58 protein-coding genes and 1 tRNA gene are annotated in these 54,664 nt (G+C 68.3%); 31 read left to right on the top strand and 28 right to left on the bottom strand.

Annotated elements, in window-relative coordinates; translation table 11 throughout:
* On the bottom strand, positions 1 to 222 hold a 222-nt coding region (locus FHD67_RS15485), incomplete at its 3' end, for a hypothetical protein (RefSeq protein ID WP_218062323.1).
* A 158-nt stretch (positions 223 to 380) separates the two neighbouring features.
* Between FHD67_RS15485 and lysM the strand changes: the two genes are divergently transcribed.
* A complete protein-coding gene (gene lysM, locus FHD67_RS15480; RefSeq protein WP_045982395.1) occupies positions 381 to 887 on the top strand; it encodes a peptidoglycan-binding protein LysM in 507 nt (168 codons plus the stop codon).
* A gap of 161 nt (positions 888 to 1,048) precedes the next feature.
* Complete coding sequence (locus FHD67_RS15475; protein WP_139599223.1) at positions 1,049 to 2,932, top strand: acyl-CoA synthetase; 1,884 nt, start codon at positions 1,049 to 1,051, stop codon at positions 2,930 to 2,932.
* 19 nt (positions 2,933 to 2,951) lie between these two features.
* On the opposite strand, the gene FHD67_RS15470 is transcribed toward FHD67_RS15475, so the two are convergent.
* From FHD67_RS15470 to accD, 3 genes are read right to left on the bottom strand one after another with little or no spacing between them, the layout of a single operon-like run.
* The gene (locus FHD67_RS15470; RefSeq protein WP_045982397.1) at positions 2,952 to 3,317 is read right to left on the bottom strand and encodes a DUF983 domain-containing protein; all 366 of its coding nucleotides are present in this window, start codon (positions 3,315 to 3,317) and stop codon (positions 2,952 to 2,954) included.
* 26 nt (positions 3,318 to 3,343) lie between these two features.
* A complete protein-coding gene (locus tag FHD67_RS15465) occupies positions 3,344 to 4,612 on the bottom strand; it encodes a bifunctional folylpolyglutamate synthase/dihydrofolate synthase (RefSeq protein WP_139599218.1) in 1,269 nt (422 codons plus the stop codon).
* A gap of 54 nt (positions 4,613 to 4,666) precedes the next feature.
* Entirely contained in the window at positions 4,667 to 5,608 is a 942-nt protein-coding gene (accD, locus tag FHD67_RS15460; protein WP_045982399.1) for an acetyl-CoA carboxylase, carboxyltransferase subunit beta, read from the bottom strand.
* Between the two features lie 76 nt (positions 5,609 to 5,684).
* Between accD and cls the strand changes: the two genes are divergently transcribed.
* Entirely contained in the window at positions 5,685 to 7,124 is a 1,440-nt protein-coding gene (gene cls, locus FHD67_RS15455) for a cardiolipin synthase (protein ID WP_246071316.1), read from the top strand.
* Here the strand turns inward: cls and FHD67_RS15450 are convergent, their stop codons facing one another.
* On the bottom strand, positions 7,125 to 7,586 hold the full coding sequence (locus tag FHD67_RS15450) for an Lrp/AsnC family transcriptional regulator (protein WP_139599217.1): 462 nt from the start codon (positions 7,584 to 7,586) through the stop codon (positions 7,125 to 7,127).
* A gap of 119 nt (positions 7,587 to 7,705) precedes the next feature.
* Between FHD67_RS15450 and phhA the strand changes: the two genes are divergently transcribed.
* From phhA to FHD67_RS15415, 7 genes are all read left to right on the top strand, one after another.
* Positions 7,706 to 8,497 carry a phenylalanine 4-monooxygenase gene (gene phhA / locus FHD67_RS15445; RefSeq protein ID WP_139599216.1) on the top strand — a complete coding sequence of 264 codons (792 nt, stop codon included), beginning with the start codon at positions 7,706 to 7,708 and terminating at the stop codon, positions 8,495 to 8,497.
* A gap of 13 nt (positions 8,498 to 8,510) precedes the next feature.
* Complete coding sequence (locus FHD67_RS15440; RefSeq protein WP_139599215.1) at positions 8,511 to 8,849, top strand: 4a-hydroxytetrahydrobiopterin dehydratase; 339 nt, start codon at positions 8,511 to 8,513, stop codon at positions 8,847 to 8,849.
* A gap of 106 nt (positions 8,850 to 8,955) precedes the next feature.
* Positions 8,956 to 9,771, top strand: a complete 816-nt coding sequence (locus tag FHD67_RS15435) for a DUF6478 family protein (protein WP_139599214.1) — start codon at positions 8,956 to 8,958, stop codon at positions 9,769 to 9,771.
* A gap of 10 nt (positions 9,772 to 9,781) precedes the next feature.
* Positions 9,782 to 10,174 carry a hypothetical protein gene (locus FHD67_RS15430; protein ID WP_046001261.1) on the top strand — a complete coding sequence of 131 codons (393 nt, stop codon included), beginning with the start codon at positions 9,782 to 9,784 and terminating at the stop codon, positions 10,172 to 10,174.
* A 108-nt stretch (positions 10,175 to 10,282) separates the two neighbouring features.
* Positions 10,283 to 11,377, top strand: a complete 1,095-nt coding sequence (gene nspC / locus FHD67_RS15425) for a carboxynorspermidine decarboxylase (protein ID WP_176695152.1) — start codon at positions 10,283 to 10,285, stop codon at positions 11,375 to 11,377.
* A 35-nt stretch (positions 11,378 to 11,412) separates the two neighbouring features.
* Positions 11,413 to 12,639 carry a saccharopine dehydrogenase family protein gene (locus FHD67_RS15420; protein ID WP_139599212.1) on the top strand — a complete coding sequence of 409 codons (1,227 nt, stop codon included), beginning with the start codon at positions 11,413 to 11,415 and terminating at the stop codon, positions 12,637 to 12,639.
* A gap of 123 nt (positions 12,640 to 12,762) precedes the next feature.
* Entirely contained in the window at positions 12,763 to 14,010 is a 1,248-nt protein-coding gene (locus FHD67_RS15415) for an AI-2E family transporter (RefSeq protein WP_139599211.1), read from the top strand.
* Positions 14,011 to 14,062: 52 nt separating this feature from the next.
* On the opposite strand, the gene FHD67_RS15410 is transcribed toward FHD67_RS15415, so the two are convergent.
* Entirely contained in the window at positions 14,063 to 14,479 is a 417-nt protein-coding gene (locus FHD67_RS15410; protein ID WP_139599210.1) for a pore-forming ESAT-6 family protein, read from the bottom strand.
* A 305-nt stretch (positions 14,480 to 14,784) separates the two neighbouring features.
* Between FHD67_RS15410 and FHD67_RS15405 the strand changes: the two genes are divergently transcribed.
* Positions 14,785 to 15,120, top strand: coding sequence for a hypothetical protein (locus FHD67_RS15405; RefSeq protein WP_139599209.1), 336 nt, complete (start codon positions 14,785 to 14,787; stop codon positions 15,118 to 15,120).
* A 54-nt stretch (positions 15,121 to 15,174) separates the two neighbouring features.
* Here the strand turns inward: FHD67_RS15405 and FHD67_RS15400 are convergent, their stop codons facing one another.
* The 8 genes from FHD67_RS15400 to FHD67_RS15365 form a co-directional block, all read right to left on the bottom strand.
* Positions 15,175 to 15,606: a MarR family winged helix-turn-helix transcriptional regulator gene (locus tag FHD67_RS15400; RefSeq protein WP_139599208.1), complete on the bottom strand. Its 432-nt coding sequence runs from the start codon at positions 15,604 to 15,606 to the stop codon at positions 15,175 to 15,177.
* Between the two features lie 56 nt (positions 15,607 to 15,662).
* Positions 15,663 to 16,670, bottom strand: coding sequence for a YeiH family protein (locus FHD67_RS15395; RefSeq protein WP_046001268.1), 1,008 nt, complete (start codon positions 16,668 to 16,670; stop codon positions 15,663 to 15,665).
* Positions 16,671 to 16,709: 39 nt separating this feature from the next.
* The gene (locus FHD67_RS15390) at positions 16,710 to 17,756 is read right to left on the bottom strand and encodes a TRAP transporter substrate-binding protein (RefSeq protein WP_139599207.1); all 1,047 of its coding nucleotides are present in this window, start codon (positions 17,754 to 17,756) and stop codon (positions 16,710 to 16,712) included.
* A gap of 20 nt (positions 17,757 to 17,776) precedes the next feature.
* Entirely contained in the window at positions 17,777 to 19,066 is a 1,290-nt protein-coding gene (locus FHD67_RS15385) for a TRAP transporter large permease (protein WP_045982414.1), read from the bottom strand.
* Positions 19,066 to 19,659, bottom strand: a complete 594-nt coding sequence (locus tag FHD67_RS15380; protein ID WP_046001270.1) for a TRAP transporter small permease — start codon at positions 19,657 to 19,659, stop codon at positions 19,066 to 19,068. The genes FHD67_RS15385 and FHD67_RS15380 overlap by 1 nt, the downstream gene beginning before the upstream one ends.
* A gap of 65 nt (positions 19,660 to 19,724) precedes the next feature.
* Positions 19,725 to 20,231: a flavin reductase family protein gene (locus tag FHD67_RS15375; RefSeq protein ID WP_045982416.1), complete on the bottom strand. Its 507-nt coding sequence runs from the start codon at positions 20,229 to 20,231 to the stop codon at positions 19,725 to 19,727.
* Positions 20,228 to 21,118, bottom strand: coding sequence for an aldo/keto reductase (locus tag FHD67_RS15370; protein WP_046001272.1), 891 nt, complete (start codon positions 21,116 to 21,118; stop codon positions 20,228 to 20,230). The genes FHD67_RS15375 and FHD67_RS15370 overlap by 4 nt, the downstream gene beginning before the upstream one ends.
* A 1-nt stretch (position 21,119) precedes the next feature.
* Positions 21,120 to 22,274, bottom strand: coding sequence for an LLM class flavin-dependent oxidoreductase (locus FHD67_RS15365; RefSeq protein ID WP_139599206.1), 1,155 nt, complete (start codon positions 22,272 to 22,274; stop codon positions 21,120 to 21,122).
* 90 nt (positions 22,275 to 22,364) lie between these two features.
* Here FHD67_RS15365 and FHD67_RS15360 point away from each other — a divergent pair, with 90 nt between their 5' ends.
* From FHD67_RS15360 to FHD67_RS15340, 5 genes are all read left to right on the top strand, one after another.
* Positions 22,365 to 23,081 (top strand): GntR family transcriptional regulator, encoded by a 717-nt coding sequence (locus FHD67_RS15360; protein WP_369799445.1) that lies wholly within the window; start codon positions 22,365 to 22,367, stop codon positions 23,079 to 23,081.
* 9 nt (positions 23,082 to 23,090) lie between these two features.
* Positions 23,091 to 24,197, top strand: a complete 1,107-nt coding sequence (locus FHD67_RS15355; protein WP_425467277.1) for a Gfo/Idh/MocA family protein — start codon at positions 23,091 to 23,093, stop codon at positions 24,195 to 24,197.
* A gap of 88 nt (positions 24,198 to 24,285) precedes the next feature.
* Complete coding sequence (locus FHD67_RS15350; protein ID WP_139599205.1) at positions 24,286 to 25,440, top strand: cytochrome b/b6 domain-containing protein; 1,155 nt, start codon at positions 24,286 to 24,288, stop codon at positions 25,438 to 25,440.
* A 95-nt stretch (positions 25,441 to 25,535) separates the two neighbouring features.
* Positions 25,536 to 26,111, top strand: coding sequence for a YceI family protein (locus FHD67_RS15345; RefSeq protein WP_045982427.1), 576 nt, complete (start codon positions 25,536 to 25,538; stop codon positions 26,109 to 26,111).
* A 136-nt stretch (positions 26,112 to 26,247) separates the two neighbouring features.
* Positions 26,248 to 26,529 carry a hypothetical protein gene (locus FHD67_RS15340; protein ID WP_139599204.1) on the top strand — a complete coding sequence of 94 codons (282 nt, stop codon included), beginning with the start codon at positions 26,248 to 26,250 and terminating at the stop codon, positions 26,527 to 26,529.
* 69 nt (positions 26,530 to 26,598) lie between these two features.
* Here the strand turns inward: FHD67_RS15340 and FHD67_RS15335 are convergent.
* Positions 26,599 to 26,675: transfer RNA gene (locus FHD67_RS15335), tRNA-Met, on the bottom strand.
* A gap of 81 nt (positions 26,676 to 26,756) precedes the next feature.
* Positions 26,757 to 27,506, bottom strand: a complete 750-nt coding sequence (locus FHD67_RS15330; RefSeq protein WP_232303368.1) for a FadR/GntR family transcriptional regulator — start codon at positions 27,504 to 27,506, stop codon at positions 26,757 to 26,759.
* Positions 27,507 to 27,605: 99 nt separating this feature from the next.
* Here FHD67_RS15330 and FHD67_RS15325 point away from each other — a divergent pair, with 99 nt between their 5' ends.
* The 5 genes from FHD67_RS15325 to hydA are packed head-to-tail and all read left to right on the top strand — an operon-like array spanning position 27,606 to position 32,483.
* Entirely contained in the window at positions 27,606 to 28,385 is a 780-nt protein-coding gene (locus FHD67_RS15325; RefSeq protein ID WP_232303369.1) for an ABC transporter substrate-binding protein, read from the top strand.
* Between the two features lie 45 nt (positions 28,386 to 28,430).
* Positions 28,431 to 29,102 carry an amino acid ABC transporter permease gene (locus tag FHD67_RS15320; RefSeq protein ID WP_045982421.1) on the top strand — a complete coding sequence of 224 codons (672 nt, stop codon included), beginning with the start codon at positions 28,431 to 28,433 and terminating at the stop codon, positions 29,100 to 29,102.
* A 1-nt stretch (position 29,103) separates the two neighbouring features.
* A complete protein-coding gene (locus FHD67_RS15315; protein WP_046001276.1) occupies positions 29,104 to 29,841 on the top strand; it encodes an amino acid ABC transporter ATP-binding protein in 738 nt (245 codons plus the stop codon).
* A gap of 12 nt (positions 29,842 to 29,853) precedes the next feature.
* Entirely contained in the window at positions 29,854 to 31,083 is a 1,230-nt protein-coding gene (locus tag FHD67_RS15310) for a cysteine desulfurase-like protein (RefSeq protein ID WP_246071315.1), read from the top strand.
* On the top strand, positions 31,080 to 32,483 hold the full coding sequence (gene hydA, locus FHD67_RS15305; RefSeq protein ID WP_139599203.1) for a dihydropyrimidinase: 1,404 nt from the start codon (positions 31,080 to 31,082) through the stop codon (positions 32,481 to 32,483). The genes FHD67_RS15310 and hydA overlap by 4 nt, the downstream gene beginning before the upstream one ends.
* On the opposite strand, the gene FHD67_RS15300 is transcribed toward hydA, so the two are convergent.
* The 8 genes from FHD67_RS15300 to FHD67_RS15265 form a co-directional block, all read right to left on the bottom strand.
* Complete coding sequence (locus FHD67_RS15300) at positions 32,480 to 33,208, bottom strand: SDR family oxidoreductase (protein ID WP_046001279.1); 729 nt, start codon at positions 33,206 to 33,208, stop codon at positions 32,480 to 32,482. The genes hydA and FHD67_RS15300 overlap by 4 nt on opposite strands.
* A gap of 26 nt (positions 33,209 to 33,234) precedes the next feature.
* Positions 33,235 to 33,948 carry an SDR family oxidoreductase gene (locus FHD67_RS15295; RefSeq protein ID WP_139599202.1) on the bottom strand — a complete coding sequence of 238 codons (714 nt, stop codon included), beginning with the start codon at positions 33,946 to 33,948 and terminating at the stop codon, positions 33,235 to 33,237.
* Positions 33,932 to 35,551 carry an FGGY-family carbohydrate kinase gene (locus tag FHD67_RS15290; protein ID WP_139599219.1) on the bottom strand — a complete coding sequence of 540 codons (1,620 nt, stop codon included), beginning with the start codon at positions 35,549 to 35,551 and terminating at the stop codon, positions 33,932 to 33,934. The genes FHD67_RS15295 and FHD67_RS15290 overlap by 17 nt, the downstream gene beginning before the upstream one ends.
* The gene (locus tag FHD67_RS15285) at positions 35,551 to 36,513 is read right to left on the bottom strand and encodes an ABC transporter permease (RefSeq protein WP_046001281.1); all 963 of its coding nucleotides are present in this window, start codon (positions 36,511 to 36,513) and stop codon (positions 35,551 to 35,553) included. Before FHD67_RS15285 ends, FHD67_RS15290 begins: the two co-directional genes overlap by 1 nt.
* Positions 36,503 to 38,005, bottom strand: coding sequence for a sugar ABC transporter ATP-binding protein (locus FHD67_RS15280; RefSeq protein WP_139599201.1), 1,503 nt, complete (start codon positions 38,003 to 38,005; stop codon positions 36,503 to 36,505). Before FHD67_RS15280 ends, FHD67_RS15285 begins: the two co-directional genes overlap by 11 nt.
* A 50-nt stretch (positions 38,006 to 38,055) precedes the next feature.
* Complete coding sequence (locus FHD67_RS15275) at positions 38,056 to 38,973, bottom strand: ABC transporter substrate-binding protein (protein WP_046001452.1); 918 nt, start codon at positions 38,971 to 38,973, stop codon at positions 38,056 to 38,058.
* A 96-nt stretch (positions 38,974 to 39,069) separates the two neighbouring features.
* Positions 39,070 to 39,954: an AraC family transcriptional regulator gene (locus tag FHD67_RS15270; RefSeq protein ID WP_139599200.1), complete on the bottom strand. Its 885-nt coding sequence runs from the start codon at positions 39,952 to 39,954 to the stop codon at positions 39,070 to 39,072.
* A 301-nt stretch (positions 39,955 to 40,255) separates the two neighbouring features.
* Positions 40,256 to 41,296, bottom strand: coding sequence for an NAD(P)-dependent alcohol dehydrogenase (locus tag FHD67_RS15265; protein WP_139599199.1), 1,041 nt, complete (start codon positions 41,294 to 41,296; stop codon positions 40,256 to 40,258).
* 225 nt (positions 41,297 to 41,521) lie between these two features.
* On the opposite strand from FHD67_RS15265, the gene ltnD reads away from it, so the two are divergent.
* From ltnD to FHD67_RS15225, 8 genes are all read left to right on the top strand, one after another.
* On the top strand, positions 41,522 to 42,430 hold the full coding sequence (ltnD, locus tag FHD67_RS15260) for an L-threonate dehydrogenase (protein ID WP_139599198.1): 909 nt from the start codon (positions 41,522 to 41,524) through the stop codon (positions 42,428 to 42,430).
* On the top strand, positions 42,427 to 43,674 hold the full coding sequence (gene otnK / locus FHD67_RS15255) for a 3-oxo-tetronate kinase (protein ID WP_139599197.1): 1,248 nt from the start codon (positions 42,427 to 42,429) through the stop codon (positions 43,672 to 43,674). Before ltnD ends, otnK begins: the two co-directional genes overlap by 4 nt.
* A complete protein-coding gene (gene otnC / locus FHD67_RS15250) occupies positions 43,671 to 44,297 on the top strand; it encodes a 3-oxo-tetronate 4-phosphate decarboxylase (protein WP_139599196.1) in 627 nt (208 codons plus the stop codon). The genes otnK and otnC overlap by 4 nt, the downstream gene beginning before the upstream one ends.
* Before the next feature lies 1 nt (position 44,298).
* Entirely contained in the window at positions 44,299 to 45,087 is a 789-nt protein-coding gene (otnI, locus tag FHD67_RS15245; RefSeq protein WP_046001287.1) for a 2-oxo-tetronate isomerase, read from the top strand.
* A complete protein-coding gene (locus tag FHD67_RS15240) occupies positions 45,084 to 45,866 on the top strand; it encodes a DeoR/GlpR family DNA-binding transcription regulator (RefSeq protein WP_046001288.1) in 783 nt (260 codons plus the stop codon). The genes otnI and FHD67_RS15240 overlap by 4 nt, the downstream gene beginning before the upstream one ends.
* Positions 45,863 to 46,792 carry a D-erythronate dehydrogenase gene (denD, locus tag FHD67_RS15235; RefSeq protein ID WP_139599195.1) on the top strand — a complete coding sequence of 310 codons (930 nt, stop codon included), beginning with the start codon at positions 45,863 to 45,865 and terminating at the stop codon, positions 46,790 to 46,792. Before FHD67_RS15240 ends, denD begins: the two co-directional genes overlap by 4 nt.
* Positions 46,793 to 46,842: 50 nt before the next feature.
* Positions 46,843 to 48,240 carry a GntP family permease gene (locus FHD67_RS15230; RefSeq protein WP_198143191.1) on the top strand — a complete coding sequence of 466 codons (1,398 nt, stop codon included), beginning with the start codon at positions 46,843 to 46,845 and terminating at the stop codon, positions 48,238 to 48,240.
* Between the two features lie 131 nt (positions 48,241 to 48,371).
* The gene (locus FHD67_RS15225) at positions 48,372 to 49,868 is read left to right on the top strand and encodes a phospholipase D-like domain-containing protein (RefSeq protein ID WP_139599194.1); all 1,497 of its coding nucleotides are present in this window, start codon (positions 48,372 to 48,374) and stop codon (positions 49,866 to 49,868) included.
* Here the strand turns inward: FHD67_RS15225 and FHD67_RS15220 are convergent.
* Complete coding sequence (locus tag FHD67_RS15220) at positions 49,865 to 50,536, bottom strand: helix-turn-helix transcriptional regulator (RefSeq protein WP_176695149.1); 672 nt, start codon at positions 50,534 to 50,536, stop codon at positions 49,865 to 49,867. The two genes, FHD67_RS15225 and FHD67_RS15220, sit on opposite strands and share 4 nt — an antisense overlap.
* Positions 50,537 to 50,874: 338 nt before the next feature.
* Here FHD67_RS15220 and FHD67_RS15215 point away from each other — a divergent pair, with 338 nt between their 5' ends.
* Both FHD67_RS15215 and FHD67_RS15210 read left to right on the top strand, forming a co-directional pair.
* Positions 50,875 to 51,933 (top strand): aldo/keto reductase, encoded by a 1,059-nt coding sequence (locus tag FHD67_RS15215; RefSeq protein WP_139599192.1) that lies wholly within the window; start codon positions 50,875 to 50,877, stop codon positions 51,931 to 51,933.
* 57 nt (positions 51,934 to 51,990) lie between these two features.
* Entirely contained in the window at positions 51,991 to 52,935 is a 945-nt protein-coding gene (locus tag FHD67_RS15210; protein ID WP_139599191.1) for a DnaJ C-terminal domain-containing protein, read from the top strand.
* Here the strand turns inward: FHD67_RS15210 and FHD67_RS15205 are convergent.
* The 3 genes from FHD67_RS15205 to FHD67_RS20510 form a co-directional block, all read right to left on the bottom strand.
* On the bottom strand, positions 52,899 to 53,084 hold the full coding sequence (locus FHD67_RS15205; protein ID WP_045983361.1) for a DUF1289 domain-containing protein: 186 nt from the start codon (positions 53,082 to 53,084) through the stop codon (positions 52,899 to 52,901). The two genes, FHD67_RS15210 and FHD67_RS15205, sit on opposite strands and share 37 nt — an antisense overlap.
* Before the next feature lie 120 nt (positions 53,085 to 53,204).
* On the bottom strand, positions 53,205 to 53,681 hold the full coding sequence (gene ruvX / locus FHD67_RS15200; protein WP_045983362.1) for a Holliday junction resolvase RuvX: 477 nt from the start codon (positions 53,679 to 53,681) through the stop codon (positions 53,205 to 53,207).
* Positions 53,678 to 54,664, bottom strand: a 987-nt coding sequence (locus FHD67_RS20510; protein ID WP_176695148.1) for a tetratricopeptide repeat protein, incomplete at its 5' end; no start/stop codon positions are given. The genes ruvX and FHD67_RS20510, both read right to left, overlap by 4 nt.

Below are 54,664 nucleotides of genomic sequence, written 5' to 3'. Positions count from 1 at the left end.
CGGCGTCAGGCCGGCGCGGGCCCGCGCGCGGTTGGTCACCTGCGCGGCCATCGCGTTCCGGTCCGGCGCCGTCGCGCCGCATTGCGCGGGTCCGGGCGGGCCGACCTGGACCGCGTGGGGGTCGTGTCCCACCGGCGCCTGCGGGGTGGCCGCGCATCCCGCCAGCAGCGCCGCGCCCAGGATCATCAGCGATCCCCGTCCGTATCCTGTCCAGTTCGTCATGCCCTGCGGTGACCCCGTTTCCAAGCGCGCCTTGGTTCTTATAGCCGCCCCAGGTTAACAAGCGCTTTCGCCCCGATGCGGGCTTGGCGCCCTGGTTTGGCGGAACCGTGCCGACATGGCGGTCGTTCGGTGGCGGAACATCACAAGGACCTTTGCACATGGCCATCTGGGATTTCGTGAAAGACGCGGGCAAGTCGGTCTTCGGCAAGGCCGAGGCCGCCACGCCCAAGCCCGCCGCCGCGGCCCCTGCCGCAGCCCCCGCTGCCGCGCAGCCCGCGGCCCAGGACGACACGCAGCGCAAGGTCGCGGCGCTGAAGGCGGAACTGCGCGCGCTGAACCTGGACGGCGACGACGTGCACCTGCGCCTGCGCGGCGACACGGTGGTCGTCGAATCCAAGGGCGCCGACCGCGAGACGCTGGAAAAGCTGATCCTGGCCGTCGGCAACATCGAGGGCATCGCCAAGGTCGAGGCCGACCTGCCCGCCGACTCCCCCCAACCTGTCTTCCACACCGTGAAGAAGGGAGAGACCCTGTCCGCCATCGCCAAGGAGCACCTGGGCAACGCGAACAAGTACGCCGCGATCTTCGAGGCGAACCGCCCGATGCTGAGCGATCCCGACAAGATCTATCCGGGCCAGGTCCTGCGCATTCCCGCTGCGGACTGACCACCCCGGTCGGACCGCCATGACGCCGCGTCGGCTATCGGTTGACGCGGCGTTTTCACATGCGGCGGACCGGTCGGGACTTGCCCCGCCCGGCCTTGTCGGACCATCCTGACCCGCAGGGAGGGGCCGCAGCCGATGCGGCCCGACAGCAGGGGGACCAGATGGGCAAGTTCGGCAGCTATGCGGACCGCGATAGGATCGAACAGGAAGGCAGCTTCGACGCGCGCGGCCTGCCGGTCACGATCTATGAATTCCTGTCGCGTACGGCCGAGCGGTTTCCGCAGCGGCCCGCGATCTCGTTCCAGCTGCTGTCGGGGCCCAAGGATCACGCCGTCACCCTGTCCTGGCAGGACCTTCTGGAACGCGTGACCGAAACCGCCAACCTGTTCCGCAGTCTGGGCGTGGGGCCGACCGACACCGTCGCGTACCTTCTGCCCAACAGCATAGAGACGCCGGTTGTCCTACTGGCCGGGGCCACGGCGGGGATCGTGAACCCGATCAACCCGCTGCTGGACGCCACCCAGATCGCCGGCATCCTGCGCGAGACGAATGCCAAGGTGCTGGTCACGCTGAAGGCCTTCCCCAAGACCGACGTGGCGCAGAAGGCCGCCGAGGCGGTGGCACAGGCCCCGAACGTCACCCATGTGGTCGAGGTCGACCTGAACCGCCATCTGCGCGGCCTGAAACGCTTTATCGTGCCGCTGATCCGCCCCAAGGTGAAGGTCCGGCACAAGGCCAAGGTCCTGGATTTCGAGGCCGCCACCAGCGCGCGCAAGCACACCGCCCTGGAATTCGACGACCCCAAGGTCGACCGCGTCGCGGCCTATTTTCACACCGGCGGCACCACCGGCACGCCCAAGGTGGCCCAGCACAAGTACAGCGGCATGATCTATAACGGCTGGCTTGGGGGGACGCTGCTGTTCGACGAGACCGACGTGCTGATGTGCCCGCTGCCGATGTTCCACGTCTTTGCGGCTTATCCGGTGCTGATGTCCTGCATCGCGTCAGGCGCGCATGTGGTGATGCCCACGCCCGCCGGATACCGGGGCGACGGGGTCTTCGACAACTTCTGGAAGCTGATCGAGCGGTGGCAGGCGACGTTCCTGATCACCGTGCCCACGGCCATCGCCGCGCTGATGCAGCGTCCGGTCAACGCCGATGTAGGCAGCCTGAAGACCGCCATCTCGGGTTCGGCGCCGCTGCCGATCGAGCTGTATAACCGCTTCAAGGCGGCCACCGGGGTGGAGATCGCCGAAGGCTACGGCCTGACCGAGGCCACCTGCCTGGTCAGCTGCAACCCGGTGGACGGGCTGAAGAAGGTGGGCTCGGTGGGCATCCCGCTGCCGCACACGCATGTCCGCATCCTGAACCACGACGATGCGGGCCGGGTGCACGAATGCCCCACCGATGTCGTCGGAGAGATCTGCGTCGCCAATCCCGGCGTCTTCCCCGGCTCGACCTATACCGAGGCAGACAAGAACCATAAGCTGTTCGCCGACGATCGGTACCTGCGCACGGGCGATCTGGGCCGGATCGACGCGGACGGCTATCTGTGGATCACCGGGCGGGCCAAGGACCTGATCATCCGCGGCGGCCACAACATCGACCCCGCCGAGATCGAGGAGGGGATGCTGTCGCACCCCGCCGTCGCGTTCGCCGGCGCCATCGGCCAGCCCGACGCCTTCGCGGGCGAACTGCCCTGCGTCTATGTGGAACTGATGGGCGGAGCCACCGTGACCGTGGACGAACTGGCGGCCCATGCCCGCGACCATATCCATGAACGCGCCGCCGTCCCCAAGCATATCGAGATCCTGTCGGAGCTGCCCAAGACCGCGGTCGGCAAGATCTTCAAGCCGGACCTGCGCCGCCTGGCCATCAGCCGCGTCTATGACGCCGCCCTGCAGGGCACCGGCGCCCGCGTGGTCGAGGTGCGCGAGGACAAGAAGCGCGGGTTGGTCGCCCGCCTGTCGCGCGAGGGCAACGTCGTCGAGGATCAGGTCCGCGAGAGGCTGGGCCAGTTTACGACGCCCTGGGACTGGGCGTGACGACGGGGACCGGGGGCCTTCAGGCGCCCCGGTCCTGTTCGTCCTTGGCCCACAGATAGCCGATGAAGGCGCCCTTGATCAGGCGCAGCAGCACCAGCGTCATCACCGTGGTGATCAGCCCGGTGACCGCCAGCAGCGTCGCGGGTTCGGGGCGCCAGACGTTCCAGATGATGCCGAACAGCGGGATCAGCACCAGCAGCATCACCGTCATGGTGAAGAACGCCGGCCCGTCCGCCGCCGGATAGCGGGACAGGGGCGCCTGGCAATGCGCGCAGACCGGGTTCACCTTCAGATAGCCCTGCATCAGCTGCCCCTCTCCGCAGGAAGGGCAGCGGTTCATGACGCCCCGCAGGATGGCGGCGCGGCTGTCTCGGATCTGGGTCATGGGTTGTCCTTGGGTTCGGGCGTGGCCTAGCCGTTGTCGCGCAGGATGCGCCCGGCCAGATACAGGGATCCGCAGATCAGGATACGCGCGCCGGGGTGGCGGGTCACCAGCTGTTCCACCGCCTGCGTGGCATCCTGGGCCACATGCGTGGTCATGCCGACCTGGCGCGCGGCGTCGGCGGTCTGGGTGGCGGGCAGGGTGTTCGGCTCTCCGGGGATGTCGATGGCGGTCAGGCTGGCGGCGTGGTCGGCCAGCGGACGCAGATAGCCCGCGACATCCTTGGTGTTCAGCATGCCGCAGATCAGATGCGTGGGGCGTGCGGGCATCGCGGCCAGGGTCGCGGCCAGCGCCTGCCCGCCCGCCGGGTTGTGCCCGCCGTCCAGCCACAGCTCCGCCCCCTGGGCCAGGTCGACCAGCGGACCATGGCGCAGGCGCTGCATCCGGGCCGGCCATTCGGCCTGCGTTACGGCGGCGCGGGCCTGCGCATCGGTGGCGCCAAGCGCGCGCAGGGCGGCCAGCGCGGTGCCCGCGTTCTGGACCTGGTGCGGGCCGATCAGGTTCGGGCGGGGCAGGTCCCACAGCCCGTGATCGTCCTGGAACACCATGCCGTCGCGTTCCGGCTGGATCATCCAGTGCTGGCCATGCGCGACGATGGGCGCGGACAGGCCCATGGCGCGCGCCTCGATCACGCGCAGGGCGTCGTCGTCCTGCGGGCCGACGATGACCGGGACGCGGGGCTTGATGATGCCGGCCTTTTCGGCCGCGATCAGGGGCAGCGTCTCTCCCAGGTACTGGGTGTGGTCGATCGAGACCGGCGTGATGACCGTCAGGCGCGGCGCGTCGATGACGTTGGTCGCGTCCAGGCGCCCGCCCAGTCCGACCTCCAGCAGGGTGAAGTCCGCGGGGGTGCGGGCGAAGGCCAGGAAGGCCGCGGCGGTGGTGATCTCGAAGAAGGTGATGGGCTGGCCGTCATTCGCGGCCTCGACCTGGGCCAGCAGGTCGGCTAGGGCGTCGTCCTCGATCAGGGTGCCCGCCAGGCGGATGCGTTCGCGAAACTGCGCCAGGTGCGGCGAGGTATAGGCATGGACCCGCGCGCCGCCGGCCTCAAGGCCCGCGCGGATCATCGCATGCGTGCTGCCCTTGCCGTTGGTGCCCGCGATGTGGATCACCGGGGGGATGACGCGTTCGGGGTTGCCCAAGGCCGCCAGAAGGCGGTGCATCCGGTCAAGCGACAGGTCGATCACCTTGGGGTGCAGCGCCATGAGGCGCGACAAGATCGCATCGGATGTGGTCATGTCATGCACCGGGGGCCAGCCCCCGGACCCCCGGGGTATTTCGACAAAGAAGAATTACTCGGCCGGGGCCGGCGCGGGCGTGGGGGCCGGCGCCGGGATCGGGTCGTTGACCGGTTCGGGCGCTGGCAGGTCGGCGCGGGTGGGGGCGGGCAGGCCGCCCAGCATCCGCAGGATCGAGACCAGTTCGTCGCGCAGCTTGCCGCGATGGGTCACGCGGTCCAGCATGCCGTGTTCCAGCAGATATTCGGCGCGCTGGAACCCTTCGGGCAGCTTTTCGCGGATCGTCTGTTCGATCACGCGCGGGCCGGCAAAGCAGATCAGCGCGTTTGGTTCGGCGATGTGGATGTCGCCCAGCATGGCATAGCTGGCGGTGACGCCGCCCGTGGTCGGGTGGGTCAGCACGACGATGTAGGGGATGCCGGCCTCGCGCAGCATCTCGACCGCGACGGTGGTGCGGGGCATCTGCATCAGGGACAGGATCCCCTCCTGCATGCGGGCGCCGCCCGCGGCGGAGAAGAGGATCATCGGCTTTCGGACCTTGATCGCCCGTTCGGCGGCCGCCACGATCGCGTTGCCCACATACATGCCCATGGACCCGCCCATGAAGCTGAAGTCCTGGCCCACGGCGATGACCGGGGTGCGGCCGATCTCTCCCTCGGCGACCAGCATGGCCTCCTTTTCGCCGGTGGATTTCTGCGCGGCCTTCATGCGGTCGGGGTATTTCTTCTGATCGCGGAACTGCAGCGGGTCTGCGATGGGCTCGGGGACCTTGACCTCGACGAAGGCGCCCCCGTCGAACAGCGCACCGAAGCGGTCGCGCGGCGTGATCGCCATGTGGTGATCGCAGTTCGTGCAGACGTTCAGGTTGTCCGACAATTCGCGGTGGAACAGCATCGTCCCGCATTCGGGGCATTTCGTCCACAGGTTCTCGGGGACTTCGCGCCGCGAGAACAGCGAGTTGATGCGCGGGCGGACGTAGTTCGTGATCCAGTTCATCGCGAATGGCCTTGGCTGTTTCAGGCCCCCAGATAGGGCCCCACGCGGGGAATTGCAATTGCCGGGGGGGCGGCTGATGATGCCGGGCATGTGGACGACCCTGTTCTTTTTCACGCACACGACCCTGTCGCTGGTGATCATCGCCCGCGTGCTGCTGCGTCCCAGGGTCGAGCCCTCGGTGCGGCTGGCCTGGATCATGGTCGTCGAGGCGGTGCCGCTCTTGGGGATCGCGGCCTATCTGCTGTTCGGAGAGGTCCGCATGAAGCAGGCCGAGGTCCAGCGGATGTCCGACGTGCGCGACCGCCTGACCGGCCTGCGCACCGCCGTGCCCGCCGTCCGCGCCGACCGGTCCGACCCGGCGGGCCCGATCATCGCCGCGAACGAGGCGGTGGGCGGCATGCAGGCCGTCCAGGGCAACAGCCTGCAGCTGCTGGAGGAGAGCGACGGGGCGATCGAAGAGCTGGTCGCGGCCATCGATGCGGCGACCGATCATGTGCATCTGCTGTTCTACATCTGGCTGCCCGATGCCAGCGGCACCAAGGTCGCCCAAGCCCTGTGCCGCGCCGAGGATCGCGGCGTGCAATGCCGTGTCATCGTCGACGCCCTTGGGTCGCGGTCGCTGGTCCGGTCGGAGCTGTGGGACCGGATGAGCCAGGCGGGCGTGGAATGCGTCACCGCCTTTCCCTGGGGCCTGCCCTTCATCAGCATCCTGTTCCAGCGTTTGGACCTGCGCAACCACCGCAAGATCCTGGTGATCGACAACGCCGTGGCCTTTACCGGCAGCCGCAACTGCGCGGACATGGCGTTCGCGATCAAGGCGCGCTTTGCCCCCTGGATCGACATCCTGGTTCGGGTCGAGGGACCGGCGGTGCGCCAGCTGCAGGGCGTCTTCCTGTCGGACTGGATGAGCTATACCGGCCGCGATCTGGGCCCCATGCTGCAGCCGGTGGCGCCGGTCGCCGATCCCGGCGTCGCGGCGCAGGTGGTGGCCACCGGCCCCGACCTGCGCGCGGGCAGCGTGTCGGACTGCCTGTCCGCGATGCTGCACGCGGCGCGCGACCGGGTGGTGATCACCACACCGTACTATGTCCCCGACGATGCGCTGGACGCGGCGATCCGGGCGGCGGCGCGGCGCGGGGTGCAGGTCACAATGATCCTGCCCGCCCGCAACGACAGCCTGATCGTGGGGGCGACCAGCCAAGGCTTCTATTACGGGCTGCTGGCCGCCGGGGTCCGGCTGATGCTGTTCCGCGACGGCCTGCTGCATTCCAAGATCCTGACCGTGGACGGGCGCATGGCGATGATCGGCAGCGCGAACCTGGACCGTCGCAGCTTCGAGCTGAACTATGAGGTCAACATGGCGGTCTATGACCCGGAATTCGTGGGGCTGCTGGATGCGCGGCAGGCCAGCTATGTCGCGCGGGCCGACGCGATCACGCTGGACCAGGTGCGCGCCTGGTCGCCGTGGCGGCGCATCCGCAACAACGCACTGGCGCTGGCATCGCCGCTGCTGTGATCACAGGGGCAGGGCGGTCGTGTATTTCGTCTGACGCAGCACGAAATGCGTCACCGTGCTGCGGATGATGCCCAAGGACAGCATCCGGCGCATCAGGAAATGTTCCAGCCCCTCGGCGTCGGTCGCCACGATCTTCAGCTGATAGTCGAAGGTGCCGGTGATGGTCGCGCATTCCAGGATCTGCGCCTCGGTCTGCACGAAGCGGTCGAACCGCGCCAGCGTCGCCTCGGTATGGTCCAGCAGCGACACCTGGACATAGGCCAGGGCATGCAGCCCGGCCTTGGCCGGCGGGACCAGCGCCACCTGCCGGTCGATTACCCCGGTCTCGATCAGCCGCCGCAGCCGCCGCCACGCGGGCGATGTCGACAGGCCCGCCGCATCGGCCAGCCCTTGGGTCGACAGGGTCGCGTCCTGCTGCATCAGGCGCAGGATGCGGCGGTCGGCATCGTCCAGATCGGGCATCGGTTTTCCCTGTTTCGCCGGTCTGCGAAATGATGTGCCGCCAAAGCCGGATGGACAACCCATTCCGGCAAGGTTTTCCCTCCGCATCCGGTAATCTGGACCGCAGAGGAGGACGTGCCATGCCGAAATCGACCGAATATGCCGCCAAGGTCGCCGACGACCGGGGTTTCATCGCCTATGACGCCGAGGAGGATGCTGTCTGGCGCGACCTGATGGCCCAGCAGCTGCCCGCCGTGCGGGACCGGATGGCCTCGCCCTATCTGCGGGGTCTGGACCTGCTGGACCTGCCGCAGGACCGCGTGCCGCAATGCCCCGAGGTGTCGGCCAAGCTGGGCGCGCTGACCGGGTGGCGGGTGGAACCAGTGCCGGCGCTGATCGGGTTCGGGCGGTTCTTCGGCATGCTGGCCGACAGGACGTTCCCGGCCGCCAGCTTCATCCGCAAGCGCAAGCATTTCAACTATATCGAAGAGCCGGACATCTTCCACGAGATCTTCGGCCACACGCCGCTGCTGACCGATCCGGCCTTTGCCGCCTTCAGCCAGGCCATCGGCGCGGCGGGAACGCGCTGCGACAAGGCCGACTATGCCTGGCTGATCCGCCTGTATTGGTTCTCGATCGAATTCGGGCTGATGCGCGAGGATGGCCAGCTGAAGGCCCTGGGGTCGGGGCTGGCCAGTTCGGTCACCGAACTGCCCTGGGCCATTTCCGGGCAGGCGGAACAGCGGCCCTTCGACATGATCGACATCCTGCGCACGCCCTATCGGATCGATATCCACCAGCCGGTCTATTTCGTGATAGATGATCTGGACGACCTGTTCGCCGCCGCCCGGCGCGACCTGCTGGCCGACATCGCCCAGGCCCGCGCCCTGGGGCTGCACGCACCGAAATACCCGCCCAAGACCGCCGCCTGAAAGGACCGATGCCATGACCACCTGCGATCTTGCCGCCCGCGACTGCGAACCCTGCAAGGGGGGCGTGGCACCGCACGACCCGGCGACCGCCGCCACCATGCTGACCCGGCTGACGGACTGGACCCTGTCGGACGATGGCACCGCCATCACCCGTCGCTTCACCTTCAAGGGGTTCGCCAAGGCGGTGGAGATGGCGAACCTGGCCGCATGGCTGGGCAACAAGCAGGGCCACCATCCCGACATCGCCTTCGGCTGGGGCTATTGCACGGTGACCTTCACCACACACGAGGCCGGCGGGCTGACCGACAACGACTTCATCTGCGCCGCCCGGCTGGACGCGCTGGTGGCCTAAACGGCACGCGTCAGGGTTGTCCGGCGGCCCGTCACGGTCTATCCCCAAGGCCAGGGGTTTCCAGCATACGGGCCGTGCCGCATGACGAATCGTCGCCTTGTCCGGGATGACCGGCGCCAGACCGGGGGTCGCGTCCATGTCGCGCCATGAGACCAGCTGGCTGTCGCGCCGCCGGCGCGGCCACGCGGCCCGGCAATGGTCGCGGATGCTGAAATCGGTCACGCGCCGCGACCGGCCCCTGGATCCCGACCTGCGCGACGAGGCCCGCGACCTGCATCAGGTGCTGTCGCGTCTGCTGCACGCCGCCGACGCGCGCAGCGTGGGCGGCCGCGATTCCCTGTCGCGCATCGATCTGCCGGCGGGCACCGACTGGCGCTGGCGGCCCCAGATCCTGCAGGCGCGCCATGCCGCCCCCGCGCTGATCGCCCCGGAAGCGGGCCGGTGGCTGTCCCCCGAGGTGGCGCTGTTCCACGACTGCGCCGAACGTGCGCTGATCCTGCGGCAGGTGCGCAACCGCCGCGCCACCGACCTGTCCGATTACGGGCTGGCGCTGGAGGTGATGGGGTTTTCCGGCAGCTTCCTGTCGTTCTCGCTGTCGCTGCCGGTCGAGGCGCTGCGTGATCTGGGCGGGCATCACATCATCCGGCTGGACGCGACGCTGCAGGCGGAACGCCCCATCGCGGTCTATGCCCGGCTGAACATCCAGCAGGGTCCGAACACCGAAACCATGCTGCGCAAGATGGGCGAGCCGATCGAGGGCCGCCACTGCGACCGCAACGTCGAGTTCGACCTGGGCTATGCCGAACTGTCCGCCCGGTCGGTCGAGAAGGCATGGCTGGACCTGATCTTCGAGGCGCCCTTCATGAACGCGGTCGGCCTGCGCGACGTGATCCTGTCGCGCCATCCCCGCGCCCAGATCTGAGGATATGGCCATGCCGCATTTCGACAATCACGGCCTGAAGGGCGGCGTCTGGCGCGGCGCGCTGACGGGCATCGACGCACCCGGCATCCGGGTCGTGCTGATTCAGCACGCCGAGGTCCTGGCCGAGGCGCGCGTGACGGCCGACGGCCCCGGCCGCTGGCTGGTCGAGGCGGACCTGCCGGCCCAGGTCCTGTCGGACGGGGTGCAGACGCTGCTGCTGAAGACGGCGGCGGGGCCGGGACCGGACAGCGGGCCGGACGGGCATGTCCTGGCGCGGCTGTCGCTGATGGCTGGCCAGCCCCTGGACGAGGATCTGACCGCCGAGATCGCCGCCCTGCGGGCCGAGCTGGAACTGGTCAAGCGAGAGCTGCGCCGCTTTGCCGCCGACCTGACGGGGCGCTAGGTCCCGTCACCCGGCCGTCATGGTTCCTTGCGAAAAGCGGGGGGCGTGGCTATATCGCGGCTTCGCGACCCGCCCCCCGTGTTTCTTGACGTAAGGTTGACCATGACCCTGCCGCAGACGCCGCATTACCTGATCGACATGGCCCGTCTGCGCGCCAACATGGAAAAGGTCGCCCATCTGCGCGAGGCGTCGGGCGCCAAGGCGCTTCTGGCGCTGAAATGCTTTGCCACCTGGTCGGTCTTCGACCTGATGCGCGACTACATGGACGGGACCACGTCCTCGTCGCTTTATGAACTGCGCCTGGGGCATGAGACCTTCGGCAAGGAAACCCACGCCTATTCCGTGGCCTGGGCCGATCACGAGATCGACGAGGCGGTGGGTTACGCCGACAAGATCATCTTCAACAGCCTGTCGCAGCTGGACCGCTTCGGCGCCAAGGCCGCGGGCATCGCGACCGGCCTGCGGCTGAACCCGCGCTTTTCGACCAGCGGCTTCGATCTGGCCGACCCGGCGCGGCCGTTTTCCCGCCTGGGCGAAGGCGACGTGGAGCGGCTGGAATCCGCGCTGGACCGCATCAGCGGCGTGATGATCCACTACAACTGCGAAAACGGCGACTTCGACCTGTTCGACCGCCAGCTGACCCGGATCGAGGACGAGTTCGGCGCCATCCTGAAGCGCCTGGACTGGGTGTCCCTGGGCGGCGGCATCCACTTCACCGGCCAGGGCTATCCGCTGGACCGGCTGGCCGACCGCCTGAAGGCCTTCCAGGACCGCTTTGGCGTGCAGGCCTATCTGGAGCCCGGAGAGGCCAGCATCACCAACACCACCACGCTGGAGGTCAGCGTCCTGGACATCATCGACACCGGCAAGCCCGTGGCGATCGTGGACAGCTCGACCGAGGCGCATATGCTGGACCTGCTGATCTATCGCCAGGACGCCCGCCTGCCGCAGGAGGGCGATCACCGCTACCAGATCGCGGGCAAGACCTGCCTGGCGGGCGACATCTTCGGAGAGGCGGGCTTTGACCGGCCCCTGCGGATCGGCGACCGGGTCAGCATCCAGGATGCGGCCGGATACACGATGGTCAAGAAGAACTGGTTCAACGGCGTCGCCATGCCCGCCATCGCGCGCCGCGAGGAGGACGGAACGATCCGCACCGTCCGCAGCTTCGGTTACGACGAATACAAAGGCAGCCTGTCCTAAGGCCACCCATCCTCTGCCACCTGAAGGAGACAGAATTGGCGAAAAAGAACGTGCTCATCATCGGTGCGGGCGGCGTGGCGCAGGTCACGGCCCACAAGGTCGCGCAATGGGCGGCCGAATTCGGCGACCTGCACATCGCGAACCGCACGCAGGCCAAGGCCGACGCGATCATCCAGTCCTTGCGCGAGAAGGGTCATGACATGGCCTGGACCAGCCATGCGCTGGACGCGATGGACGCGGACGCGGTCGAGGCGCTGATCCGGCAGGTGGATGCGGGCATCGTCATCAACGTGGGCACGGCCTTCATCAACATGACCGTCCTTGAGGGCTGCATCCGCGCGGGCGCCGCCTACATCGACACGGCCATCCACGAGGATCCCGCCAAGATCTGCGAGACGCCGCCCTGGTACGGCAATTACGAATGGAAGCGCCGCGAGGACGTGGCCAAGGCGGGCATCACCGCCATCCTGGGCGCGGGCTTCGATCCGGGCGTGGTCAACGCCTATGCGCGCCTGGCCGAGGACGAGTATTTCGACAAGGTCGACAGCATCGACATCGTGGACATCAACGCCGGATCGCACGGCCGTTGGTTCGCCACGAATTTCGACCCCGAGATCAATTTCCGCGAGTTCACCGGCACGGTCTATTCCTGGCAGAAGGGCGCCTGGCAGGAGAACCGCATGTTCGAGGTCGGCCGCGAATGGGACCTGCCCGTCGTGGGCAAGCGCACCGCCTATCTGTCGGGCCATGACGAGGTCCACAGCCTGTCGGCCCGCTATCCCGATGCGGATGTGCGGTTCTGGATGGGGTTCGGCGAACACTACATCAACGTCTTCACCGTCCTGCAGAAGCTTGGCCTGCTGTCGGAACAGCCGGTCACGCTGGCCGACGGCACCGACGTGGTGCCGCTGAAGGTGGTCAAGGCCGTGCTGCCCGACCCGGCAAGCCTCGCCCCCGATTACGAGGGCAAGACCTGCATCGGCGACCTGGTCCGCGGCACCCGCGACGGCAAGGAGGCCGAGGTCTTCATCTACAACGTCGCCGACCACAAGGAGGCCTTCGAGGAGGTCGGAAGCCAAGGCATCAGCTATACCGCGGGCGTGCCCCCGGTCGCGGCGGCGATCCTGATCGCGCGCGGTCCATGGGACGCGGGCAAGATGGCCAATGTCGAGGATCTGCCCGCGCGGCCCTTCCTGGAACTGCTGGGAGAGATGGGCCTCCCCACCCGCGTCATCGACGCATCGGGCGATCATCCGGTCTGATTCAGGCCGATCCGGAATAACGTGAACGCGGCGGTTCGGAACATCCGAGCCGCCGCCTGCGTTTGCGCAGCACACGGGTGCCACCGGCGTTGGGGAACGCGGCGCCCGCATCGGGGGTTCGACATGCCAGGTCCTGAAGGACATCTTTTTCCACGGTTTTCACAACGCGCCGACAGCAAGGTCCCGGTTCTGGCGAACTGGGCCGTGATCGGCATCTTTCTGGTCATGGCCTTCGCCGCCATTGCCGCGGGGCGCGATTTCCTGATGCCCGTCACCATGGCGATGCTGCTGTTCTTCGTCTTCACGCCCTTGCGCCGATTTGCCGAACGCCGCGGCATCCCGGATGCGGCGACCGCTGCGGGCATCACCCTGTCGATCCTGCTGGCCGTGGGGGTGATCGCCTATGCCGCCAGCGGCCCGCTGAGCCGGGCGATGAGCAACATGCCCATCATCAGCGCGCAGCTGGAGCAGAAGTTCGACAGCGTCCGCGACAGCCTGTCGGACCTGCGCGAGGCCGCCGCACGCATCGACGAGGCGCAGAGCACCGATCCCGGCCCCGAGGAACCCCCCGCCATCCGCATCCAGCAGGAGGGCGAGACAACCCTGGGCACCGTCATGCACATGGCGCCGCTGCTGATGGGGCAGGTGCTGTTCACGCTGATCCTGCTGTTCTTCCTGATCGCGTCCGGCGACCTGCTGTATCTGAAGATCGTCCAGAGCTTCGACCGCATGCGCGACAAGCGCGGCGCTTATCTGGCCCTGCGCCAGATCGAGGATTCGCTTGGCAACTATCTGGGCGCCATCACCATCATCAATGCGGGGCTTGGCCTGGCGGTGGGGCTGACGATGTGGGCATGGGGGATGCCGGGCCCGCTTCTGTTCGGGATCGGGGCGTTCCTTCTGAACTTCATCCCCTATCTGGGGGCGATCACCGGGGTCGCCATATCGGGCATCGTGGCGCTGGTGGTGATGCCGGGGCTGTTCTGGCCGGCGATGGTCGCCGCAAGCTATCTAAGCCTGACATCGCTGGAGGGGCAGATCATCACGCCCTACTTCGTGTCGCGGCGGCTGCAGATGAACACGGTCGTGGTGTTCCTGGGCGTCGCGCTGTGGGCTTGGCTGTGGTCAGTCATCGGGATGATCATCGCGGTGCCGGTGCTGGTGGTGATCCGCGTGCTGGCCGAACACATCCCCGGGTGGGAGAAGTTCGGCAACTTCCTGGCCGGCGACGAACCCCCCGCCCTGACCGACGAGGACGAGGACGAGGCCCGCGAACTGGTCGAGGCGGGTGCCGCCGCCGAGGATGGCCCCGCCGCCCGCGCGGTCACGGCCGAACTGGTCGCGACCCACGACGCCACCGATGCGCCATAGAAAAACGGGCCGGCGATCGCCGGCCCGTTTTCAATTGTCATGGGCGTAAGGCTCAGCCTGCGGGCAGAGTGGGTGCGATCTCGTTGACGGCGGCCTCGATCTGTTGGCAGGTCGCCTCGACGGTGCTGCCGCGCTCTTCGACGGCGTCGGCCAAGGACACCTCGGTTCCGCCGACGGACACGGTGCCTTGGGCGCCCTTCTCCTCGGCGGCGCTGCCGACGGCCTCGTCACCGCCCTGCAGAAGGCCGACCAGCTTGCCTTGGGCCTCGACGGCCTCGGCCCCGGTGAAACCCTGCTTCTGGCAGTACTGCAGGATGCCTAGCTGGTTGCGCGCGGCCTCGTAGGTGGTGCCAGGATCGGCGGGGGCGGCCTGCGCGGGGGCGTCCTGTGCAGGCGCTGCGGCATCCTGTGCGACAACGGCGGCGGGCAGCAGGCCCAGACCCATGGCGAATGCGATCTTGCGGATCATGTCGTTTCCTTTTTCTGCGTACCCGGTGGTGATCCGGACAACGTCGGCAGGACGCTAGACCGAGCGATCGGGAATGACCCGACCCGCACCGTCCATGGCCGCCATACCGGCAAGACCCTGCCTGAAACCCGCCCTGGGATCGCCGGATCTGGGCAGGTTCCGGCGCAAGCTTGTCGGCTGCCGATCACATCGGCACACGAAATCATCAGCGGCCCCCGTGACACGGGCGTGATTGAACCGTTCGTCTGCCCAAAGGTTGGGTCCGTGACAGCGGCATCGACCGCAGCGAATCACAGGAGAGTACGATGACCAATCCGATCGCATCCCTGAAGCTGGGCGGCGCGGCCGCCGTCCTGACCGCCCTGATGGCGACGGCGTCCCTGGCCCAGACCGCCGTGCCAACCGAGGGGATGACCACCATGGAGGAGGTCCAGTTCCCGACCCTTGACGGTTTCGCAACCGACCAGGAGGTCATCGACAGCCTGTCCGCCCAAGGCTACGAGAATGTCGTCGTCCTGCGCGGCCCCGAGACGCTGATCGTCAGCGGGGAACGCGGTGGCCTGCCGACCGAGCTGATCTTCAGCGCCACGGACGGGACGCTGCTGATGGTCGACGGGATCGAGCCGGCGACCGACGGCTGATCTGATGATCCCTTGTTGAACAGGCCGGGCCATGCGCCCGGCCTTTTTCATAGGTCACGGCGCGTCGGGATCCTGCGCCAGCCGGTCCAGCGCCGCGGACAGGGCGGCCGCGTCAGGTCCCAGTTCCGCCAGCAGGCGATCCTGGAACGCTTGCGCGACCTGGCCCAACCGATCCATCAGATCGCGCCCTTGCGGGGTCAGTTCCAATGCGATCAGGCGGCGGTCGCCCGCATGGTCCGACTTGGCGACCAGACCGGCCTGTTCCAGCCGCGTCGCCGCCCGGCTGACGACCGACTTGTCCAGGCTGACGCGGTTGTGGATGTCGCGCACGCTGACGGAACCAGAGTGGTTCAGATGCGCCAGCACGCGCCATTCGGGAATCGTCAGCCCGGCCTCGGCCGCATAGAGGCGGGCGAAACGGCGGCTGACCTGCTGGGCCGCGACGGCCAGGCGATAGGGCAGAAAGTCGTCCAGGTGAAAGGCCATGATCCCCTCCGGTCCGGATCAGATGGCCCGAAAGCGGGGCAGGGGGCAACCGCCCGTCACACCAGTCCCAGCATCAGCGGCACCGCGATCAGCGTGGCCAGGGCGGCGGTCTGGACCAGCAGCATGGCGATGGCGGCAGCGCCGACCTGCGCCATGCGCGCCAGTGCGGTCTTCATGCCGACCGCGGCCACGGCGGCGACCAGCAGGGCCCGAGACAGGGTCGAGGCGGCATCGGTCACGGGCAGCGGCACCAGATGCGCCGAATTCGCCGCCGCCAGCACCAGAAACACCAGCACGAAGCCCGGCAGCAGCGGTGGACGCGCGGCCCCCGCGGGCGCGGCGCGGCGCAGGACCAGCGCCGCGATCAGCACGACGGGCGCCAAGAGCGTCACGCGGATCAGCTTGACCACGGTGGCGATGTCGCCTGTCTCCTCGGACACGGAATAGCCCGCGCCTACGACCTGGGCCACGTCATGGATCGTGGCACCCAGGAACAGGCCGGTCTGGTGCTGGTCCAGGCCCAGGCCCGCCGCCAGCATCGGATAGACGATCATCGCGAAGGTCGACATGACCGTGACGGTGATCACGGTAAAGGACAGGTCGCGTTCCGCGCTGTCCCGCGCGGGCAGGACGGATGCGATGGCCATCGCCGCCGATGCCCCGCAGATCGCCACCGACCCGCCGGTCAGCAGGCCGAAGGCGCGGTCCTGGCCCAGCCTGCGCGCCAGCGCGACCGATCCCAGGATCACCACCGCGACCGATCCCGCGACCAATGCCACGAAGGGCCAGCCGATCGCGGCGACCATGTCCAGCGACACCCGCAGGCCCAGCAGCGCGACCCCCGCGCGCAGCAGGGTGCGGGCGGCAAAGTCGATGCCGGGACCGGCGCGGTCGTCCTCGGCCAGGAAATGCAGCGGCATGCCCAGCAGGATCGCCATCAGCATCACCGGCACGCCGTAATGGCCGGACAGGAACTGCGCCGCCATGGCGACTGTGACGGCCAGCATCAGGCCGGGCGCCAGGGCGCGCGCGCGGGCGGCAAGGGGGATGTCGGTGCGGGTCATGGGCGTCCAAGGGGGCCGGGTCGCGGCCCCCGGCAGGGGTTACTGGATGTCGCGGGCGCGTTCCTCGGCCAGCGCGGTCTCGGCCTGAGACACGGCCTCGCGGAAGCTGGCCAGGATCTCCTCGCCACCGTCGACATTGCTGGTGAACCAGTCATAGACCGGGGCCGCGGCCTCGGTGAAGGCGGCCTTCTCCTCGGCCGTGGGGACATAGACCTCGCCGCCGCCGGCGCGGAACTCCTCATAGGCCGCGATGGACTTGCGCTTGGGCGAGGCGAAGGTCGCCTGCTGCAGCTGGGCGAACCCGTCGACGACGATGGCGCGCATGTCCTCGGGCATCTCCATGAAGCGCTCGTTCGACATCCACCACATCGCGCCCATGTAGGCGTGGCCGTCCAGCGTCAGGTATTGCAGCCCGGCTTCGGGGAAACGCATCGACATGATGTCTGTGATGCCGTTCGCGGTGCCCTCGACCACGTTGGTCTGCAGCGAGGTGAACAGTTCCGCCCAGGGGATCGGCGTGGGCGAGGCGTCCAGCGCGCGCACCAGCTCCTGCGGCAGGTCGGCCACCACGGTGCGCATCTTCAGGCCCGACAGGTCGGCGGGCGTCTGGATGCGGCGCTTGGTGTTGGCGAAGTTGCGCCAGCCGCCGGTGTTGCCGATCGTCATCAGCCGCAGCATCCCGCCCGAATCCTCCAGCGTCATGTCGCGCAGCTGGCGGGTGAAATCGCCCGTCAGGACGCGTTCGGCCACCCGGTCGTCGGCCATGATGTAGGGCAGGTCCAGGACCTGCAGATAGGGAAACAGCCCCGCCGCCCCGTCCGAGGTCGAGATGTAGACGTCGATCGAGCCGTCGGCCACGCCCTGCAGGCATTCCGCACCGTTCGAGCAGAGCTGCGTGCCCATGAAGATCTCGACCGCGATGGCGCCGTTGGAGGCCGCCTCGACATGCGACTTGAAGACCTGCAGGCCGTCGAAATCCTCGTCGTTCTCGTTCGAGTTGGCCACGGCGCGCAGGGTGTATTCCTGTGCCATGACGGGGGTGGCCAGCGCCAGGGCGGCGGCCAGGGTCAGTGCGGGTTTCAGCATGGTATCCTCCCTTGGTGGTCTCAGTCCGCAAAGCCGGTCAGGCGCGGGATGGTCATGGAAATGGCCGGGACATAGGTGATCAGGAAGATCACCAGCACCTCGACCAGCAGGAACGGCAGGATGGCGCGGGCGATGGTCATGACCTTTTCGCCCGACACCGCAGAGGCCACGAACAGCACCAGCCCCATGGGCGGCGTGGCCAGGCCCACCGTCAGGTTGACGCACATGATGATCGCGAAATGCACGCTGTCGACGCCCATGCCGGTGAAGACCGGCCCCAGGATCGGCGCCAGGATGATGATCGCGGGGCCCGCGTCCAGGAACATGCCGACGACGAACAGGAACAGGTTGATCATCAGCAGCAGGATCAGCGGGTCGGCGGTCAGCGTCAGGATCCAGTCGGCCATCATCTGCGGCGTCTGCGACAGCGAGATCACCGTCTTGAACGACATCGCCGCACCCACCAGCAGCAGCACCACCGCCGAGGTCAGCGCTGCGCGGCCCAGGACGTCCGGCAGTTCCGCGATCTTCATCGTGCGCAGCACGAACAGGCTGATGACCAGCGCATAGACGGCGGCGACGGCGGCGGCCTCGGTGGGCGTGAAGACGCCGCCCAGGATGCCGCCCAGGATGATAACCGGGGTCATCAGCGGAAAGAACGCCTTGAGGCTGGCCTGTCCGCGCTGGCCCCAGCTTTGGCGGGGCGCGGCGATGGGAAAGTCGTAGCGGTCGGCCATGACCTTGACCGCGATCATCAGGCCCACGCCCACCAGGATGCCGGGCACGATGCCCGCCAAAAACAGCGCCGCGACGCTTTCGCCCATCACATAGGCATAGATGATCATGATCCCCGACGGCGGGATGATCGGCCCGATGACCGAGCTGGCCGCGGTGATCGCGGCGGCGAAGCGGCGGGTATAGCCCTGCTTCTCCATCGCCGGGATCAGCATGGACCCAAGCGCCGAGGTGTCGGCCACGGCCGACCCCGACAGGCCCGCGAACAGCATCGACGACAGGATGTTCACATGCGCCAGGCCGCCGCGGAAATGTCCCATCAGGGCCTGGGCGAATTCGACCAGGCGCAGCGTGATGCCGCCGCGGTTCATCAGCTCGCCCGCCAGCATGAAGAATGGGATCGCCATCAGCGGAAAGCTGTCCATGCCGTTATAGAGGTTGCGGTACAGCAGCGTCAGGTCGCGTTCCTGTCCGTTCAGCATCAGCAGGATGCCCGGCGCCGCCAGCATCCCGAAGAACACCGGCAGGCCGATCAGCAGAAAGGTCAGGAACAGCGGCAGAAACAGGATCAGCATCACTCGGCCCCCCGCAGGCCCGCATCCAGCCCCTCGATCGGGGGCAGGTCGCGGGCGCCGCCCAACTGCGCCAGGATGCGCAGGATCAGTTCGACATTCACGGAAATCAGCAGCATCAGCCCGACCGGGATCGACGCCATCATCCAGGACCGCGGTACCCGGTACCAGTCGCTTAAATCTAGCGACGTGGGCAGGAACAGCGATGCGCTGGCAAAGCGTCCGCCCAGGCCCGTCACCTCGCGCCAGCCGATCTGCACGGCTGCGACCAGCACCACCAGCGACACGACCAGCAGGACCAGGTTCAGCAGCCGCGCGGCCGTCGCGGGCAGCATGGCGGGAAGAAAGTCGATCGCGACGAAACCCCCGCGCCGGAACGCGGTCGGCGCCATCAGGCCGGTCATCCACAGCATGCAGAACCGCGCGGCCTCGTCCGGCCAGGCCAGGGCGCTGTTGAAGCCATAGCGGGCGACGACCTGCACGATGGTCACCACGACCATCAGGCCGATGGCCACGATGCCCACCGCGCGCCCCGCGCGCAGCAGCTGTTCGTTGATCCGGGACAATGGCCGGACAAGGCCCGTCAGCAGGCGCATCTTGGGTGTCTCCTCCCCCGTTTCGTGACGGTGCCGGGCCTCCTCCTGCCCGGCGCCGCGGTCGGTCAGCCTCTGGCGATCCCGGCGATCTGCCCGCCGAAGAAGGCCAGCGGATCGCCTTCGGTGATCTGGGCGTGCAGGACGCGACCGACGATGATCATGTGGTCGCCCGCCTCGTGCATGGCGAACAGGTCGCAATCGAACCGGGCCAGGCAGCGGTCCAGCACCGGCACGCCATGCGCGTTCGCGGACAGGCCCGCATGGTCCAGCGCGTTGCGGTTGCGCGCGACGGTCCAGGCCAGGTCGGCCTGGTCGGCGGCCAGCACGTGGATGGCGAAATGGCGCGCCTGCGCAAAGACCGGAAAGCGCGAGCTGGCCAGCGCCGGCGACCACATCACCAGCGGCGGATCCATCGAGATGGACGAGAAGCTGTTGGCGGTCATCGCCGCGCAGCCGCCCTCGGTCGCGGCGGTCACCACCGTGACCCCGGTCGCGAAGCGGCCAAAGGCATCGCGCAGCAGCCGCCCGTTCTGCGGATCGGGAACGAAGCTGTGCGGGATCGGTCGCGTCATGGCACCTCTTGCCCAAGGGCTGCTTGGTAAAGGCGGAACCACTGCACGCGGTCCAGCCGGACCTTTTCGGCATCGGCGATCCGGGCGATCCGTGCAAGCGAATTGGTGCCCATGACCGGCAGGATGGTCGCGGGGTGGCGCAACAGGAACGCAACAGCCACCGCCGCGCGGTCCACGCCGAATTCCGCCGCCAGCGCGTCCATTTCAGCGGCAACGGGTCCGTGACCGGTCATCAGGCTGCCGCCGCCCAGGGGCGACCAGGCCATGACCGGGTCGCGGCGGCGCTGATGAAAGGCCAGGTCGCCGTTGGTGAAGGGCTGGATCGCGGCCAGCGACACCTCGATCTGGTTGGTGACCAGCCGGGTCTGCATCGACCCTTGCAGCAGTTCCACGTCCCAGGGGCGGAAGTTCGACACGCCCACCGCGCGGACCTTGCCCGATGCCACCAGCGCGTCCAGCGCCGCGCCCGTGTCGTCGGGGTCCATCAGCGGGTCGGGGCGGTGGATCAGCAGCAGGTCGATCCGGTCCGTGCCCATATCGCGCAGCGACGTGTCAACCGCGGCGCGGATGTGGTCGCCGGATGTGTCGTAATGCTTGCAGGCCGCGTCGGCGTATTTGCCGATCGGTGCGATGATGTCGCATTTCGTGACGATCTCGATCCGGTCGCGCAGGCCGGGGCTGGCACGCAGGGCGGCGCCCAGGATGCCTTCGGCGGTATAGGCGCCATAGATGTCGGCCTGGTCCATCGTGGTGATGCCCTGGTCCAGGCAGGCCTCGATCTTGGCCTGGACATGGGCGGGCGAGGTGTCGGCATCGTCGCCGATCCGCCACATGCCATAGACCAGCCGCGACAGGCTCAGATCATCGGTCAGCGTCACACGGTTCATCTCAGCGCCTTTCGCCGGTGCCCAGGGGCGTTGCGGGGGTGGTGTCGGGCACGCGGCCCTGGACACGGTTCAACTGGCAGGTATTCATCTGGGGCAGGACGCGGCTGCCGAAATGGCAGGCCTCGTCCTTGTGGGGATAGCCCGACAGGATGAAGGCGCGGATGCCCATGCGACGCAGCTCCTCCAGCTTGGTTAGGACCTGGTCGGTCGATCCGACGATGGCCGCGCCGCAGCCCGACCGCGCCCGGCCCACGCCGGTCCACAGGTTGGGCTCGATATAGCCCTCCAGATCGGCCAGCTCTCGGTTGCGCGCCTGGCGGCTGACGCCGAGCGAGCCCGCGTCCAGCGCGCGTTCGCGGATCAGCCGACCCTGGTCATCGTCCAGCTGGCTGACCAGGTCGCGGGCATATTCGCGGGCCTCGGCCTCGGTGTCGCGGACGATCACATGGGCGCGAAAGCCGTAATCCAGCGTGCGGCCGTATTTCTCTGCCGCGGCATGGGCGGCGCGCATCCGGTCGGCGATGTCCTCGGTCTTTTCGGGCCACATCAGATAGACGTCGCAATGCTGGCCGCACAGGTCCAGCGCGTCGGGGGAATAGCCGCCGAAATAGAGCATCGGCCCGCCCGTCTGATAGGGCTGGACAGGATCGGTGGTCAGGCCGCTGAAGTCATAGACCTGTCCCTGATAGTTGATTTCGCCCTGCGTCCAAGCCTGCTTCAGGATCTCGACCACCTCGCGACTGCGCTGATAGCGGAAGGGGCTGGGCTCCTGCTGGCCGGGGAAATCGCTGCTGATGATATTGACCGTCAGGCGGCCCTCCAGCATGTGGTCCAGCGTGGCGATGGTGCGGGCCAGCATGATCGGCTGCATCTCTCCGCAGCGGACGGCAGCCAGCATGTTGATGCGTTGGGTGATCGGCGCGCAGCCGGCCACGAAGGACAGCGTGTCCTGTCCGACCTGATAGCTGGACGGGCACAGGATGTTGCCGAACCCCTGCCGTTCGGCCGTGCGCACGATGTCCGAACAATGCGCCCAGCTTGACCGCAGCGACCCGTCGGGCACGCCCAGATGGCGGTAATCGTCGGAACACAGCGCCGCGAACCAGGCGACCTCGACGGCATCCAGATCGGCTGAGGTGACGGGGACGACGGTCATGGTTTCCTCCCGGGACGGCGTCGGATTTCCCTTTGCATAGCGCCCCCCATCGTGTAAATCAATGGTGTATCAATTTACCGGGGGACGGTCGTGGCAGGGGCAGGCGAACATCGGTCGGACGCGTTGCCGATCCACCTGCAGATCACCGAAATGATGATTCGCGACATCGCCGCGGGTCGTCTGGTCGATGGCCAGAAGCTGCCGCCCGAACGCCAGATGGCCCAGGCGCATGACACCACCGTGCGGACCCTGCGCAAGGCGCTGGCCGAACTGGAGGCGCAGGGCCTGCTGGACCGTCGGCAGGGATCGGGGAACTACATCCGGGCGGGCGAACCGACGCGGGCGGTCTATTCGATGTTCCGGCTGGAACATGCGCAGGGCGGGGGCGGCCTGCCGCGCGCGCGGCTGCTGTCGGTCGGATCGCATCCCAAGGATGCCGGCCAGCCCGCCTATGGCAGCGCCGATCACGGCACCCGGTTCCGGCGCCTGCGGTTCCTGGACGACACCCCCATCGCGGTCGAGGAGATCTGGCTGGACGGCGGGGCCGGGGCCATTCCCCCCGAGATGGTGCAGGATTCGCTGTACCTGACCTACAAGCGGGCGCTGAAGCTGTGGATCACCCGGGCCGAGGATCGCGTCGGCCTGGGCACCGTGCCCGACTGGGCGCCGCCCGATTTCGCGCCCCGCCCCGGCAGCACGACCGCCTTCATCCAGCGCCTGTCCTGGGCGCAGACCCAGGACGCGGTCGAATTCTCGCGCACCTGGTACGACACCGACCGCGCGCTCTACGTCCAGCGCCTCGTCTAAGGAGATCCCATGACCATGCAAGACAGCCGCGTGATCACCTATGGCGTGATCGGCTGTGGGATGATGGGCCAGGAACACCTGCGCAACATCGCCCTGCTGCCCGGTACCGCCATCGGTGCCATCTTCGAACCCGACGCCGCCATGCGCGCCCGCGCCGCGGCGCTGGCCCCCGGTGCGCGCATGGTCGACAGCGTGGCCGACCTGCTGGCGCATCCGGGGCTGGACTGCCTGCTGATCGCCAGCCCGAACCACCGCCATGTCGAACAGCTGCAGGCCGTGGCCGCGCACAGGCCGCTGCCGGTGCTGGTGGAAAAGCCGCTGTTCACCCAGGCGTCGGACGCGGCGGCGGTGGCGGAACTGGCCGCACGGCACGCGGCGCCGGTCTGGGTCGCGATGGAGTACCGCTACATGCCCCCCGTCGCCCGGCTGCTGGAGATGGCCCAGGAGGCCACCGGCGGCATCCGCATGCTGAGCATCCGCGAACACCGCTATCCGTTCCTGTCCAAGGTCGGGCAGTGGAACCGCTTCAACCGCTACAGCGGCGGGACGTTCGTCGAGAAGTGCTGCCATTTCTTCGACCTGATGCGGTTGGCGCTGGGGTCTGACCCGGTCCGCGTCATGGCGACCGGCGGGCAGGCGCTGAACCACCTGGACGAGGTGCATGACGGCCGGACGCCCGACATCTTCGACCACGGCTATGTCGCGGTGGACTTTGCCGACGGCACCCGCGCCATGCTGGAGCTGTGCATGTTCGCCGAAGGATCGCGCTGGCAGGAGGAGATCAGCGCCGTGGGCCCCCGCGGCAAAATCGAGGCCTTCGTGCCGGGTCCCACGCGCTTTTGGCCCGCGCATCTGGGCGATCCGCCCGTGGCGCAGGTCGTTGTGTCGCCCCGCGAACCCCGCGGGCCGCAGGTCCACGTGATCCCCGTGGACCCGACGCTGCTGGATGCGGGGGATCACAACGGCTCGACCTTCTATCAGCACCGGGGGTTCTTGGAACTTGTCCGCGGCCAGCGCGACCGCCCCGACGTCAGCGTCGAGGACGGCATCTGGGCCGTGCGCATGGGGCTGGCGGCGCAGACCGCGATGATCGAGCGGCGCGTCGTCGAATTGTGACGCCCCGCACAGCGGATGTGCGGCCAAGGCAGTGCCGCGCATCCGCGAAACGCGCTATCAGGGGAAAAATCCGCATCGAAGGCCCCCCATGCGCCAGAACACCAAAGCCAGCTATGGCAGCGTCGCCCGCAGCCTGCACTGGCTGACCGCCCTGATCATCCTGTCCAACATCGCCCTGGGCCTGTGGGCCGAACGCATCCCGCTGGAGCAGATGGCGCTCAAGGTGCAGGTGTTCTCGTTCCACAAGACGCTGGGTCTTGCGGCGCTGGTCGTGGCGCTGGTGCGCATCGGCTGGGCGCTGACCCAAACGCGCCCCGCCCCCGTCCACCCCGAACGCCGGCTGGAGACCCTGCTGGCCGAGGCGGTGCATTGGACGCTTTACGGGTCGATGGTGCTGGTGCCGGTGACGGGCTGGATCGAACATGCCGCGACCGACGGGTTCGCGCCGATCCTGTGGCCCTTGGGGCAGGGGCTGCCGCTGGTACCGAAATCGCCCGCCCTGGCGATGGTCATGGCCCAGGTGCATCACGTCTTTGCCTTCCTGCTGATCGGGTCGGTGGTCTTGCATGTGGCAGGCGCCATCAAGCATGCGGTGATCGACCGCGACGGGGTGCTGGGCCGCATGACGCGGGGCGTGCCCGCGGGCCGGGGCATCGCCGCCCGCCACGCGCTGCCGGCGCTGGTCGCGGTGGCGGTCTTCGGGGCGGGGGCGGCCTATGCGCTGGCCACCGCGCCGCGCGACGCGGCCCCGGTGGCGACGCTGGAACAGGCGGCGTCCGAATGGCAGGTCACCGACGGTGAACTCGGCTTTGCCGTGCGCCAGATGGGATCGACCGTGACCGGCAGCTTTGCCGACTGGACGGCGGCGATCACGTTCGACCCGGACAGCGGCACGGGCGCCGTGACGGTGACCATCAACATGGACAGCGTCACCATCGGCACCGTCACCGACCAGGCCAAGGGGGCCGAGTTCTTCGACGTCGCCGCCCATCCTACCGCGGTCTTCGAGGGCACGATCCGACCCGAGGGCGCGGGCTATGTCGCCGAAGGACCGCTGCGCCTGCGCGACCAGCAGATGCCCGTCACGCTGCCCTTCGATCTGACCATCACGGACGGCGTCGCCGTGATGCAGGGGCAGGCCGTGATGGACCGCCGCGACTGGCAGGTGGGGGCGGGATATGCCGACGAACGCACGGTGGGGTTCCAGGTGGACCTGACCGTCGCGCTGACCGCCACACGGTGATGTGCGCTGGCTGACAGCCCCTGTTCGCGCATCGCTAGTTGCCCCACGGGCCGCTTCCAAGGATGGTGCCCCCACAACAAACGGAGATTCCGATGCTGAAAACGACCGCCCTGACCGCCGCTTTCGCCCTTGTCGCCGGTGCCGCCCTGGCCGAGCCGCAGGCCTACAGCCTGGACACCTCGCACAGCCAGATCGTGTTCGACTACAGCCACCTGGGCTTCTCGACCACGACGGGCATGTTCGGCGACATCACCGGCACGATCATGTTCGACGCCGAGGATCCGGCCGCATCCTCGGTCGAGGCGACGTTCCCCGTCGCTTCGCTGATGACCGGCTTTGCAGGCCGTGACGAGCACTTCCTGTCGCCCGACTTCTTCGGCGCCGAGGGTGCCGCCCCCGAGGTGACCTTCAAGTCCACCGGCATCGAGGTCACCGGCGACACCACCGCGCTGATCACCGGCGATCTGACCCTGAACGGCGTCACCAAGGAGGTCGTGCTGGACACCACGCTGAACCAGCAGGGCACCCACCCGATGGAGAACAAGCCTTGGCTGGGCTTTGACGCGACCACCACCCTGCTGCGCAGCGACTTCAACGCCGGCATGTTCGCCCCCGCCGTGTCGGACGAGGTCGAGGTCCGCATCTCGGTCGAGGCGATGCCCGCCGAATGATCGCCGATCCGGCGTGACGACAGGGGCCCGTGGCATCGCCGCGGGCCCTTTCGCATGTCGCCGATCCGATAGCCGGGTCGCGGCCGGCATGGTTGACTGGTCTGCGCGAATCACCGCTGGATCGGAAGGCCGCCGCATGACCGCCAAGACCATCCTTGCCCTGCTGGCGGCGCTGCCGCTGGCCGCCTGCGCCGGTGACGACCTGACCGGCCCCGCCGCCACCGCCTGCCGCGCGGCCATCGCGGCCCAGGTGGGCAGGGGCCTGTCCGCCGTCACCGTCGTCACCATGACCGAAACGCAGGCAGGCGCCGACATCCAGGCCGCCGTCACCGGGGCAGAGGCGCCATGGACCTGTCGGACCGACGCCGCCCATCGCGTCCTGGGCGTGATGTATTCCGGCAGCGAGGGGGCCTTGTGAGCCCAAAAAGACAAGATGCCCGCAGGTCACCTGGGGCAGGGTTCACAAGATTGCATTTGGGGGGATGACTGGTAGCGGAGGAGGGACTCGAACCCCCGACACGCGGATTATGATTCCGCTGCTCTAACCAACTGAGCTACTCCGCCACGAGTAGCGGCGATCTAAAAGACTGGCGCAGGGCCGTCAAGCGGGTTTTGCCAAAAAGCGCGCGCAGAGCGTTCGGGGCGCTAGATCTGCAGGCCCGCGCAGCGCGCGGTGTTGCGGATGTGGTCGCGCATATGCGCCTGCGCCGCGTCGGGATCGCGCCGTTCCATCGCGGCTAGGATGGCGCGGTGTTCGGCGATGGACTGCGCCATGCGATCGGGGTCGGTGTTCGGGATCGGCTGGCGCTGCGTCTCGGTCAGCAACTGGCTGACGGTACTGTACAACGTGGCCAGCATCCGGTTCGGGCAGGCCTGCGCGATGCCCTGATGCAGGGCCAGGTCGGCGTCCACATGGGCGACCAGGTCGCCCTGCGCCCAAGCCTGCTCGAACTGGGCGGCGGCCGATTGCAGGCCGGCCAGCGCATCGGGGGTGATGGCGGATGCGGCCAGCCGCGCCAGCTCTCCCTCGATCAGCAGGCGGGTCTGGAACACTTCGCGCAGATCGTGGGCATCGTCATAGCGCCATGTCGTCTGCGCGGGCCGCGTTGCCGGGTCCATCACGAAGGTCCCCCGCGCGGGCAGGGTCTGGACCAGGCCCAAGGTCTCCAGCGTCAGCAGCGCCTCGCGCAGCGACGGGCGCGACACGTTCAGCTGTTCCGACAGCACCCGCTGCGACGGCAGCCGCTCTCCGGCCTTGAGTTCGCCCGACCGGATCATCTCCTGCAGGCGACGCGCGATGGTCTGCGTCACCGGTCCCTTGTCCCACATCACCCGCGCATTGCCCTTTCCGTCGGCATCGTGTCCGCCATCCATCTGCACAGGAACCACGGCCATTGCAAACCGGATCGGCCCGTGGCTTGATACTGGTCAGACCGGTTTGGCCGGTCAATCCAGAATCATAAAGACGGGGAGATGATCATGCACGGAAAAAGGATGCGCCGCACGGCCATGGCACTGGTGCTGCTTGCCGGTTCGGCCCTTGCCGCCTCGGCACAGGAGACCCTGACGGTGGGCGCCAACATCGGCAACGTCCCGTGGGAGTTCCAGGACGATGCCGGCCAGTTCGTGGGCTTCGAGATCGACCTGGTCGCCGCCGTGGCCGACCGCATGGGCGCCGAGGTCGAGACGGTGAACATTCCCTTCAACGGGCTGTTCTCTGCCGTGCAGTCGGGCCGGATCGACATCGCGACCAGCTCCATCACCATCACCGACGAACGCCTGGAATCGGTGACCTTCGCCCAGCCCTATTACGACAGCGACCAGTCGCTGACCGCCCTGGCCGAGGGGCCGAAATCGCTGGCCGAGATGAAGGACAAGGTCGTCGGCGTCGACACCGGATCGACCGGCGACATGTGGGCGACCGAGAACCAGGCCGAATACGGGTTCGCCGACATCCGCCGCTATGAGGGGCTGGCGCCCGCGATGCTGGACCTGCAGGCGGGGCGGATCGACGGGTACGTGTCGGACATCCCGGCGCTGCAGTACTACGTCAAGGACAAGCCGCAGCTGGCCGTCGTCGAACGCATCCCGACCGGAGAGAAGTATTCGATGATGTTCGCCAAGGACGCCGAACTGGCGACCGAGGTCAACACCATCCTGGACGCGCTGAAGACCGAGGGCGTGGTGGCCGAGCTGCACGAGAAATGGTTCGGCGTCGCCCCCGACGCGGAGTCGTCCACCGTCACCGTCCTGCCGATGCCGACGCTCAACTGATCCTACAGCCGGGTCCGGGCCCGTCCCGGACCCGAAGGGATGCACATGGATATCTTCGACACCTTCCTGAACGCCGAGGTGATGCGGCGGACCTTTCCCATGCTGCTGCAGGGTCTGTGGATCACGCTGCAGCTGGGGGCGGCCAGCATCGTCGCGGGGCTGGTGCTGGGCCTGGGGCTGGCGATGGCGCGGCTGTACGGGCCCGGCCCGGTCCGGTTCGTGACACGGCTCTATATCGACATCTTCCGGTCGATCCCGCTGCTGGTGCTGCTGATCATCGTCTATTACGCGCTGCCCTTCGTGGGTCTGCGCCTGTCGCCATTCGCATCCGCCATGAGCGCGCTGACGCTGGTGTCGGGCGCCTATACGGCCGAGATCTTTCGCGCGGGCATCGAGGCGATCCCCAAGGGCCAGTTCGAAGCCTCCGCCGCCCTGGGCCTGAACGGCCGCCAGACCATGGCCGACGTGATCCTGCCGCAGGCGGTGCGGATCGTCATTCCGCCGCTGACCAACAATTCGATCAACGTGGTCAAGGACACCGCCCTGGCATCCGTCGTGGCCATGCCCGACCTGCTGAAGCAGGCGACGCAGGCGCAGGCGCTGGCGGCCAATCCCACGCCGCTGATCGTGGCCGCGGTGATCTATATCGCGTTCCTGTGGCCGCTGGTGGCGCTGGTGTCGCGCATGGAACGCCGCTTTGCGGCCCGGAGGCGCTGAGATGACCGGTTTCGTCAGCATCCGCAACCTGCGGAAATCCTATGGCAGCTTCGAGGCGCTGCGCGGCATCGACCTGGACGTCGCCAAGGGCGAGGTGGTGTGCATCATCGGCCCGTCGGGGTCCGGCAAATCAACCCTGATCCGCTGCATCAACCGCCTGGAGGGGTTCGACCCCGCAAGCGAGATCCGCGTGGACGGCACCTCCGTCACCACCGGCCGCGCGCTGGCCAAGGTGCGGGCCGAGGTGGGCATGGTGTTCCAGTCCTTCAACCTGTTCCCGCATCTGACGGTGCGTGAAAACGTCATGCTGGCGCCCCGCCGCGTGCGCCGCACCACGCGGGCGGATGCCGCGGCCCAGGCCGACCGCCTGCTGGCCCGCGTGGGCATTTCCAGCCAGGCTGACAAGTACCCCGAGAATCTGTCCGGCGGCCAGCAGCAGCGCGTCGCCATCGCACGGGCACTGGCGATGGAGCCGCAGGTGATGCTGTTCGACGAACCGACCAGCGCGCTGGACCCCGAAATGGTGGGCGAGGTGCTGGACGTCATGCGCGATCTGGCCCGCACCGGCACCACCATGATCGTCGTCACGCACGAGATGGGATTCGCGTCCCAGGTGGCCGACCGCGTCATCTTCATGGATGCGGGCCAGATCGTCGAACAGGGACCGCCCGCGCAGGTGCTGTCCGACCCCCAAGAACCACGCACGCGCAATTTTCTGGGCGCGGTGCTGAACCACTGAAGGACGACCCCGATGACACAGCTGGACATGGCCTATGTGCAGTCCCAATTCCCCGGCCTGACGCAGGACTGGGTGTTCTTCGACAATGCCGGCGGCGCGCAGATCGCCCAGCCCGCGCTGGACCGCATGGTCGAGTTCCTGACCCATCGCAACGTCCAGATCGGGGGCAGCTATGCGGTGTCGCAGGCTGCGGCCGAGGCGCTGATGGCCGGCCGTCGCGCCGCCGCGACGCTGGTCAATGCCGCCCGCCCCGAGGAGATCGTCTTCGGCCCCTCGACCACGGTGCTGATGGGCAACCTGATGCAGGCCATGCGCCGTCAGTTCTTGCCGGGCGACGAGGTCATCGTCACCATGGCCGATCACGAAAGCAACATCGGCCCCTGGACCCGGCTGGAGGAGTTCGGCGTCGTCATCAAGGTCTGGCCCCTGAACGCGGACACGATGGACCTGCAGCTGGCCGACCTGGCCCCGCTGATGACCGACCGCACCCGGCTGGTCTGCGTGACGCATGTTTCCAACATCCTGGGCCAGGTTCATCCAATCGCGGATTTCGCGCGCTTCGTCCATGATCACGGCGCCCGGATCTGCGTCGATGCGGTCGCCTATGCGCCGCACCGGCTGATCGACGTGCAGGCCTGGGACGTCGATTACTATGTCTTCAGCCTGTACAAGGCCTATGGCCCGCATGGCGCGCTGATGTACGGGAAATACGACCTGCTGGCCGAACTGGACGGACTGTACCATTACTTCTATGGCAAGGATAAGGTTTCGGCCAAGCTGGAGCCCGGCAATCCCAGCTATGAGGCCGCCTATGCCACCGACGGCATCCTTGAATACCTGACCACGCTGGCCCGCCACCACGGCGCGACGGGCGACGACCGCGCCCTGCTGGAGGCCGCCTTCGATCTGATCACCGCGCAGGAGGATGCGCTGACCGACCGCCTGCTGGCCTGGCTGTCGGCGCGCAACGACTGCCGCGTCATCGGCGGATCGGTCAACCGCGACAGCACCCGCGTACCGACCATCGCCTTCAAGTTCGACGGCATCGATTCCGGCGCCGTCGCCCGCGCGATGGACGATCACGGCATCGCCATGCGGTTCGGCGATTTCCATTCGCGCCGCCTGGTCGAGCATCTTGGCGAGGATCAGGACGGCGGCGTGCTGCGCGTGTCGATGGTGCATTACAACACGCTGGATCAGGTCGACCGCCTGACCGACGCACTGGCCCGGATCGTCGCATGAGCGGGCTGGATCTGGTCATCGCGGGCGGCACGGTCGTCACCGCCGCCGACAGCTATGCCGCCGATATCGGCATCCGCGACGGGCGCATCGCGCAGATCGGGCAGGGGCTGACCGGGGCCGACCGGATCGACGCCACGGGGCTTCTGGTCCTGCCGGGCGGGATCGACGCGCATGTGCATCTGGACCAGCCGACCTCGGACGGCACGACCATGGCGGACGGCTTCGCCAGCGGCACCCGGTCGGCGGCGGCGGGGGGCAACACGACCGTGCTGCCCTTTGCGCTGCAGATCAAAGGCCGGTCGTTGCGCGCCTGCGTCGAGGAGTACCACCAGAAGGCGCAGGGGCATTGCCACACCGACGTGTCGTTCCACCTGATCGTCAGCGACCCGACCCCTCAGGTGCTGGGACAGGAGCTGCCGGCGCTGGTCCGCGACGGGTACACGTCCTTCAAGGTCTTCATGACCTATGACGACCTGGTCCTGAACGACGCCCAGATCCTGGACGTGTTCGAGGTGGCGCGCCGCGAACGCGCCCTGGTCATGGTTCATGCCGAGGGGCATGACGCGATCCGCCACCTGACCCGCCGCCTGGAGGCCGAGGGCCGCACCGCGCCCTATTACCACGGTCAGGCCCACGCCCAGATCGCCGAACGCGAGGCCACGCACCGCGCCATCAGCCACGCCCAGCTGATCGACGTGCCGGTGGTGATCGTCCACGTCTCGGGCCGCGACCCGATGGAGCAGATCCAGTGGGCCCGTGCCCGAGGCATGAAGGTTCACGCCGAAACCTGCCCCCAATACATCGCCCTGACCGCCGACGACCTGCGCGGGTTGAACATGGATTTCGACGGCGCGAAATACGTCTGCTCCCCGCCGCCGCGCGATGTGGATAGCCAGGCGGCGATCTGGCAGGGGCTGCGGGACGGGACCTTCGACATCTTCTCGTCCGACCATTGCCCGTTTCGCATCGACGCCACGGGCAAGGACACGCCCCGCGCGCGATCATCGTTCAAATACGTGCCGAACGGCATTCCGGGGGTCGAAACCCGCCTGCCGATCCTGTTTTCCGAAGGCGTCGGCAAGGGGCGCATCAGCCTGCAGCGGTTCGTGGCGCTGACCGCGACCAACCCCGCGCGGCTCTATGGCCTTTATCCGCAAAAGGGCAGCATCGCCATCGGCGCTGATGCCGACCTGGCGCTGTGGGATCCGACCCTGACCCGGCCGATCCGGCAGGCACAGCTGAACCACGGCTGCGACTACACGCCCTACGAGGGGATGGAGATCACCGGCTGGCCGGTCCGGACCCTGCTGCGCGGCCGGACCATCGCGCAGGACGGCGTCCCGGTGGGCGATCCCACCGGGGGGCACCTGTCGCGCGCCACCAGCGAGGCGTTCGCCTAGACGTCGAAGTTGCTGGGCAGCACGATCATGTCGCGGATCGTCACGTTGCGCGGGCGCGTCAGCATGTACATCAGCGCGTCCGCGACCTCGACCGGTTCGATCAGGGCGCCGGCATCCTTCATGCGCTGCAGGCGTTCGGGTTCCCAATCCGCCAGCAGGGCCGAGATGACCGGCCCCGGAGAGACCTGTCCCACCCGGACGCCGTGGCCCATCAGCTGGCGGCGCATGGTCTGGACGAAACAGGTCACGGCCCATTTCGACGCGGTATAGACCGGCTCGACGTGGATCGGCGCGTGTCCGGCGATGGAACTGGTGACGATGATGTCGCCCGTGCCGCGTTCGATCATGTGGGGGGCCACCGCATGGACGTTCTTCATCACCGCGTTGACGTTCAGGTTCAGCATGCGGTCGATGGCGGCCGGGTTGGTGTCGACCAGATCGCCGCCGATATAGCTGCCCGCGTTGCACAGCATGATGTCGATCTGGCCGACCTTGTCCAGGATCTGCGGCACCATCGCGTTGCAGCTGTCCGCGTCCAGCAGGTCGGTGACCTGGGCGATCGCGTCTGCGCCCAGCTCGCGCGTCAGCGCGTCCAGCGCGTCGGCGTTGCGGTCGACCAGCACCACGCGGGCGCCTGCCTCCAGCAGGGCGCGCGTGGCGGCCAGCCCGATGCCCGATGCGGCCCCGGTGATCGCGGCAACCTTGCCGTGCAGGTCTTGGGACATGGTATTCTCCTTGGGATGGTGTTCGGTCAGACGGCCAGGAAGCCGCCGTCAAGGGGCAGGACCGCCCCGGTGATCAGACCCGCATCGTCCGACAGCAGCAGCGCGATGGCGCGGGCCACGTCTTCGGCCTCGGCAAAGCGGCCCATCGGGTGGCGGGCCATCATCGGGTCGCGCTTGGCCGGCGCGCTCCAGGCGGCGGCGGCCAGTTCGGTCAGCGTGACGGTGGGCGCGATGGCCACGGCGCGGATGCCGTGGGGGCCCAGCTCGCGTGCCATGACGCGGGTCGCGCCCTCCAGCCCCGCCTTGGACGCGGCATAGGCGACGTGGTCGGGGAATCCGCGATGGCCCGCGATGCTGGTGACGTTGACGATGGCCCCGCCGCCGCCCGCGGCGATCCGGGCGCGGGCGAACTCCTGCGCGCAGATCAGCGCGCTGCGCAGGTTGATGTCCATCACCGTGTCATAGCCCGCGTCGGTCAGATCCAGCAGCCCCTCCAGCACGTTGGTGCCGGCGCAGTTGACCAGGAAGTCGCAGGTCCCGGCCTGGGCCATGGCATCGCGCGCGGCCGCGGGGTCGGACAGGTCGGCCACGATGGCGCGTGCGTCCAGGCTGTCCAGATCGGATTGCGTGCGGCTGATGGCCGTGACCCGCGCGCCGCGTTCGGCCAGCAGGATGGCGGTGGCCCGGCCGATGCCCTTGCCTGCGCCGGTGATGATGACGGATCTATCCGTGAAGGGCATCGTGGTCTCCTCTCAATGCGGCGTCGATGTCGCCGCGCAGGTCGCGGGCGGTGGCCTGAAGCGTCAGGAAGGCCCGATGGCGCGCGGCGTGCAGCCGCTGGCTGTCGGGATCGGGGTGATGGGTGGTCAGGACGCGCGACATGGCGGGCATGGCCGATGCCAGGTCGGGGAACACCCCGCCCGCGACCGCGCCCAGCATGGCCGCGCCCAGCAGGACGGGCTCGTCCGCCGCTGCGGCATCCACGGGCAGGCCGGTCGCATCGGCCAGCAGCTGGCGGATCAGCGGATGGCGGCCCGCGCCCCCGCTGATGGCGATGCGCGCGACCGGTGCCCCGTGGGCGGCCTGGGTCGCGATGATCTGGCGCAGGCCGTAACCCAGCCCGCAGACCCCCGCGACATACAGCGAGATCAGGGATGCCAGGTCCGTGTCCATCCCCTGGCCGCTGACGATGGCGCGGGCATGGGGGTCGGCAAAGGGCGCACGGTTGCCCAGGAATTCCGGCACCACATGCAGGTGGGCCGCCTGACGCACGGCGTCGGGCGCGGCCTGGTCCGCCAGCCATTCGGGCAGGGACCGGCCCTGCGCGCGGGCGGCGTCGACCGCCTGGTCGTGGGCGGGATGCAGGCGCAGCAGGTGGTCGATGGCCGCGCCCGCGACCGACTGCCCGCCCTCGTTCAGCCACATGCCCGGCACCATGGCCGAGAAATAGGGCCCCCAGACACCCGGCACGAAGGCCGGGTTCCGCGTCGTGGTCATGGTGCAGGACGATGTGCCGAACACATAGCCCACTGTGTCGACCGGATCGCCCATCGCGGCGACGGTGCCGACCCCGCCCGCATGCGCGTCGATCAGCCCTGCGCCGACGGCGATGCCGGGCCGCAGGCCCATGGCGCGCGCCGCATCGGCGGTCAGGCCCGCGCCAAGGGGCGTGGCGGGCGGCACGACCTGCGTGCCGATGCGCGCGAAGCCTTCGTCGGCCAGCACGCCCAGGCCGATGGCGCGGAAGTAATCGCCGTCCCACCGGCCCTCATGCGCAAGATAGGTCCATTTGCAGGTCACCGTGCAGGTCGACCGCGCGGTGCTGTCCGTGGCCTTCCAGGTCAAAAAATCGGTCAGGTCGAAGAAATGGCGCGCCGCGTCAAAGACCTGGGGCCGGTTCTCACGCAGCCACAGCAGCTTTGGCGTCTCCATCTCGGGAGAGATGCGCCCGCCGACATAGCGCAGGACATCGTGCCCGCCCGCATTGATGCGCGCCGCCTGGTCGACCGCGCGGTGGTCCATCCAGACGATGATGTCGCGGTCGGGATGGGCGGGGTCGCCCACGCCCAGGGGCATATCGCCCACCACCACCAGCGAACAGGTGGCGTCGAACCCGATGCCTGCCACGCGGGCCGGGTCGATCCCGGCCTGGGTCACCGCGGCGCGGGTCGCGGTGCAGACCGCATCCCAGACCTGCGCGCTGGACTGTTCGGCGATCACCCCGTCGGGGCGGTGCATGGCGATGTCGCATTTCCCGGTGCCAAGCGCGGCGCCCGTGGCGTCGAACACGCCCGCCCGCGCCGATCCGGTGCCGACGTCGATGCCGATCAGGTACCGGTCCATCAGCGCCATTCCCGCCCGATATAGATCGCCAGCAGGATGATCAGGCCCTTGATGACGTCCTGCATGTAGGGGTTTATCCCCACCAGGTTCAGGCCGTTGTTCAGGATGCCCAGCAGCACCGCGCCGATCAGCGTGCCCAGGATCAGCCCGCGGCCACCTGCGATGGCGGTGCCGCCCAGGACAACGGCCGCGATGGCGTCCAGCTCGAATCCCACCCCGGCGTTGGGCTGGCCGCTCATCAGGCGGCCGGTCAGCACGATGGCGGCCAGCGACGCGGTCAGCCCCGAGATGGCATAGACCGCCAGCTTGACCAGCCGGGTGCGCACACCGGACAGACGGGCGGCGGTCTCGTTGCCGCCGATGGCATAGACGTGGCGGCCGAAGGGCGTGCGCTGCAGCAGCAGCCAGGCCAGTGCATAGACGACGATCATGATGATCACCGGCACGGGCATGATGCCCACCCGGCCCACGCCGAACCAGGACACCCAGCCCGGCAGCCCGCTGATCGGATAGCCGCCCGAATAGATCAGGCCCAGCCCGCGGGCGATGCCCATCGTGGCCAGGGTCACGATGATCGCGGGCATCTTGCCCCAGGCCACCAGCACGCCGTTGAACAGCCCCAGCCCCAGCCCGACCAGCAGGGCGGCGGCGATGCCCACCCCGCCGGGCAGGCCCATGTTGACCATGATGCCGGCCGCGACCGTGCCGGCCAGCGCCATGACCGCGCCCACCGACAGGTCGATCCCGCCGGTCAGGATGACGAAGGTCATGCCCACCGCCAGGATGCCCACGACCGACACCTGCCGCAGCACGTTCAGGATGTTGTTCACGGTGAAGAAGTTGTCGCTGGCGAAGGCCATCAGCACCGACACCACGATCAGCCCGACCAGGGGCAGCGCCAGGGGCGAATGCAGCAGCCAGTCGAAGGCGCGGTGCTTGGCGGTGTTTGCGTCATGCGACATGGTGGACCTTTCCCGTGGTTGCATGTGTCATGATCCCTTCCGAGGTGATCGCGTCGCCCTCGACCGTCGCGACGATCCCGCCAGAGCGGAAGACGCAGACCCGGTCGGCCATGCCGATGACTTCCGGCAGTTCTGACGAGATCATGATGATGGCGTATCCCTGCGCCGTGAACCGGCGCATCAGCTGATAGATTTCGGCCTTTGCGCCGACATCGATGCCGCGCGTGGGTTCGTCGAAGATCAGCACCCGCATCTGGTGGTTCAGCCAGCGGGCGATGACGACCTTCTGCTGGTTGCCGCCCGACAGGGTGTCGACGCGGGCGCGGGGGCCTTGGGCCTTGACGCGCACCTGCTCCATCGCGGCCTGGGTCGAGGCCAGTTCCTTCTTGAAGTCGATGAACCAATGGGCCTGGCGATATTTGCCGTAGTTGTTCACCGACACGTTCTGCAGGATGGAAAAGGCCGTGATCAGCCCCTGTTCCTTGCGGCTTTCGGGCAGAAGGCCGATGCCGCGGGCCAGCCCGTCGGCCGGGTCGCGCAGGCGCGCCTCGGCGCCGTCCACGCGGATCTTGCAGCGCGCGGCGGGATATTCGCCCAGGATCGACAGGACGGTCTCGGTGCGCCCCGATCCGACCAGCCCGGCAAAGCCCAGGATCTCTCCGGCGCGCAGCTGAAAGGACGATACCGGGCCGCCGCGACGCAACTGCACTTCGACCGCCTCCAGCACGACGGGGGCCGCGGGGTCGCGGGCGGGCTTGGGGGGAAAGCTGTTCTCGATGCGGCGGCCGACCATCATCTCGACCAGGCGGTCGATGGTGACGTCGGCGACATCGGTGCTGCCGACATATTCGCCGTCGCGCAGCACGGTGATGCGGTCGCAGATCTCGAAGATCTCGTCCAGGTGGTGAGAGATGAAGACGATGGCCACCCCGGCGGCGCGCAGTTCGCGCATGACCTTGAACAGGTGTTCCGTCTCGGACGGGGTCAGGGTCGCGGTGGGTTCGTCCAGGACCAGAATGCGGGCGTCCAGCGACAGCGCCTTGGCGATCTCGACGAACTGCTGTTCGGCGACCGACAGGCGCGCGATGGGCACATCCAGCGGCAGGTCGACCTCCAGCCGCCGCAGGATCGCCTGCGCGCGGACCCGCATCGCCTTGCGGTCCAGAAGGCCCAGGGGGCCGCGCATCTCGCGGGCCAGGAACATGTTCTCGACCGCGGTCAGGCCCGGGATCAGGCTGAATTCCTGGAACACGATGCCGACGCCTGCCGCGATCGCCGCGTCATAGGTGGCAAAGCTGCGCGGCTCTCCGTCGATCAGGATCTGGCCGTCCGAGGGCTGGATGATGCCGCTGACGATCTTCATCAGAGTCGATTTCCCTGCGCCGTTCTCGCCCAGAAGGGCGTGCACCTCTCCGGCGCGGACATGCAGGTCCACCCCATGCAGGACCTCGATCCGGCCGAAGCTTTTGCGTATTCCCCTGAGTTCCAGCATCTTGCCCCCTTTCGTTCGGCCGCGCCCCGTCGGGGGCGCGGCCGGGTCCGTCACCAGCTGAAGTCGGCCGCGTTCTCGGCATCGACCGTGCGCACGTCGATTGGCACCTCTGTCGGTACCACGCGCGCGCCCCAGTACTGGGCCAGCGCCATGCCCAGGCCCACGCGGACCTGGTCGCGCGGGAACTGCGCGGTGGTCTGGATGAACGGACCGCCGTCTGCGATGGCCTTGACCGCCTCGGGGGCGCCGTCGACCGAGGTCAGCTTGATGTCGCGGCCCGACCCCTGGATCGCGGCCAGCGCACCCATCGCTCCGCCGTCGTTGACCGAGAAGATGCCGGCCAGGTTCTGGTGCGACTGGATCATGTTCTCGACCACGCCCAGGGCGACGGACCGGTCCTGGCGGCCGTTCTGGGTGTCGACCAGGGTGATGCCCTCGTGCTCGGCCAGGGCCTCCTTGCAGCCCTCGACGCGCTGCAGGATCGGCACGACTGGGATGCCGTCCAGGATGGCGACCTCTCCCTGGCCGCCCAGGGCTTCGGCCAGATAGGCGCAGGACTGATAGCCCGCGTCGCGGTTCTTGGAGCCCACGAAGGTGTCGACCGGGCCGTTGGCGTTGGCGTCGACGGCGACCACGATGACGCCCTGGTCCTTGGCCATGCGCACCGCCGATTCGACGCCCGCGCTGTCGGTGGGGTTCAACAGCAGGATGTCGATGCCCTGCTGCAGCATGTCCTCGACGTCCGAGATCTGCTTGGCCACGTCATGGCCCGCGTCGGTCACGATGACCTCGGCGCCGATCTGGGCGGCGGCCTCGTTCAGGGCCTCCTGCATGGACACGAAATAGGGGTTGTTCATCTCCTGGAACGTCATGCCGATCTTCAGCGTGTCGTCCTGGGCGGCGGCAAGGCCGGCCGAGGCGACAAAGCCCAGCGCGGCGGCGGATACGGTCTTGAGCAAGGTGTTCATCATAGTCCTCCCTTCGATGTGCAGTCGGCAGTCCCCCTCCGGTCGCGGCCCGCATGGGGAACCGCGTCGCGCAGGGTATGGGGTGGTGTGGCGGGTTCAGCTGGCCATGCGGATCGTCTGGTTGGCGGCGAAGGTCGCGCGAAATTCCGACGGCGACATCTTCTTCAGCTTGAGGAAATGGCGGTTGAAGTTCGACAGGTTCGAAAAGCCCACGTCAAAGCAGATATCGGCGACCTTGGCGTCGGGGTCCGACAGCAGCATGTGACAGGCCAGGTCGATCCGCATCTGGTTGCGATAGCGGACCAGCGTGGTCCCGGTATGGCGCTTGAACGACCGCGAGAACGCGCTTTGGCTCTGTCCGGTCAGGTCGGCCAGTTCGGTTTCGCTGACCGCGTCCAGCAGGTTTTCCCGCAGATGGCCCAAGGCGCGGTTCATGTCCGATTCCTCGGCCCGCTGCATGTCCATGACAAAGCTCAGGCTGGCCAACGTCTGCGCCTTGGGCGCCGTCGCCAGCAGGTCCAGGATCTGGAAGAACAGCCCCAGCCGGCGTACGCCGCGCGCGTCGATCAGCTTGCCCATCAGCGGCATCACCGCACGCGAGGTGTCGTCGTCGAACAGCAGGCCCCGGCGGCTGCGCTCCAGCAGATGCCGGGCGGATTCCAGTTCGGGGAATGCCGCGCGGGCGGCCTCGATGAAGCTTTCGGGGAACTGGATGACCTTGGTGCGGCAGGGCACGATCTGTCCGGGGCTGATGTCGCTGATCCAGTTCTGAGGCAGGTTCGGTCCGGTCATGATCAACTGGCCCGGCGCGAACTCTCCAACATGGTCGCCGATATAGAACTTGCCCGAGGTCGCGACGACCAGGTGGATCTCGTATTCCGGATGGAAGTGCCAGCGGACCGTGCGGAAGGGATAGCCGTGCTGCCACGCGGCAAAGGATTCACCCTTGCGGATATGGACCAGTTCCAGATCTGGCTGCATCGCGTTCCCCCTCTCCGCGCCAGCACGGCCCGCTGCTGCGATGCCGGCCCTCCAAGGCGCTGGACCTTTGCTAGCACGGGTGATCGGGACGGGGCCACGACGGCACGGCGAATCTTCAGATACTTTTTTGACACCAGGTGCCGAAAAATCATCATATCAGTGGGACGGGAACCGCGGCATGAAAATGCTGCCATGCAGCATGACCGCGCGACTGGCGCCTTGCCCGATGGGAAATGGCTGCAACCCAAGGCTGCAGCCATTCCAAAACGCCGGGGCGGCGGTCATACTTTTCAGGCGCGTTTCAGTCCGGCATGCGGATCTGGATCTTGACGTCGGTGTCGCGCGCCTCGACCGCACGGTCGAAGGCGGCGATGCTGTCCGCGAACGGGATCGTGGCCGAGATCAGCGGCGACAGGTCGACCTTGCCCGCCGCGATCAGCGATATCGCACGGTCATAGACGTTGGCATAGCGGAACACCGTCTCGATGCGCAGCTCCTTGGCCTGCAGGCCGACGATGTCGACCGGCACCGGATCGACCGGCATGCCGACGAGCACGACCGTGCCGCCCGGACGCGCCAGCGCCGGCAGGCCCAGGATCGCGGGGGCCGCCCCGGAACATTCGAAGACGACGTCCGCGCCCCATCCATCGGTGGCCTCGGCGATCGCCTGGGCTGCGGGGGTGGTGCGGATGTTGACGGTCTCGATGCCCGGATAGGCGCCGATGATGTCCAGCTTGGGCTGGGCCAGGTCCGCGACCAGCACCTTGGCGCAGCCTCCCGCCAGCGCCGCCAGCGCGGTCATCATGCCGATGGGCCCGGCGCCGGTGACCAGGCCGATGTCGCCCGGCTGGATGCGTGCCCGCAACGCGGCCTGCATGCCGATCGCGAAGGGCTCGACCATCGCGCCCTGTGCGAAGGAGACCTGGTCGGGCAGCCGGTAGGTATAGGCCGCCGGATGCACGACCTGCGGCGTCAGGCAGCCATGCACGGGCGGGGTGGCCCAGAACCGCACCGCCGGATCGACGTTGTAGATGCCCAGCTTGGCCGCGCGCGAGGCCGCATCGGGAATGCCGGGCTCCATGCAGACCCTGTCGCCGGGCTTCAGGTGCGTGACCTGGGCGCCGACCTCGACCACGGTGCCCGATGCCTCGTGGCCCAGGACCATCGGCTGCTCGACCACGAAGGGGCCGATCTTGCCGTGGGTATAGTAATGCACGTCCGACCCGCAGATGCCGACCGTATGGACCGCGATGCGCACGTCGGTGGGCGACAGGTCCTGATCCAGCGCGATGTCGCGCAGCGCCAGCTGACCCTTGCGTTCCAGTACCAGTGATGTCGCCATGTCGTCCCCTCCGGTGTTGCGATCCGCTGCCGACAGAACGCCGGGCACGCAGCGGTGTAAATCCGTCTGGTGGCCGTCGGGTCGTGAAATCTGCGGGAACGGAAAAAAACTATCACCGCAACGATGGGCAGAGATGTTAAAAAACGTGACTTATTGAGATAAATTGTTGCATTGCGCGCATGTTTGTGACTGACTGCGTCCCAATCTGATCAGGGAGAAGCACAGATGTCCGTCCCGTCCCGCTATCGAGTATGCGTCGTAGGCCTTGGGTCCATGGGCATGGGGGCGGCGCTGTCCTGCCTGCGTGCCGGACTGGCCACCAGCGGCATCGACCTGGATGCGGGGCGCCGCGACGCCTTTGCGGCCCAGGGGGCCGAGGGCGTGGCAGATGGCGTCGCGGGCCTCGGCGGCGATTTCGACGCGGTGATCGTGCTGGTCGTGAACGGTGCGCAGGCGCGTCAGGTGATCTTGGGGCAGGGGGGCGTGGCCGACCGCATCGCACCCGGCGGCGCGATCATGGTCAGCTGCACCCAATCGGCCGATGATGCACGCGCCCTGGGCGCCGATCTGGCAGCGCGCGGCATCCTGATGCTGGACGCGCCGGTCTCGGGCGGGGCCGCCAAGGCCGCGCAGGGGGCGATGACCGTGATGGCCTCGGGCCCCGATGCGGCTTTCGACGCGCTGGCCCCGGTGCTGGAGGCGGTGGCCGCCAAGACCTATCGCATCGGGTCCGAGATCGGGCAGGGCGCCACGGTCAAGGTCATCCACCAGCTGCTGGCGGGCGTGCATATCGCGGTGGGCGCCGAGGCGATGGCCCTGGCCGCCCGCGCGGGCATCCCGCTGGACACGATGTATGACGTTGTGACCAACGCCGCCGGCAATTCCTGGATGTTCGAGAACCGGATGAAGCATGTGGTCGACGGCGACTATACCCCGACCTCGGCCGTGGACATCTTCGTCAAGGATCTGGGGCTGGTCACGGAAACCGGACGCGCCTTGGGGTTCCCGCTGCCCCTGGCCTCGACCGCCTTCGCGATGTTCCAGCAGGCCTCCAACATGGGCCATGGGCGCGAGGATGACAGCGCGGTGATCAAGACCTTCTCGGGCATCACCCTGCCGGAGGGGAAGGCATGAAGATCGGCGTCATCGCGGATGACTTCACCGGCGCGACCGACATCGCCGGTTTCCTGGTCGCGGGCGGGCTGACCACCACGCAGATGATCGGCGTGCCGGACGCCGACGCGCAGGTCGATGCCGATGCGGTGGTGATCTCTCTGAAAAGCCGGTCGAACCCGGCGGCTGATGCGGTGGCCGACAGCCTGGCCGCTCTGGACTGGCTGCGCGCGCGGGGCTGCGCGCAGATCTATCAGAAATACTGCTCGACCTTCGATTCGACGGCTAAGGGCAATATCGGCCCGGTGGCCGATGCGCTGATGGCGGCGATGGGGACCGACATCACGGTCATCTGTCCGGCGCTGCCGGTGAACGGGCGGTTGGTCTATCTGGGCCATCTGTTCGTGGGCCAGGACCTGCTGCAAGATTCGGGCATGCGCGATCACCCGATCACGCCCATGCGCGACAGCAGCCTGATCCGGCTGATGGAGGGGCAGGCGCAGGGCCGCTGCGGCCTCGTCGATGCCGCGACCGTCGATCAGGGGCCGCAGGCCGTGCGCGACCGCATCGCCGCGCTGCGGGCCGAGGGGGTGCGCTACGTCGTGCTGGACGCGATCAGCGACGCGCATCTGGCGACCTTGGGGCAGGCCGTGGCGGACATGGCGCTGGTCACCGGCGGGTCGGGGCTGGGCTACGGCATCGCGCGGGCGGTATCAGACGGGGCCGATGCCCAGGCCCAGGACGCGGGCGCGCCGCTGGCGGGGCCGGCGGTGGTGATCTCGGGGTCGTGCTCGGTGATGACGAACCGGCAGGTCGCGGCCTATCGCGCACTGGCCCCCACGCTGGACGTAGATGTCGACCGCTGCCTGGCGGATGCCGAGGCCTATGGCGCCGAGCTGGCCGAATGGGTGCTGGCGCAGCCGCAGAGCCGCGCGCCGATGATCACCGCGACCGCCGATCCGGCCCGCCTGCGCGAGATCCAGGGACAGCATGGCGCCGCGGCGTCCGAGGCGGTCGAACGCACCTTCGCCGCCGCCGCCGCGCGTCTGGCTGAAGGCGGCATCACCCGCTTCATCGTTGCGGGGGGCGAGACCTCGGGGTCGGTCACGCAGGCGCTAAAGGTCACCGGTTTCGCCATCGGCCCGCAGATCGCGCCCGGCGTGCCTTGGGTCCGCGCGGTGGACAAGCCGCTGTCGCTGGCGCTGAAGTCGGGCAATTTCGGGGCCGAGACCTTCTTCACCGACGCGCAGGAGGTCCCCGCATGAGCGCCGCCGACCGCATGGTGATGCTGTGCCGCAGCCTGTTCGAGCGCGGCTACTCCGTGGGCGGGGCGGGCAACGTGTCGGTCCGCAATCCCGATGGCGGCTTCACCGTGACGCCCACGGGCAGCAGCCTGGGCCGCCTGTCGGCCGATGCCCTGTCAGTGATCGGCGCGGATGGCGAACCGCTGCCGGGCCCGAAGCCGTCCAAGGAATTCGCGTTCCACCGCGCGCTCTATGACGTGCGGCCGCAGGCGGGGGCGATCGTGCACCTGCATTCGACCTATCTGACGGCGCTGTCCTGCCTGGAGGGGCTGCCCCGCGACAACGCGATCCGGCCCTTCACCCCCTATTACGTCATGCGCATCGGGCACATGCCGGTCATCCCCTATTCCCGCCCCGGATCGCCGCAGATCGGGCTGGACCTGGCCGCCGCGGCGCAGGGCAGCAGCGCGCAGGCCTTCCTGCTGGCCTCCCACGGGGTCGTCGTGCTGGGCCGCGACATCGACGATGCCGTGAATAATGCCGAGGAGCTGGAGGAGACCGCCAAGCTGCAGTTCATCCTGCGCGGCGAAAAGCTGCATTACCTGACTGAGGCCGAGATCGCCGAACTGGGCGGAGGATACTGACATGACCCGCATTGCCGCGAACCTCTCGATGCTGTTCACCGACGCGCCCTTTCTGGACCGGTTCGACCGGGCGGGGGCCGCGGGCTTCGACACGGTCGAGTTCCTGTTTCCCTATGACCACCCCATCGAGGTGGTGAAGACCCGGCTGGACCGCAACGGGTTGCGTCTGTCGCTGATCAACGCGCCCGCGGGCGATTGGGCGGCGGGAGAGAGGGGCTTTGCCGCGCGTCCAGGAAAGCGAACCGAGTTCCGCGCCAGCGTGGAGCAGGCGATCACCTATGCCACGGGCCTGGGTTGTCCGCGCATCCACGTGATGTCCGGGATCACCGCCGATGAACCCGACCGCGCCGCCTGCGAGGCGGTCTGGACCGAAAACCTGCGCGAGGCCGCCGACATGGCCGCGGCGGCCGGCCTGTTCATCAGCATCGAGCCGTTGAACAGCCGCGACGTGCCGGGATACTTCATCGCCCATCAGGACCCGACGCTGGCCCTGATCGAACGCCTGGGCCGTCGCAACGTGCTGCTGCAGTTCGACGTCTATCACACCCAGATCATGGACGGCGACATCATCCGCCGGATCGAGCGGTTGAAGGGCGCCTATGGCCATGTCCAGATCGCGGGCGTTCCCGACCGGCACGAACCCGACACGGGCGAGCTGAACTATGCCGAGATCTTCGCGGCCTTCGACCGGACCGGGTTCGAGGGGCCCTTGGGTTGCGAATACAACCCGCGCGGCCGGACCGAGGACGGTCTGGGCTGGGCCGCGCCCTATCTGCGCGCGGTGCCATGATCCCGGCCGAACGCCAGCAGTTCATCCTGTCCTGCCTGGCCGAACGCGACATCGTCAGCATCGCCGACCTGGTGGACCGCCTGGGCGTGTCGCACATGACCGTGCGCCGCGACATCCAGGCGCTGGAGGAGGCGGGGCGCGTGTCCTCGGTCACCGGCGGCGTGCGCCTGTCGCGGAGGTTGGCGCAGGAGCTGCCGCATCTGCAGAAGGCCGCGATGAACACCGGGGCCAAGCGCGCGGTGGGGCAGGCGGCGGCCGATCTGGTCCGCGACGGCATGGTGATCTATCTGGACGCGGGCACGACGCTGTTGGAACTGGCGCGCCAGATCGCCGGGCGCCGGGGGCTGACGGTGGTCACGAACGATTTCGTCATCTGCGCCTGGCTGTCCACGCATTCGGACTGCACGCTTTATCACAGCGGCGGACTGGTCGAACGCGCGAACCAATCCTGCGTGGGCGGTGCGGCGTCCGAGGCGCTGGCGCGGTTCAACTATGACATCGCCTTCATCTCGACCTCGTCCTGGACGGTGGCGGGGCTGAGTTCGCCCTCCGAGGCCAAGGGCCCGGTCAAGCGCGTCGCGGTCGATCGCGCGCGGCGCGCCGTGCTGGTGTCGGATTCGACGAAATACGGCGCGGTGGCGGCGATGAACATCCTGCCCGTCTCGGTTTTCGACACGGTCGTGACCGATGCGGGCATCGACGCAGGCGCGGCGGACGCCCTGCGCGAGATGGGGGTGCAGGTGATCCTGGCCCCCGACCTGAAGGGAGAGAGCCTATGACCATCGTTGTGACCGGCGGCGCCGGTTTTCTGGGCGCGCGCCTGATCGCGGCCCTGCTGGAAGACGGCGCGGAGCGCATCGTGTCGCTGGACCGGATGGCCTGCCCGGTGGATGACGCGCGGGTGGAGAGCCTGGTCGGCTCCATCGACGACGCGGACGCCGTGGCCCGCGCGCTGTCCGGGGGCGCGGACACCGTCTATCACCTGGCCGCCGTGCTGTCGGGCCAGTCCGAGGAGGATTTCGACACCGGCCTGCACATCAACGTCGACGCCACGCGCCTGCTGCTGGAGGCCTGCCGCAAGCTGGACCGCGCGCCGCGCTTCGTCTTCACCAGCTCGCTGGCCGTCTTTGGCGGAGAGATGCCGCAGATCGTGCCGCCGACCATGGCCCTGATGCCCCAGTCCTCATACGGCTGCGGCAAGGCCATCGGCGAACTGCTCGTCAGCGAATACAGCCGCAAGGGCTTCGTCGACGGGCTGACCGTGCGCCTGCCCACGATCTGCGTGCGCCCCGGCGCGCCCAATTCGGCGGCCTCCAGCTTTGTGTCGGGGATCATCCGCGAACCGGTTGCGGGGCAGGCGTCGGAATGCCCGGTGCCGCTGGACACGCGGCTGTGGATCAGCTCTCCGGGCGTGGCGGTCACGAACCTGGTCCGCGCGGGCCGCATTCCCGCCGCCGATCTGGGCATCAACCGCGTCATGGACCTGCCGGGCATAACCGCAACCCCGGCCCAGATGCTGGACAGCCTGGAGCGGCTGGTGGGCGCCGAGGCCCGCGCCCGCGTGGCCCTGACCCGCGACCAGCGCATCATCGACATCGTCTGCAGCTGGCCCGGCGCCTTCGACGTGACCCGCGCGCGCGCCCTGGGCTTTGACGCGGATACCGATTTCGACGCGATCCTGACGCAGTTTCTGGCCGATCGCTGAGCGTTTTCAACTGGAGGCGCCCCATGCCGGGCGCAGTGGAGGAGTAACCCATGGCTGAACCCGGAATGGAGTTCCAGCTGATCGCAGGACTTGGCTTTGCCATCTTCCTGCTGATCTTCCTGGTCGTGAAGACCAAGGTCCACGCGATCATCGCGCTGGTCATCGCCGCGTCCGTGTCGGGCCTGATCGGCGGCATGATGCCCGCCGAGGTGATCAATTCGATCACCACCGGTTTCGGCCGCACGCTGTCCACCATCGGCCTGGTCATCGGCTTCGGCGTGATGATGGGCCGCATCCTGGAGGTGTCGGGCGCGGCCGAGCAGATGGCCTATTCGCTGATCCGGTGGGTCGGGAAGAAGCGCGAGGACTGGGCGATGGTCCTGACGGGCTATATCGTGTCGATCCCGATCTTCTGCGACAGCGCCTTCGTGATCCTGTCGCCGCTGGTCAAGGCGCTGGCGCGGTCCTCGGGCAAGTCGGTGCTGACGCTTGGCATCGCGCTGGCGGGCGGTCTGATGCTGACCCACCATGCCGTGCCGCCGACCCCCGGCCCCCTGGGCGTCGCGGGCATCTATGGCGTCGATCTGGGGCTGATGATCCTGTGGGGCATCGTCTTCACGATCCCCGGCATGGCGGTCATCGTCTTCTATGCACGCGCCATGGGCCCCCGGATCGAGCGGATGATCCAGACCGACACCGGCGAGGACCTCTCGGCCGCCTATCGTCAGTTCGAGGAGGCCGTGGACGACCGCCAGAAGGTCCTGCCGTCCCTGGGCCTGTCGGTGCTGCCGCTGCTGCTGCCGATCGTGCTGATCTTCCTGAACACCATCGCCACGGCGGTCGTGCGCACCTCGGGCGACCCGGCGCTGGAGACGAACCTGCTGGTGCAGGCGATGTCCTTCTTCGGCAACCCGGTGATCGCGGTGGCCATCGGCCTTCTGGTGTCGATCTATACCCTGCTGCCCGGCCGTCCGCGCGACGAGGTGCTGGGCTACATGGAGCAGGGCGTCGAAAGCGCGGGCATCATCCTGCTGGTGACCGGTGCGGGCGGGGCCCTGGGTTCGGTCCTGCGCGATTCGGGCGCGGGCGACGTGATCGGCCAGGCGGTGGCGGGTCTTGCCATCCCGGCGGTGCTGATCCCCTTCGTGATCAGCTCTCTGGTGCGCTTGATCCAGGGTTCGGGCACGGTCGCGATGATCACGGGCGCATCGATCTCGGCGCCGATCCTGATGAACATGCCGGACGTGAACATGGTCTTTGCCGCCCAGGCCGCGGCCATCGGGTCGATGGTCTTCGGCTATTTCAACGACAGCTACTTCTGGGTCATCAACCGGATGCTGGGCGTCAAGCAGGCCAAGCACCAGATGCTGCTGTGGTCGGTGCCGACCACGCTGGCCTGGGGATCGTCGCTGGCCATGCTGTTGATCTGCAACGCGCTGTTCGGCTAGGGTCGGATCGCTGCCGCACGGTCGACCTTGATCGTGCGGCAAACACTTCCTTAATGGAACCGAAGGTCGCCCTTCGTGTTGCGCTGACGCGCCGCATGGCGGGGCAGCAGCAAAAGGGACGGCGGGACAACATGGATGCTTCGAGTGATCGGCTGGCCCGTCCGGGATGGAACTGCTGGCGGGTCGAACAATCGGGGCGGTTCGCTTTCATCGCCGATGCCGACGAATATTTCCGTGCCGTGCGCCAGGCCATGCTGCAGGCGCGCCATTCGATCCTGATGATCGGTTGGGACTTCGACGCCCGCATCCACCTGGGCGACGCCGCGGACGGCGGCCCCCCGGCCTTGGGCGATTTCGTGATGTGGCTGGCCCGCCGCCGCCCCACGCTGCACGTGCGCCTGCTACGGTGGGACACCGGTGCCTTCAAGGCGATGTTCCGGGGCAGCACGTTGTTGACGATCCTGCGCTGGAAGATGCATCCGCGCATCACGCTGCGCCTTGACGGCAAGCACCCGCTGGCCAGTTCGCATCACCACAAGATCGTCGTCATCGACGACTGCCTGGCCTTCTGCGGCGGCATCGACATGACCGAGGGCCGGTGGGACACGCGCGAACACAAGGACGACGATCCGCGCCGCACCAGCGCCCGCGGCAAGCTGATGAAGCCCTGGCACGACGCGACCAGCGCCTTTGACGGACCCGCCGCGCGGGCGATGGGCGATCTGGCCCGCGACCGCTGGCGCATCGCCTGCGGCGAGGAGCTGTCGGCGGTCAGCGACGCGTCGGGATGCTGGCCCGACGCGATCAAGCCCACGTTCCGCGACGTGGCGCTGGCCATCGCGCGGACCCGTCCGGACATTCCCGACGTCCAGCCGGCCTACGAGGTCGAGCAGATGTATCTGGACCTGATCGCGCGGGCGAAACGGGTCATCTATGCCGAAAGTCAGTATTTCGCATCCCGCCGCATCGCCCAGGCCATCGCCAAGCGCCTGGCCGAGGACGATCCCCCCGAGATCGTCATCATCAACCCGGTCAGCGCCCAAGGCTGGCTGGAGCCGATGGCGATGGACACCGCCCGCGCCCAGTTGGTCGAGGCGCTTCGCAAGCTGGACCATCGCGACCGGCTGCGCATCTATCACCCGGTGACCGATGCGGGCGCCGAGATCTATGTCCATGCCAAGGTGACGATCGTCGACGACACCTATCTGCGGGTCGGGTCGTCGAACTTCAACAACCGATCCATGCGGCTGGACACGGAATGCGACGTGATGCTGGCCGCCGAACGTCCGGGTGCCGAGGCGACGCGCGCCACGATCACCGCGCTGCGCGACGACCTGCTGGCGGAACATCTGGCGATGACGCCCGATCAGGTCACGCAGGGTATCAAGGAACATGGCAGCCTGATCGCGATGATCGATGCCAATCGCGGCACGCAGGGGCAGGGCCGCACCCTGATCCCCTACGAGATCCCCGAACTGAGCGGCTTCGAGGCCTGGCTGGCCGAGAACGAGATCCTGGACCCGGAAGGGCCCGACAAGATCTTTGAGCCTTTGGGTAAGCGCAAGGGCCTGATCCGTCGCTGGCACTGGCCAAAGCGGCTGAAATGGCGCCGGCGCAAGTCGGCCTAGTTCTGGTCGGGCCCCGTGGGCAGCCCCTTGCTGAGCCCGGACACGCTGATCCCGTTCAGCAGCCCCGCATCGATGGCCTTGCGGATCGCATGGGGGTTGTCCTCGACCCCCAGGGCGGTGCGCGCCATGCGCAGCCGATAGCGCAACGCGGTGCGCGAGATGCCAAGCGCTTCGCAGGCCTGGTCATAGGTCATGCCGCAGGCGATCGCCTCCAGCGCGTCGACCAGGATCGGGCGGAGCGAGGCGGTGCGGTCGACCATGTCATGCGCGCGTTTCAGCAGGTCGGCCATGCTGGCGATCTCGGCATCCGTGAACTCGCGCTCGCCATGGGACGCCCCGATATAGGACCGCGATTCGGCCGGGCCGTAGGACAGCGCCGCGCCGTAGGTCAGGCCGTGATCGCGCGCCTGGCCCATCACGTTCAGCGGATCGGGCAGCAGGCGGGTCAGGGCGCTCCACCGGATCTGGCCCTCGTTCAGGACGCACCACATGACCATCGGGTCGCCGACACCCAGATTGCAGCGGGTATAGGTCTGGATCCACTGAGAGGGATAGGTCGATACGCGCCTGACCGGGCGCGAATAGCGGATATGCAACCCCAGGGTGAAGCCGCGGGGTGCCAGCACCGACAGGGCATCGTCGATCTGGGCAAGGGCGTGCACGGACATCCGGAAGACACCTGGAACAGCGAAAACGACACGGGGTGAACAGATTTGTTCGCCCATTTAAGAGCAGCCGGCGGGTACGGCAAGGGGGGCTTTCCTGACTGTCGTTGCAGCGGGGCAACATAGCCTTACGGGGCTATAGTCCCGCGGGGTCATTTGCCCTTATGCGATGTCTTGCGCACGTCGTGCCTGTCGGGACGGTTAGCGGGCGCTATGCCCTCATTTCAGTCATGTCAGGACGCCCCTTCGGGGGTGTCCTTTTTTTCATGTCCGACGCGGGCTTGCGCCCGGCGGGGGGATCGCTAGCCTGCGCCCGAAATCGCAAACAGGGAAGTGGTCCGATGGAACGTGTGAAACTGGGCGGCAGCGCGGTCGAGGTCAGCCGGATCTGCCTGGGGACGATGACCTTCGGCAACCAGACCGCCGAGGCGGAGGCCCATGCGCAGATGGATGCCGCCCTGGAGGTCGCGATGACCTTCATGGACTGCGCCGAGATGTATCCCGTGAACCCCGTCCGCCGCGAGACGGTCGGCCTGTCCGAGGAGATCATCGGGCGCTGGCTGGCGCGGACCGGCAACCGCGACCGGGTCGAGATCGCGACCAAGATCACCGGACCCAGCCAGATGGTCCGCGACGGCGCGCCGTTCGACGGGGCGACGGTCACGGCCTGCATCGACGCCTCGCTGCGCCGGCTGCAGACGGACCGGATCGACCTCTATCAGCTGCACTGGCCGGTGCGCGGATCCTATGGGTTCCGGCAGAACTGGGCCTTCGATCCGTCGGGCCAGGACAAGGCGCAGACGCTGGCGCATATGCGCGACGTGCTGGGCGCACTGTCGGATGCGGTCGATGCGGGCAAGATCCGCGCCGTGGGCCTGTCGAACGAATCGGCCTGGGGCCTGACGCGGTGGTGCGACGTGGCCGATGAGATCGGCGGGCCGCGGATGGCCGCGATCCAGAACGAGTATTCGCCGCTTTATCGTCTCTACGACACCGATCTGGCCGAGGTCGCGGTGAACGAGGACGTCACGCTGCTGTCCTATTCGCCGCTGGCGGCGGGCCTGCTGACCGGGAAATACGCCTCGGGCGCGATCCCCGAGGGCAGCCGCGCGGCGGTGGACAAGGCCACCGGCGGGCAGGGCAACCTGGGTGGGCGCAAGACCGACCGCGGGATGGCCGCGGCAGAGGCCTATGGCCGCCTGGCGGCGGAGCATGGCTGGGACGTGGTGCATATGGTCATCGCCTGGCAGCTGACGCGCCCCTTCAAGGTGGTGCCGATCATCGGAGCCACGACGATGGACCAGCTGCGCCATCTGATCGCGGGTCTGGACCGCGATCTGCCCGACGAGCTGCGTCGCAGGATCGAGCGCCTGCACCGCGCCCACCCGCTGCCCTATTGATGTGAACCCGACCGTCTCTATCTTACCGACAGGACGGATGAACACGAAGGACCAGGCATGGCAGGCGATCCCTATGCAGCACTCGGCGTGTCGCGAAGCGCCAGTGCCGATGAGATCAAGAAGGCCTATCGGCGCATCGCGAAGACCGATCACCCGGACCTGAACCAGGATCCGGCCGCCGCCAAGCGGTTCGCGGCGGCCTCGGCGGCCTATGACCTGCTGAAGGATGCCGACCAGCGCCGCCGCTTTGACGCGGGCGAGATCAACGCCCAGGGCCAGGAACAGGCACCCCGCTGGCAGGGTCGCCCGGGGGCGGGCGGCAACCCGTTCGGCGACGCGCCCGGCCATGGCGGCGATCCGGACCTGTCTGATGTCTTTGCCGACCTGTTCGGACAGCGCGCCTCTCCGCGGGGCGGCGGCGGTTTTGGCGGGTTCGGGGGCTTTGGCGGGTTCGGCGGCGGGCGCGCGTCCGACATGCGCGGCCAGGACCTGCGGCTGGCGCTGCAAGTGGATTTCCTGACCGCGGTCCGCGGCGGGCGCAACCGCATCACCCTGCCGCAGGGCGGCACGCTGGAGGTCACCATCCCCAAGGGCGTGCGCGACGGCCAGGTGATCCGCCTGCGCGGCAAGGGCGAACCCGGCATCGGCCGCGGAGAGCCCGGCGACGCCTATCTTGAGGTTCGGGTCGCCGAGCATCCCCAGTTCACGCGCGACGGAGACGACATCCACCTGATCCTGCCGATCAGCCTGGACGAGGCGGTGCTGGGCGGCAAGGTCGCGGCCCCGACCATCGACGGGCCCGTCAACCTGACCATTCCGCGGGGCGCGACCTCGGGGCAGCGGCTGCGGCTGCGGGGGCGCGGCGTGAACGGCGGCGATCAGCATGTCGAGCTGCGCATCGCCATGCCGGCCAAGGTGGACGCCAAGCTGGCGGCGTTCTTCGAGGAATGGCGGCGCGAGAACGCCTATGACCCGCGGCGGGGCATGTCCGAGGCGTCCTGACGCGCGGGCAGCACGGCCATGACGCGGGCGCGGGCATCGGGGGTCATGCGGCCCCAGGCTGCGATCTCGGCCAGGGTTCGGTGGCAGCCGAGACACAGGTTGCGGTCCGCGTCGATGCGGCACAGCTTGATGCAGGGGCTTTCGATCATCGGCGGCTGTCTTTCTGAGGCGCGGAACAGGGTTCGGGTCGCGGGGGACGGGCCGTGCGAAGCCCGGCCCGGACGCTGCCGCTTGGCCCATGGCCGCGCTGCCGCGCGGCGGTCGCGCCCTTATCCATGGGTCGCGATGTGGCGCAGGCGGTCGAGGGCGCCCTGCAGGATGTAGCCCGCGGCGACCTGGTCGATGACCTCGGCCCGGCGCTTGCGCGAGGTGTCGCCCTCTAGGAGGGCGCGTTCGGCGGCGACCGTGGACAGGCGTTCGTCCCAGTAGGCGATGGGCAGGTCGGTCAGCCGGGTCATGTTGCGCGCGAAGGCGCGGGTGGCTTGGGCGCGCGGCCCTTCGGAGCCGTCCATGTTGCGCGGCAGGCCCAGGACCAGCCCGGCCAGCCCCCGGTCCGCGATCAGCGTCAGCAGCGCCTGCGCATCCTGGGTGAACTTGGTCCGGCGGATCGTGGTGATGGGGGACGCCACGCCCCGCATGCCGTCGCTGACGGCGACGCCGATGGTCTTGGTGCCCAGGTCCAGCCCGGCCAGCGCGCCGAAGCGGGGCAGGGCGGCGGCAAAATCGGTCATGTCCTCGTGGATCATCCGTCCAGCCCCGCATCGGTCGCGGCCCGTTCGATCGGGGCCAGGGCGTCGGGGGCGCCGCCGAAACGCTGGCGGGCCTCGGTCAGGATCGCGGTCGCCTGGTCGCGCTGGTCCAGCATCGCCAGCGCCGCGATCAGCCGCGCCCATTCCTCGGGAGAGCCGCCCTGCGTCGCCAGGCGCTGCTGCAGGCGGTCGACCATGTCCTGGATCATGCGGGCACGATCCTCGGGGGACAGGTCCTCGGCCGCGGCCAGGGCGTCGGCATCGGGGCCGGGCAGGTCCGCGGCGGGGGGTGCCGGCGCGCGGTATTCGTCATCGCCCGCCAGCCAGGCCAGATCCTGGATCGCGGCGCGGATCGGGGCGATCCAGGGCGCACCCTCGGGGCCCTCGTCCAGCAGGCCGCGCCACAGCGGAAAGGCCCGATCGGGGCGGCCGTTCTGGATCAGCAGGACCCCCTGCAGATAGCGGGCCTGCGGCTGCGTGGGGTCCAGCGTCAGGGCGCGCCGCAGGACGGCCTCGGCCTCGGGGGTGACGACGCCGCCCGCGGCATCGACCATCAGCGTGGCCAGCTGCATCAGCTGGACGGCATCGGCCTGATCGCCGCGCAGGTCAACCAGCCGCTGCTGGGCCGCGCGGGCAGCGGCCAGGTTGCCCAGGCGCATCTCGTTGCTGGCCAGCAGCGCAAGACCCTGCTGGTCGTCCGGGTTGCGCCCGACGGCGTCGCGCAGCTGGTCGATCATCGCCAGGTATTCGGGATCGGCCTGCGACAGGTCGGGCGCGGGACGGGCGGGGGCCGCCGCCTCGGCCTCGGCCTGGCTGGGGCGGTCGCGATAAGCGGCGTCGGCGGCGGCAAAGCGTTCGGCCAGCGGCATGTCGGGGGCGCCCGGCACCCCCTCGCGCAGATACAGCGCCACGGCACCGGCCAGCATCGCGACCAGCGCGACCGCGGGCCACAGCGCGCGGCCGCCGCGCGCGGCAGGGGC

The organism is Paracoccus haeundaensis, from assembly GCF_006239215.1.
Classification (GTDB): Bacteria; Pseudomonadota; Alphaproteobacteria; order Rhodobacterales; family Rhodobacteraceae; genus Paracoccus; species Paracoccus marcusii.
This window is presented reverse-complemented; position numbering and strand designations above follow the sequence as displayed.

Bases quoted from the DNA above. Each gene is read 5' to 3' on its own strand.
- FHD67_RS15230 (WP_198143191.1), top strand. From the start codon at position 46,843: ATGGCTGAACCCGGAATGGAGTTCCAGCTGATCGCAGGACTTGGCTTT.
- FHD67_RS15300 (WP_046001279.1), bottom strand. From the start codon at position 33,208: ATGTCCCAAGACCTGCACGGCAAGGTTGCCGCGATCACCGGGGCCGCA.
- FHD67_RS15210 (WP_139599191.1), top strand. From the start codon at position 51,991: ATGGCAGGCGATCCCTATGCAGCACTCGGCGTGTCGCGAAGCGCCAGT.
- FHD67_RS15410 (WP_139599210.1), bottom strand. From the start codon at position 14,479: ATGATCCGCAAGATCGCATTCGCCATGGGTCTGGGCCTGCTGCCCGCC.
- FHD67_RS15205 (WP_045983361.1), bottom strand. From the start codon at position 53,084: ATGATCGAAAGCCCCTGCATCAAGCTGTGCCGCATCGACGCGGACCGC.
- FHD67_RS15435 (WP_139599214.1), top strand. From the start codon at position 8,956: ATGACCGGCGCCAGACCGGGGGTCGCGTCCATGTCGCGCCATGAGACC.
- FHD67_RS15240 (WP_046001288.1), top strand. From the start codon at position 45,084: ATGATCCCGGCCGAACGCCAGCAGTTCATCCTGTCCTGCCTGGCCGAA.
- FHD67_RS15465 (WP_139599218.1), bottom strand. From the start codon at position 4,612: ATGACCACATCCGATGCGATCTTGTCGCGCCTCATGGCGCTGCACCCC.
- FHD67_RS15295 (WP_139599202.1), bottom strand. From the start codon at position 33,948: ATGCCCTTCACGGATAGATCCGTCATCATCACCGGCGCAGGCAAGGGC.
- phhA (WP_139599216.1), top strand. From the start codon at position 7,706: ATGCCGAAATCGACCGAATATGCCGCCAAGGTCGCCGACGACCGGGGT.
- otnC (WP_139599196.1), top strand. From the start codon at position 43,671: ATGAGCGCCGCCGACCGCATGGTGATGCTGTGCCGCAGCCTGTTCGAG.
- FHD67_RS15405 (WP_139599209.1), top strand. From the start codon at position 14,785: ATGACCAATCCGATCGCATCCCTGAAGCTGGGCGGCGCGGCCGCCGTC.
- FHD67_RS15380 (WP_046001270.1), bottom strand. From the start codon at position 19,659: ATGCGCCTGCTGACGGGCCTTGTCCGGCCATTGTCCCGGATCAACGAA.
- otnK (WP_139599197.1), top strand. From the start codon at position 42,427: ATGAAGATCGGCGTCATCGCGGATGACTTCACCGGCGCGACCGACATC.
- FHD67_RS15400 (WP_139599208.1), bottom strand. From the start codon at position 15,606: ATGGCCTTTCACCTGGACGACTTTCTGCCCTATCGCCTGGCCGTCGCG.
- ltnD (WP_139599198.1), top strand. From the start codon at position 41,522: ATGTCCGTCCCGTCCCGCTATCGAGTATGCGTCGTAGGCCTTGGGTCC.
- FHD67_RS15275 (WP_046001452.1), bottom strand. From the start codon at position 38,973: ATGAACACCTTGCTCAAGACCGTATCCGCCGCCGCGCTGGGCTTTGTC.
- FHD67_RS15330 (WP_232303368.1), bottom strand. From the start codon at position 27,506: ATGGCCGTGGTTCCTGTGCAGATGGATGGCGGACACGATGCCGACGGA.
- FHD67_RS15220 (WP_176695149.1), bottom strand. From the start codon at position 50,536: ATGTCCGTGCACGCCCTTGCCCAGATCGACGATGCCCTGTCGGTGCTG.
- FHD67_RS15225 (WP_139599194.1), top strand. From the start codon at position 48,372: ATGGATGCTTCGAGTGATCGGCTGGCCCGTCCGGGATGGAACTGCTGG.
- FHD67_RS15475 (WP_139599223.1), top strand. From the start codon at position 1,049: ATGGGCAAGTTCGGCAGCTATGCGGACCGCGATAGGATCGAACAGGAA.
- FHD67_RS15270 (WP_139599200.1), bottom strand. From the start codon at position 39,954: ATGCAGCCAGATCTGGAACTGGTCCATATCCGCAAGGGTGAATCCTTT.
- FHD67_RS15450 (WP_139599217.1), bottom strand. From the start codon at position 7,586: ATGCCCGATCTGGACGATGCCGACCGCCGCATCCTGCGCCTGATGCAG.
- ruvX (WP_045983362.1), bottom strand. From the start codon at position 53,681: ATGATCCACGAGGACATGACCGATTTTGCCGCCGCCCTGCCCCGCTTC.
- FHD67_RS15355 (WP_425467277.1), top strand. From the start codon at position 23,091: ATGACCATGCAAGACAGCCGCGTGATCACCTATGGCGTGATCGGCTGT.
- FHD67_RS15390 (WP_139599207.1), bottom strand. From the start codon at position 17,756: ATGCTGAAACCCGCACTGACCCTGGCCGCCGCCCTGGCGCTGGCCACC.
- FHD67_RS15430 (WP_046001261.1), top strand. From the start codon at position 9,782: ATGCCGCATTTCGACAATCACGGCCTGAAGGGCGGCGTCTGGCGCGGC.
- cls (WP_246071316.1), top strand. From the start codon at position 5,685: ATGATGCCGGGCATGTGGACGACCCTGTTCTTTTTCACGCACACGACC.
- FHD67_RS15310 (WP_246071315.1), top strand. From the start codon at position 29,854: ATGACACAGCTGGACATGGCCTATGTGCAGTCCCAATTCCCCGGCCTG.
- FHD67_RS15375 (WP_045982416.1), bottom strand. From the start codon at position 20,231: ATGACGCGACCGATCCCGCACAGCTTCGTTCCCGATCCGCAGAACGGG.
- denD (WP_139599195.1), top strand. From the start codon at position 45,863: ATGACCATCGTTGTGACCGGCGGCGCCGGTTTTCTGGGCGCGCGCCTG.
- FHD67_RS15290 (WP_139599219.1), bottom strand. From the start codon at position 35,551: ATGGACCGGTACCTGATCGGCATCGACGTCGGCACCGGATCGGCGCGG.
- FHD67_RS15415 (WP_139599211.1), top strand. From the start codon at position 12,763: ATGCCAGGTCCTGAAGGACATCTTTTTCCACGGTTTTCACAACGCGCC.
- FHD67_RS15285 (WP_046001281.1), bottom strand. From the start codon at position 36,513: ATGTCGCATGACGCAAACACCGCCAAGCACCGCGCCTTCGACTGGCTG.
- lysM (WP_045982395.1), top strand. From the start codon at position 381: ATGGCCATCTGGGATTTCGTGAAAGACGCGGGCAAGTCGGTCTTCGGC.
- accD (WP_045982399.1), bottom strand. From the start codon at position 5,608: ATGAACTGGATCACGAACTACGTCCGCCCGCGCATCAACTCGCTGTTC.
- FHD67_RS15365 (WP_139599206.1), bottom strand. From the start codon at position 22,274: ATGACCGTCGTCCCCGTCACCTCAGCCGATCTGGATGCCGTCGAGGTC.
- FHD67_RS15280 (WP_139599201.1), bottom strand. From the start codon at position 38,005: ATGCTGGAACTCAGGGGAATACGCAAAAGCTTCGGCCGGATCGAGGTC.
- hydA (WP_139599203.1), top strand. From the start codon at position 31,080: ATGAGCGGGCTGGATCTGGTCATCGCGGGCGGCACGGTCGTCACCGCC.
- otnI (WP_046001287.1), top strand. From the start codon at position 44,299: ATGACCCGCATTGCCGCGAACCTCTCGATGCTGTTCACCGACGCGCCC.
- FHD67_RS15215 (WP_139599192.1), top strand. From the start codon at position 50,875: ATGGAACGTGTGAAACTGGGCGGCAGCGCGGTCGAGGTCAGCCGGATC.
- FHD67_RS15440 (WP_139599215.1), top strand. From the start codon at position 8,511: ATGACCACCTGCGATCTTGCCGCCCGCGACTGCGAACCCTGCAAGGGG.
- FHD67_RS15350 (WP_139599205.1), top strand. From the start codon at position 24,286: ATGCGCCAGAACACCAAAGCCAGCTATGGCAGCGTCGCCCGCAGCCTG.
- FHD67_RS15265 (WP_139599199.1), bottom strand. From the start codon at position 41,296: ATGGCGACATCACTGGTACTGGAACGCAAGGGTCAGCTGGCGCTGCGC.
- FHD67_RS15395 (WP_046001268.1), bottom strand. From the start codon at position 16,670: ATGACCCGCACCGACATCCCCCTTGCCGCCCGCGCGCGCGCCCTGGCG.
- FHD67_RS15470 (WP_045982397.1), bottom strand. From the start codon at position 3,317: ATGACCCAGATCCGAGACAGCCGCGCCGCCATCCTGCGGGGCGTCATG.
- FHD67_RS15315 (WP_046001276.1), top strand. From the start codon at position 29,104: ATGACCGGTTTCGTCAGCATCCGCAACCTGCGGAAATCCTATGGCAGC.
- FHD67_RS15325 (WP_232303369.1), top strand. From the start codon at position 27,606: ATGCGCCGCACGGCCATGGCACTGGTGCTGCTTGCCGGTTCGGCCCTT.
- FHD67_RS15370 (WP_046001272.1), bottom strand. From the start codon at position 21,118: ATGAACCGTGTGACGCTGACCGATGATCTGAGCCTGTCGCGGCTGGTC.
- FHD67_RS15340 (WP_139599204.1), top strand. From the start codon at position 26,248: ATGACCGCCAAGACCATCCTTGCCCTGCTGGCGGCGCTGCCGCTGGCC.
- FHD67_RS15385 (WP_045982414.1), bottom strand. From the start codon at position 19,066: ATGCTGATCCTGTTTCTGCCGCTGTTCCTGACCTTTCTGCTGATCGGC.
- FHD67_RS15320 (WP_045982421.1), top strand. From the start codon at position 28,431: ATGGATATCTTCGACACCTTCCTGAACGCCGAGGTGATGCGGCGGACC.